The organism is Streptomyces tirandamycinicus (assembly GCF_003097515.1).
GTDB classification, from domain to species: domain Bacteria; phylum Actinomycetota; class Actinomycetes; order Streptomycetales; family Streptomycetaceae; genus Streptomyces; species Streptomyces tirandamycinicus.
The window spans coordinates 1,569,929-1,627,599 of sequence record NZ_CP029188.1 but is presented as its reverse complement, the minus strand read 5'-3'; the positions used below and the strand labels follow the sequence as shown (position 1 = coordinate 1,627,599).

48 protein-coding genes and 1 pseudogene (1 of these 49 cut by a window edge) are annotated in these 57,671 nt (G+C 73.3%); 32 read left to right on the top strand and 17 right to left on the bottom strand.

Annotated features, from left to right (window positions below; all coding sequences use genetic code 11):
- Nucleotides 1-943: the 3' portion of a pseudouridine synthase gene (locus DDW44_RS07235; protein ID WP_018892750.1), read on the top strand. It extends 140 nt beyond the left edge of the window; only the last 943 of its 1,083 coding nucleotides appear in the window; the start codon falls outside the window, past its left edge; its stop codon occupies nt 941-943.
- A gap of 207 nt (nt 944-1,150) precedes the next feature.
- Here the strand turns inward: DDW44_RS07235 and DDW44_RS07230 are convergent, their stop codons facing one another.
- Nucleotides 1,151-2,161, bottom strand: a complete 1,011-nt coding sequence (locus DDW44_RS07230) for a 1-aminocyclopropane-1-carboxylate deaminase/D-cysteine desulfhydrase (protein ID WP_108905911.1) — start codon at nt 2,159-2,161, stop codon at nt 1,151-1,153.
- 142 nt (nt 2,162-2,303) lie between these two features.
- Here DDW44_RS07230 and pnuC point away from each other — a divergent pair, with 142 nt between their 5' ends.
- The 4 genes from pnuC to DDW44_RS07210 are packed head-to-tail and all read left to right on the top strand — an operon-like array spanning nt 2,304 to nt 5,867.
- Nucleotides 2,304-3,002 carry a nicotinamide riboside transporter PnuC gene (gene pnuC / locus DDW44_RS07225; protein ID WP_108905910.1) on the top strand — a complete coding sequence of 233 codons (699 nt, stop codon included), beginning with the start codon at nt 2,304-2,306 and terminating at the stop codon, nt 3,000-3,002.
- Nucleotides 2,999-4,105, top strand: coding sequence for an AAA family ATPase (locus DDW44_RS07220; protein WP_108905909.1), 1,107 nt, complete (start codon nt 2,999-3,001; stop codon nt 4,103-4,105). Before pnuC ends, DDW44_RS07220 begins: the two co-directional genes overlap by 4 nt.
- The gene (locus DDW44_RS07215) at nt 4,102-4,830 is read left to right on the top strand and encodes an NUDIX hydrolase (RefSeq protein ID WP_108905908.1); all 729 of its coding nucleotides are present in this window, start codon (nt 4,102-4,104) and stop codon (nt 4,828-4,830) included. Before DDW44_RS07220 ends, DDW44_RS07215 begins: the two co-directional genes overlap by 4 nt.
- Nucleotides 4,827-5,867, top strand: a complete 1,041-nt coding sequence (locus DDW44_RS07210; RefSeq protein ID WP_108905907.1) for an ADP-ribosylglycohydrolase family protein — start codon at nt 4,827-4,829, stop codon at nt 5,865-5,867. Before DDW44_RS07215 ends, DDW44_RS07210 begins: the two co-directional genes overlap by 4 nt.
- 150 nt (nt 5,868-6,017) lie before the next feature.
- On the opposite strand, the gene DDW44_RS07205 is transcribed toward DDW44_RS07210, so the two are convergent.
- Complete coding sequence (locus DDW44_RS07205) at nt 6,018-6,719, bottom strand: nucleotidyltransferase domain-containing protein (RefSeq protein ID WP_108905906.1); 702 nt, start codon at nt 6,717-6,719, stop codon at nt 6,018-6,020.
- Between the two features lie 278 nt (nt 6,720-6,997).
- Between DDW44_RS07205 and DDW44_RS07195 the strand changes: the two genes are divergently transcribed.
- The 4 genes from DDW44_RS07195 (at nt 6,998) to DDW44_RS07180 (ending at nt 10,261) form a co-directional block, all read left to right on the top strand.
- Nucleotides 6,998-8,230 carry a helix-turn-helix domain-containing protein gene (locus DDW44_RS07195; RefSeq protein WP_108905905.1) on the top strand — a complete coding sequence of 411 codons (1,233 nt, stop codon included), beginning with the start codon at nt 6,998-7,000 and terminating at the stop codon, nt 8,228-8,230.
- 101 nt (nt 8,231-8,331) lie between these two features.
- The gene (locus DDW44_RS07190) at nt 8,332-8,559 is read left to right on the top strand and encodes a hypothetical protein (RefSeq protein WP_146206999.1); all 228 of its coding nucleotides are present in this window, start codon (nt 8,332-8,334) and stop codon (nt 8,557-8,559) included.
- Nucleotides 8,559-8,774 carry a hypothetical protein gene (locus tag DDW44_RS07185; protein WP_146206998.1) on the top strand — a complete coding sequence of 72 codons (216 nt, stop codon included), beginning with the start codon at nt 8,559-8,561 and terminating at the stop codon, nt 8,772-8,774. The genes DDW44_RS07190 and DDW44_RS07185 overlap by 1 nt, the downstream gene beginning before the upstream one ends.
- A gap of 347 nt (nt 8,775-9,121) precedes the next feature.
- Complete coding sequence (locus tag DDW44_RS07180) at nt 9,122-10,261, top strand: methyltransferase domain-containing protein (RefSeq protein ID WP_244223980.1); 1,140 nt, start codon at nt 9,122-9,124, stop codon at nt 10,259-10,261.
- On the opposite strand, the gene DDW44_RS07175 is transcribed toward DDW44_RS07180, so the two are convergent.
- Nucleotides 10,238-11,146 (bottom strand): LysR family transcriptional regulator, encoded by a 909-nt coding sequence (locus DDW44_RS07175; RefSeq protein WP_108908755.1) that lies wholly within the window; start codon nt 11,144-11,146, stop codon nt 10,238-10,240. The genes DDW44_RS07180 and DDW44_RS07175 overlap by 24 nt on opposite strands.
- A 94-nt stretch (nt 11,147-11,240) precedes the next feature.
- Between DDW44_RS07175 and DDW44_RS07170 the strand changes: the two genes are divergently transcribed.
- On the top strand, nt 11,241-12,134 hold the full coding sequence (locus DDW44_RS07170; RefSeq protein WP_166802836.1) for a PhzF family phenazine biosynthesis isomerase: 894 nt from the start codon (nt 11,241-11,243) through the stop codon (nt 12,132-12,134).
- A gap of 89 nt (nt 12,135-12,223) precedes the next feature.
- Here DDW44_RS07170 and DDW44_RS07165 read toward each other — a convergent pair whose 3' ends face one another.
- From DDW44_RS07165 to DDW44_RS07145, 5 genes are all read right to left on the bottom strand, one after another.
- Nucleotides 12,224-12,616 carry a VOC family protein gene (locus DDW44_RS07165; RefSeq protein WP_108905900.1) on the bottom strand — a complete coding sequence of 131 codons (393 nt, stop codon included), beginning with the start codon at nt 12,614-12,616 and terminating at the stop codon, nt 12,224-12,226.
- On the bottom strand, nt 12,613-12,915 hold the full coding sequence (locus DDW44_RS07160; protein WP_108905899.1) for an ArsR/SmtB family transcription factor: 303 nt from the start codon (nt 12,913-12,915) through the stop codon (nt 12,613-12,615). The genes DDW44_RS07165 and DDW44_RS07160 overlap by 4 nt, the downstream gene beginning before the upstream one ends.
- Before the next feature lie 255 nt (nt 12,916-13,170).
- On the bottom strand, nt 13,171-13,638 hold the full coding sequence (locus tag DDW44_RS07155; RefSeq protein WP_108905898.1) for a Rieske (2Fe-2S) protein: 468 nt from the start codon (nt 13,636-13,638) through the stop codon (nt 13,171-13,173).
- Entirely contained in the window at nt 13,635-14,231 is a 597-nt protein-coding gene (locus DDW44_RS07150; RefSeq protein ID WP_108905897.1) for a DUF6529 family protein, read from the bottom strand. The genes DDW44_RS07155 and DDW44_RS07150 overlap by 4 nt, the downstream gene beginning before the upstream one ends.
- 20 nt (nt 14,232-14,251) lie before the next feature.
- Nucleotides 14,252-14,932 carry a hypothetical protein gene (locus DDW44_RS07145; RefSeq protein ID WP_108905896.1) on the bottom strand — a complete coding sequence of 227 codons (681 nt, stop codon included), beginning with the start codon at nt 14,930-14,932 and terminating at the stop codon, nt 14,252-14,254.
- Nucleotides 14,933-15,230: 298 nt separating this feature from the next.
- Between DDW44_RS07145 and aroH the strand changes: the two genes are divergently transcribed.
- The 5 genes from aroH to der all read left to right on the top strand — a co-directional run bounded on the left by aroH (nt 15,231) and on the right by der (nt 19,770).
- Nucleotides 15,231-15,593 carry a chorismate mutase gene (aroH, locus tag DDW44_RS07140; protein ID WP_017945300.1) on the top strand — a complete coding sequence of 121 codons (363 nt, stop codon included), beginning with the start codon at nt 15,231-15,233 and terminating at the stop codon, nt 15,591-15,593.
- Complete coding sequence (locus DDW44_RS07135) at nt 15,590-16,675, top strand: prephenate dehydrogenase (protein ID WP_108905895.1); 1,086 nt, start codon at nt 15,590-15,592, stop codon at nt 16,673-16,675. The genes aroH and DDW44_RS07135 overlap by 4 nt, the downstream gene beginning before the upstream one ends.
- Nucleotides 16,676-16,926: 251 nt before the next feature.
- Entirely contained in the window at nt 16,927-17,607 is a 681-nt protein-coding gene (gene cmk, locus DDW44_RS07130) for a (d)CMP kinase (protein WP_018892767.1), read from the top strand.
- A 53-nt stretch (nt 17,608-17,660) separates the two neighbouring features.
- Nucleotides 17,661-18,248: a lysophospholipid acyltransferase family protein gene (locus tag DDW44_RS07125; protein WP_212766151.1), complete on the top strand. Its 588-nt coding sequence runs from the start codon at nt 17,661-17,663 to the stop codon at nt 18,246-18,248.
- Nucleotides 18,249-18,321: 73 nt separating this feature from the next.
- Complete coding sequence (gene der, locus DDW44_RS07120; RefSeq protein ID WP_108905894.1) at nt 18,322-19,770, top strand: ribosome biogenesis GTPase Der; 1,449 nt, start codon at nt 18,322-18,324, stop codon at nt 19,768-19,770.
- 230 nt (nt 19,771-20,000) lie between these two features.
- On the opposite strand, the gene DDW44_RS07115 is transcribed toward der, so the two are convergent.
- Nucleotides 20,001-20,294 carry a hypothetical protein gene (locus DDW44_RS07115; protein ID WP_017945305.1) on the bottom strand — a complete coding sequence of 98 codons (294 nt, stop codon included), beginning with the start codon at nt 20,292-20,294 and terminating at the stop codon, nt 20,001-20,003.
- 127 nt (nt 20,295-20,421) lie between these two features.
- The gene (locus DDW44_RS07110; protein WP_017945306.1) at nt 20,422-21,240 is read right to left on the bottom strand and encodes a hypothetical protein; all 819 of its coding nucleotides are present in this window, start codon (nt 21,238-21,240) and stop codon (nt 20,422-20,424) included.
- A 511-nt stretch (nt 21,241-21,751) separates the two neighbouring features.
- Here DDW44_RS07110 and DDW44_RS07105 point away from each other — a divergent pair.
- On the top strand, nt 21,752-23,035 hold the full coding sequence (locus tag DDW44_RS07105) for a glycosyltransferase (RefSeq protein ID WP_108905893.1): 1,284 nt from the start codon (nt 21,752-21,754) through the stop codon (nt 23,033-23,035).
- 188 nt (nt 23,036-23,223) lie between these two features.
- Nucleotides 23,224-24,294 (top strand): helix-turn-helix transcriptional regulator, encoded by a 1,071-nt coding sequence (locus DDW44_RS07100; protein ID WP_108905892.1) that lies wholly within the window; start codon nt 23,224-23,226, stop codon nt 24,292-24,294.
- Here DDW44_RS07100 and ctaD read toward each other — a convergent pair.
- Nucleotides 24,293-25,864 (bottom strand): annotated as a pseudogene (ctaD, locus tag DDW44_RS07095) (aa3-type cytochrome oxidase subunit I); the annotation flags it as partial. The gene DDW44_RS07100 and the pseudogene ctaD sit on opposite strands and share 2 nt — an antisense overlap.
- Before the next feature lie 602 nt (nt 25,865-26,466).
- Between ctaD and DDW44_RS07090 the strand changes: the two are divergent.
- On the top strand, nt 26,467-26,682 hold the full coding sequence (locus tag DDW44_RS07090; RefSeq protein WP_017945311.1) for an I78 family peptidase inhibitor: 216 nt from the start codon (nt 26,467-26,469) through the stop codon (nt 26,680-26,682).
- Nucleotides 26,683-26,878: 196 nt separating this feature from the next.
- Here DDW44_RS07090 and DDW44_RS07085 read toward each other — a convergent pair whose 3' ends face one another.
- Nucleotides 26,879-27,940 (bottom strand): phosphatase PAP2 family protein, encoded by a 1,062-nt coding sequence (locus DDW44_RS07085; protein ID WP_108905891.1) that lies wholly within the window; start codon nt 27,938-27,940, stop codon nt 26,879-26,881.
- 425 nt (nt 27,941-28,365) lie between these two features.
- Here DDW44_RS07085 and DDW44_RS07080 point away from each other — a divergent pair, with 425 nt between their 5' ends.
- Both DDW44_RS07080 and DDW44_RS07075 read left to right on the top strand, forming a co-directional pair.
- A complete protein-coding gene (locus DDW44_RS07080) occupies nt 28,366-30,129 on the top strand; it encodes an MFS transporter (protein WP_108905890.1) in 1,764 nt (587 codons plus the stop codon).
- Nucleotides 30,130-30,231: 102 nt separating this feature from the next.
- Nucleotides 30,232-31,422, top strand: a complete 1,191-nt coding sequence (locus DDW44_RS07075) for an acyl-CoA dehydrogenase family protein (RefSeq protein WP_108905889.1) — start codon at nt 30,232-30,234, stop codon at nt 31,420-31,422.
- A 39-nt stretch (nt 31,423-31,461) separates the two neighbouring features.
- On the opposite strand, the gene DDW44_RS07070 is transcribed toward DDW44_RS07075, so the two are convergent.
- Nucleotides 31,462-31,896 (bottom strand): cell division protein SepF, encoded by a 435-nt coding sequence (locus DDW44_RS07070; protein ID WP_017945315.1) that lies wholly within the window; start codon nt 31,894-31,896, stop codon nt 31,462-31,464.
- A 229-nt stretch (nt 31,897-32,125) separates the two neighbouring features.
- Between DDW44_RS07070 and DDW44_RS07065 the strand changes: the two genes are divergently transcribed.
- The 3 genes from DDW44_RS07065 (at nt 32,126) to DDW44_RS07055 (ending at nt 35,662) form a co-directional block, all read left to right on the top strand.
- Nucleotides 32,126-33,472, top strand: coding sequence for a DUF5685 family protein (locus tag DDW44_RS07065; RefSeq protein WP_108905888.1), 1,347 nt, complete (start codon nt 32,126-32,128; stop codon nt 33,470-33,472).
- Nucleotides 33,473-34,149: 677 nt separating this feature from the next.
- Nucleotides 34,150-35,055, top strand: coding sequence for a S1 family peptidase (locus DDW44_RS07060; protein ID WP_108905887.1), 906 nt, complete (start codon nt 34,150-34,152; stop codon nt 35,053-35,055).
- Between the two features lie 127 nt (nt 35,056-35,182).
- The gene (locus tag DDW44_RS07055; protein WP_017945318.1) at nt 35,183-35,662 is read left to right on the top strand and encodes a hypothetical protein; all 480 of its coding nucleotides are present in this window, start codon (nt 35,183-35,185) and stop codon (nt 35,660-35,662) included.
- A gap of 124 nt (nt 35,663-35,786) precedes the next feature.
- Here the strand turns inward: DDW44_RS07055 and DDW44_RS07050 are convergent, their stop codons facing one another.
- Complete coding sequence (locus tag DDW44_RS07050) at nt 35,787-36,689, bottom strand: DUF4231 domain-containing protein (RefSeq protein WP_108908754.1); 903 nt, start codon at nt 36,687-36,689, stop codon at nt 35,787-35,789.
- Nucleotides 36,690-36,926: 237 nt separating this feature from the next.
- On the opposite strand from DDW44_RS07050, the gene fxsA reads away from it, so the two are divergent.
- From fxsA to fxsT, 5 genes are all read left to right on the top strand, one after another.
- Nucleotides 36,927-37,091 carry an FxSxx-COOH cyclophane-containing RiPP peptide gene (gene fxsA / locus DDW44_RS07045; RefSeq protein ID WP_240800407.1) on the top strand — a complete coding sequence of 55 codons (165 nt, stop codon included), beginning with the start codon at nt 36,927-36,929 and terminating at the stop codon, nt 37,089-37,091.
- Nucleotides 37,092-37,141: 50 nt separating this feature from the next.
- Nucleotides 37,142-39,364, top strand: coding sequence for a radical SAM/SPASM protein FxsBH, inactivated beta-hydroxylase extension form (gene fxsBH, locus DDW44_RS07040; protein ID WP_244223979.1), 2,223 nt, complete (start codon nt 37,142-37,144; stop codon nt 39,362-39,364).
- Nucleotides 39,345-40,121: an AAC(3) family N-acetyltransferase gene (locus DDW44_RS07035; RefSeq protein WP_108905885.1), complete on the top strand. Its 777-nt coding sequence runs from the start codon at nt 39,345-39,347 to the stop codon at nt 40,119-40,121. The genes fxsBH and DDW44_RS07035 overlap by 20 nt, the downstream gene beginning before the upstream one ends.
- Before the next feature lie 81 nt (nt 40,122-40,202).
- On the top strand, nt 40,203-41,579 hold the full coding sequence (gene fsxC / locus DDW44_RS07030; protein ID WP_158687731.1) for an FxsC protein: 1,377 nt from the start codon (nt 40,203-40,205) through the stop codon (nt 41,577-41,579).
- Complete coding sequence (fxsT, locus tag DDW44_RS07025; protein WP_166802717.1) at nt 41,563-45,495, top strand: FxSxx-COOH system tetratricopeptide repeat protein; 3,933 nt, start codon at nt 41,563-41,565, stop codon at nt 45,493-45,495. The genes fsxC and fxsT overlap by 17 nt, the downstream gene beginning before the upstream one ends.
- A gap of 241 nt (nt 45,496-45,736) precedes the next feature.
- Here fxsT and DDW44_RS07020 read toward each other — a convergent pair whose 3' ends face one another.
- On the bottom strand, nt 45,737-46,612 hold the full coding sequence (locus DDW44_RS07020; RefSeq protein WP_166802718.1) for an alpha/beta fold hydrolase: 876 nt from the start codon (nt 46,610-46,612) through the stop codon (nt 45,737-45,739).
- Nucleotides 46,613-47,049: 437 nt separating this feature from the next.
- Here DDW44_RS07020 and DDW44_RS07015 point away from each other — a divergent pair, with 437 nt between their 5' ends.
- Nucleotides 47,050-48,135, top strand: a complete 1,086-nt coding sequence (locus DDW44_RS07015) for a S1 family peptidase (RefSeq protein ID WP_108905882.1) — start codon at nt 47,050-47,052, stop codon at nt 48,133-48,135.
- A 114-nt stretch (nt 48,136-48,249) separates the two neighbouring features.
- Here DDW44_RS07015 and DDW44_RS07010 read toward each other — a convergent pair whose 3' ends face one another.
- A complete protein-coding gene (locus DDW44_RS07010; protein ID WP_244223978.1) occupies nt 48,250-49,410 on the bottom strand; it encodes an AI-2E family transporter in 1,161 nt (386 codons plus the stop codon).
- A 709-nt stretch (nt 49,411-50,119) separates the two neighbouring features.
- Between DDW44_RS07010 and DDW44_RS07005 the strand changes: the two genes are divergently transcribed.
- From DDW44_RS07005 to DDW44_RS06995, 3 genes are all read left to right on the top strand, one after another.
- Nucleotides 50,120-53,893 (top strand): DNA polymerase III subunit alpha, encoded by a 3,774-nt coding sequence (locus tag DDW44_RS07005; protein ID WP_244223977.1) that lies wholly within the window; start codon nt 50,120-50,122, stop codon nt 53,891-53,893.
- 317 nt (nt 53,894-54,210) lie between these two features.
- The gene (locus DDW44_RS07000; protein WP_108905879.1) at nt 54,211-55,167 is read left to right on the top strand and encodes a DNA polymerase Y family protein; all 957 of its coding nucleotides are present in this window, start codon (nt 54,211-54,213) and stop codon (nt 55,165-55,167) included.
- Between the two features lie 207 nt (nt 55,168-55,374).
- Nucleotides 55,375-56,232, top strand: coding sequence for an esterase/lipase family protein (locus DDW44_RS06995; RefSeq protein ID WP_018893018.1), 858 nt, complete (start codon nt 55,375-55,377; stop codon nt 56,230-56,232).
- Nucleotides 56,233-56,450: 218 nt separating this feature from the next.
- Here the strand turns inward: DDW44_RS06995 and DDW44_RS06990 are convergent, their stop codons facing one another.
- Complete coding sequence (locus tag DDW44_RS06990) at nt 56,451-57,491, bottom strand: lytic polysaccharide monooxygenase (RefSeq protein ID WP_167455476.1); 1,041 nt, start codon at nt 57,489-57,491, stop codon at nt 56,451-56,453.
- Between the last annotated feature and the right edge of the window lie 180 nt (nt 57,492-57,671).

Here is a 57,671-nt window from a genome sequence, read left to right as displayed (position 1 = left end):
CGACGTGGGGGGCCCGGCCTCCGAGGGCCAGAAGAAGGGCCGCGGCGCGGCCGCCCGGGGCGGTGCCAAGGGCGGGCCCAAGCAGTCCCCGCAGCGCGGCGGCGGCCGTACGGCCCCCGCGCGCTCCCGCGAGTACGAGGCCCGTGCCGAGGAGCGCAACCGCGAGCGCCACGCGGACAAGCCCCGGACGAGCACGCCCAGGACGTTCCCGGGTGCCGAGCAGGAGGGCGAGCGGCTGCAGAAGGTGCTCGCCCGCGCCGGCTACGGCTCCCGGCGCGCCTGCGAGGAGCTGATCGACCAGGCGCGGGTCGAGGTCAACGGCGAGATCGTGACCGAGCAGGGGCTGCGGGTCGACCCGGCCAAGGACGTGATCAAGGTCGACGGGCTGACCGTCGCCACGCAGTCGTACCAGTTCTTCGCGCTGAACAAGCCGGCCGGCGTCGTCTCCACGATGGAGGACCCGGACGGCCGCCAGTGCCTCGGGGACTACGTCACCAACCGCGAGACCCGCCTGTTCCACGTCGGCCGGCTCGACACCGAGACCGAGGGCATCATCCTGCTCACCAACCACGGCGAGCTGGCGCACCGGCTGACCCACCCCAAGTACGGCGTGAAGAAGACCTACCTCGCCGCGGTCCAGGGCCCCCTTCCGCGCGAGGTCGGCAAGCGCCTCCGGGAAGGCATCCAGCTGGAGGACGGGTACGCCCGCGCCGACCACTTCCGGGTCGTGGAGCAGATCGGCAAGAACTACCTCGTCGAGGTCGTGCTGCACGAGGGCCGCAAGCACATCGTCCGGCGCATGCTGGCCGAGGCGGGTTTCCCGGTCGACAAGCTCGTGCGGACGGCGTTCGGCCCCATCGCGCTCGGCGACCAGAAGTCCGGCTGGCTGCGCAGGCTGAGCAACACCGAGGTCGGCATGCTGATGAAGGAAGTCGGCCTCTGACGGCTGCCGTTCTCCGGCGGGGGGCTCGGCGGGAGCGCTTGTCGTTCTCCGGCGGGGTGCGGTGGGAGCGCCTGCCGTTCTCCGGCGGGGCCCGGCGGAAGCGACTGCCCGCCGCGCCTCCGCCGCCGGTGACGCCGAACGCCCGGGAACCGGGCGCCCGCCCTCCGTGACGGGCGGTCGGCGCCTGGGTGCCCACCGCGCCGCCCGTCAGGCGCCGTCCCGGGGCCCGTGGGTCTGCAGGAAGAGCACCGGACCGGCGCCGAAGCGGCCGTCGGCCGCCATGTCCAGCAGGGCGCCCAGCGCCTTGGCCGTGTAGACGGGTTCGAGTGCCAGCCCCGCTTGGTCCGCCGCCAGGCGCCGGGCCCGCAGTGCGCCCGGGGTGGGGTGCCCGTAGCCGCGCCCCAGCCAGTCCCGCACGAGCGTGACGTCGTCCGGTGCGACCACGTCGCCGGGCAGCTTCGCGCCCCGTGCGCGCAGCAGCCGTCCGGTCCGGGCGGCGAGCGCGGAGACGGTGCGCGCGTCGAGCCGGAGCGTGTCGTTGACGACCACGCCGACGACCCGGGTGCGCTCCAGGCCGGCGAGCCGCAGGCCGAGGGCGAGGCCGGCCGCCGTCCCCCCGGAGCCGACGGCGGTCACCACGTGGGAAGGCTCGGGGACGGCCCCCGCGGCGATCTGGTCGGCGAGTTCGAGGGCCGCCTCCACATAGCCGAGGGCGCCGACCGGGGACGAGCCGCCGGCGGGCAGGAAGTACGGCGGGCGCCCGTGCGCCGAGTGGCGCAGGAAGAGCCAGGGCGCCGCGGCGATCGTCCGGGCCCTGGTGCGGGTGAAGTGGAGGGTCGCGCCGGACCGGCGCAGCCGCTCCAGTTGCCCGCGGACGTGGTCGTCGAAGGGCTGGTCGACCAGGGCGACGGCCGTCCGCAGCCCCCGTTCCCTCGCGTAGAGGGCCGTCGCCAGGCCCCAGTTGGTGCCCGTGCCTCCCACCGTGAGGATCGTGCGGGCGCCGCGGCGGAGCACATCGGGGAGGATCCACTCCAGTTTGCGCACCTTGTTGCCGCCCCAGCCCCCGGAGCCGTACCCGCTCTCGTCCTTGCACCACAGCGGTACCCGGCCGGTGAGACCGCTCAGCACCCGCACGGGCGTCGGCCCGTCGCCGAGCGGCATCCGCGGCAGTGCCCCGGCCGCCTCGGGGAAACTCCTGTGCAGCAACGGCATGTTCATCCCGTTCCGTTCCCTTCACCCGGTCTGTGACGGCGCCGGGGTGCCCGCGCCGGATGCCGTGCCCCAGCCTTCCGCCGTCCTGCTTGCCGGGCCACCCCTTCCACCTTTATAGTCATAGTGACTCTAAAGAAGGGGGGCGATCGTGAGCCTCGCGGAGGTACTCGCGCCGTTGCAGCAGCCGCTGTTCACGCCGCTCGGCACGCCGGTCAGCTGGACCGAGGTGCTCGGCTTCGGCACCGGGGCCCTGTGCGTCTGGCTCGTGGCCCGGCAGCACATCGCCAACTGGCCCGTCGGCATCGCCAACAACGTGCTCTTCGTCCTGCTCTTCACCCAGGCCGGCCTGTACGCCGACGCGGGGCTGCAGGTCGTCTTCATCACCCTCGCCGTGTACGGCTGGTGGACCTGGACCCACGGGGGTGGACCAGGCTCCGACACCCTCCCGGTGCGCCGCACCACGCGCGCCGAGTGGACGTGGCTGCTCGCGGCGGGGGTGGTGGGGACAGCCGGGCTGACACTGCTCCTGGACCGGGCCACCGACTCGGACGTCCCGTTCTGGGACGCGCTCACCACCGCGCTGTCCCTCATGGCGACGTACGGGCAGTGCCGCAAGCGGCTGGAGTCCTGGTGGCTGTGGATCGCGGCGGACGTGGTCTATGTGCCGCTGTACGCGTACAAGGAGCTGTACCTCACCGCGCTGCTGTACATCGGCTTCATGACGCTGTGCGTCCTCGGGCTGCGGAACTGGTCGCGCGACCTGGCGGCCCGGCAGCCCCTGCCGGTGCCCACCGGCGCGGCGCGGCAGGACGCGCCGGTGGACGCGACCGCGGAGGCGACGACGTGAGGCGCTACCGGCACGGGCTCGTCCTCGGCAAGTTCTATCCGCCGCACGCGGGCCACCACCACCTGGTACGGACCGCGCGCGACCGCTGCGACCGGCTGACCGTCCTCGTCTGCGCCGCGTCCGTGGAGTCGATCCCGCTCGACGCCCGCACGGCGTGGATGAGCGAGGTGCACCCCGACGTCCGGGTGGTCGGCGCCGTCGACGACATCCCCGTCGACATCACCGACCCGGCGGTGTGGGACGCGCACATGGCGGTCTTCCGATCGGCCGTCCCCGAGCGCGTGGACGCCGTGTTCACCTCCGAGGCGTACGGCGAGGAACTGGCCCGCAGGTTCCGCGCCGACTCGGTCTGCGTCGACCCGGGGCGCACGGTCTTCCCGGTCTCCGGCACCGCCGTGCGCGACGACCCCGCCGGCTGCTGGGACTTCCTGGAGCCGCCGGTACGCGCCGCCCTCGCCCGGCGGGTCGTCGTCCTCGGCGCGGAGTCCACCGGCACCACCACCCTGGCCGACGCGCTCGCCGCCCACTACCGGGCGCGCGGCGGCATCTGGGCGCGCACCGCGGTGGTACCCGAGTACGGCAGGGAGTACAGCGAGCGGAAGCTCGCGGCCCTGCGCGCCGAACAGCCGGGCGCGGTCTGGTCCGACGTCCGCTTCGACACCGACGACTTCCCGCTGATCGCCCGGCGCCAGACCGAACGGGAGAACGCCGCGGCCCGGACCGGCTCCCCGGTCCTGATCTGCGACACCGACGCCTTCGCCACCACCGTCTGGCACGAGCGCTATATGGGCGGCCCGCACGAGGAGGTCGCCCGGATCGCCGCGGCCGGCCGCGGCGACCTCTGGGTGCTCACCGACCACGAGGGAGTTCCCTTCGAGGACGACGGCCTGCGCGACGGCGAACATCTGCGCCCCTGGATGACCGCCCGGTTCACCGAGGAACTCACCCGCACCGGACGGCGGTTCGTCACCGTCACCGGACCGCGTGAACAGCGGCTGGCCGCCGCCGTCGCCGCCGTCGACGAACTGCTCGCCGAGGGCTGGTACTTCGCCGACCCCCTGCCCACCCGCGGCGGGGACGCACCCGTGCCGGAGCTCCGGTGACCGTCGAGGGATACGACCCGAGGGCGTTCCCGCCCTTCGCCGTCACCGTGGACCTCGCCGTCTTCACGGTCCGTGACGGCCTGCTGCACGTCCTGCTGATCGAACGCGGCACCGAGCCGTACAAGGGCGCCTGGGCGCTGCCCGGCGGCTTCATCCTCCCGCGGGAGTCCGCCGAGCAGGCCGCCCGCCGTGAACTCGCCGAGGAGACCGGCCTGTCGGAGACCACCGTCGCCGGCCTCCACCTGGAGCAACTGCGCACCTACAGCGACCCCGGCCGGGACCCGAGGATGCGGGTCGTGTCGGTCGCCTACACCGCCCTCGTGCCCGACCTGCCCGAACCGATCGGCGGCGGCGACGCCGCACACGCCCGCTGGGTGGCCCACGGCAGCCGGGCACGCCTCGCCTTCGACCATGAGCGCATCCTCGCCGACGCCCATGAACGCGTCGGCGCCAAACTCGAGTACACCGGCCTCGCCACCGCCTTCTGCCCCGCCGAGTTCACCCTCGGCGAGCTGCGGCAGGTGTACGAGACCGTCTGGGGCGTCGAACTCGACCGCCCCAACTTCCGGCGCAAGGTCCTCACCACGCCAGGCTTCGTGGAAGCCGTCGAAGGACGCGCGCGCCTGACCGGCGGCCGGGGGAAACCGGCCGCGCTCTACCGCGCGGGGCCGGCGAACGCCCTGCACCCTCCGCTTCTGCGACCGGAAGGACGGCAATCGACATGAAGGACCCGACCGGCCTGGCGGCGGCGAGGACCGCCACCAAGCAGGCCGCCACCGGCGCCCTCGTCGGGCTGGCGCTCGGCGACGCGCTCGGCTTCCCCACCGAGTTCAAGGACGTGCCGTCGATCCTCGCCTCGTTCGGTCCCTGGCGGGAGGCGGCCCTGCCGAGGCCCGCGGTCGTCACCGACGACACCCAGATGACGCTCGCGCTGGCCCGCGCCATCCGCACGGCCACGGACCGGGGACTGCTCGCCCCGCTGCGGCTGACCCGGCCGCTGCGCGAGGAGTTCGTGGACTGGTACCACTCGCCCGACAACAACCGCGCCCCCGGCCGCACCTGCCTGGTCGCCTGCCGCAAGCTCGACAGCGACATGCCGTGGCAGGAGGCCAGCCAGATCGCGTCCAAGGGCTGCGGAGCGAACATGCGCGTGGCGCCCGTCGGGCTGGTGCCCGGCCTCAGCGACGGCCAGCGCGCCGGAGCCGCCCAGCTCCAGGCCGCGCTCACGCACGGCCACCCGACCGCCCTGGCCGCCTCCGACCTCACCGCACGGGCCGTGTACCTGCTGGCGCGCGGCACGGAACCCCTCGGCCTCGTCGGACGGCTGCGGTCGTACGCGTACGAGAACCGCTCCCGCTACCACCACGGCTGGCTCGGCGACCTCTGGACATACGCCCACGACGCCACGCCGGAGGACTTCATCGAGCGCGGCTGGGACGAGTGCCTCGCGGCGCTGGAGCGCCTGGCCGCCGCCCTGCGCGACCCCGACCCGGAGACCGACCCCTGCCTCGCCACCGGCGACGGCTGGATCGCCGAGGAGGCCCTCGCCACCGCGCTGCACTGTTTCCTGCTCTTCCCCGAGGAGCCGCTGACGGTGCTGCGCCGCGCCGCGTGCACCCGGGGGGACTCCGACTCGATCGCCTGCCTCGCGGGCGCCTTCGCCGGGGCGCACCTCGGTGCCCGGGCCTGGCCCAAGGAGTGGGAGGAGCGCATCGAGTACCGCAGCGAACTGCTGACCCTGGGTGCCCTTTGGGACGCCTGAGCCGGCGCACCGGCCCTTCACCCCGCCGAGTTCGCGGTCGGACTCCGTGCGCGCGGAGGTGAGAGGACCGCACTCCGCCCAGGGCCGGGCCCGGGCGCGCTCGTCACCGCCCGACGAGGCCACCGCCCGCCACGACCTGCACGACTTGCCTTACGGACCCTGCTGGGCCTCCCGCAGCGCCGACGCCCGCCGTACCCGGACCAGGAAGTCCTCCACCCGCGCCCGGTCCGGCTCGGCGGGGAGCGGGCTCCCGGCCACCGCGGTGTCCGCCTCCGCGGCGAGCCGGGCGGTCCAGGACTCCACCTCGGGCCAGGGCACCTCGCCCCGCCTGACCGCGAGCAGCCGCTCACGGCCGTCGCCCACGTCGGTCACCAGCCGGCCCGTGCGGAGGAGGTCGCGGCACGTCGCCAGCAGCCGCAGCAGATGCATCGCGTGCTTCCAGCGCGGAGCGCCGTACTGCCGGACGTCCGCGTCCAGCTTGCGCCGCTGGCCGACTGCGTAGCGGACGAACGTCTCGTGGACCCGCCGGGACAGGAACGCGTCGCGCAGCGCGAGCAGTTCACGGCCGGTGTCGTCGACGCGCTCCACGAGGGGGGAGTGCAGGCACTCCAGGATGTTCGGGTTGGCCCGCAGCGCCAGCTCGCAGAAGCGCTCCAGCTCCCACGAGAACTGCTCCTCCGCGGGACCGTCCACATGGGTCGGGGGCTTGTCGAACCGCCAGTACAGGGCGGTCGGTGCGAGGAACACACCGCGGAGGTCGGTGTCGCTGCCGTCCGTGGCCAGGCCGAAGGCCCGTGACCCCATCACACAGGAGTAGATCGTGTGGTCGCGCACCAGGTCCTCGGGAGTCATGGACGAAGGCTACGTGAACCCGGCCGAGGGCCGGGGCGAAGGCGGGCAGGGCTCCCAAGTGCGGTGACGGGCCCGTACGGCGCGCAGGGCGAGCCGGGCCCGCCCGGTCCGGAGGGGCCTGGGGGCCCGCAGGTCTACGGGCGGCCGCAGGGTCCGCCCGGCGGGTCCGCACCGGGGGAGCCTTGGCATACCCGGACGGCTTGCACACGAACGACGTTCCCTCGCCGGGGACTACGCCCGTACCCTGACCGAAACGGAACAGAGAAGGGGCACCGATCGTGGACATCCCCGACGAACTCACGACCGGCGAACGCATCCGGCTGCTGCGCGAGTCCCGAGGCATGACCCGCGAGATCCTCGCGGGCATGTGCGGCCGCGGCGTCGACTGGTTGAAGAAGATCGAGACAGGGGAGCGTGAGCTGCGCTCCAACACCCTGATTCTGCGTCTCGCCGCCGCGCTGCAGATCTCGGACGCCTCGATCATCACCGGCGCTGCGGGCCCGGCTCAGACGGTGCCGAGTGGTCGCCTGCACCATCCGGGAATGCCCGCGATCTGGGACGCGGTGATGAACCGCCGGCTCATCCCGTCAAGGCCCGAGTGCCCGGTCGATGTCGCCGCGCTGCAGGGGCGCGTCGACCAGACGTGGGAGCTGTGGCACAGCAGCGGCCACAACCGCACGGAAGTCGCCCGGCTGCTGCCGAAGCTGATCCGCGATGCCGAGGCAGCCGGCCGCGGCCTCGACGGCGCCGAGCGTCGGGCGGGGCTCGTCGCGCTCTCGGACGTGTACCGACTCACCGGGCAGGCGACCGCGTATGTCGCGCCCGCCGAGCTCGCGTGGGTCGTCGCCGACCGGGCGCTCGCCGCGGCGCAGGATGCCGACGATCCGGCCGCGATCGCGGCCGCCGCGTGGAACATGGGCAACATCTTGCGCGAGACGTCCTATCCCGAGGAAGCGATGCGGGTCGTGACCGAGGCGGCCGACCTGATCCGTCCGCACCTCGACGGTGCCCCGGACGACTGGCGAGGCGTGTACGGCGCGCTGCAGTTGCACGCCGCGGTGACCGCCGCCCGCGAGGGCCGGTCCGGAGACGCGTGGCGCTTTTGGGGAGTCGGCGACCAGGTCGCGAAGAGTCTCCCCGCCGCGTATGTGCACCCGTCGACCGTGTTCGGTCGGGCGAACGTCGACTTTCACGCCGTGTCCGTGGCGACGGATCTGCGTACCGCGGGCAAGGCGCTGAACCTCGCCGACGATCTCGACCCGGATGCAATGCCCTCGGTCGAGCGCCGGGCCCGGCTGTGGGTCGAGGTCGCCCGCGGACACCTGCAGCGCGGCGACCGCACGGCAGCGCTGCACGTGATGCAGCTCTCCTACACGGTCGGTGCCGAGACGGTCGAGTTCACCCCGTCGGCCCGGTCGGCGGTCGCCGAGCTGTGGCGCGACGCCCCACGCGCGCTGCGCCCCGAGGCTGCCCGGCTCGCCGAGCGAATCGGCCTGCGCGAAGCCGGCTAGGGGGACGGCTCGGGACAGGGGGACAGACCGTCCCCGTTACTGGCCGGTTGCCCCTTTACGGTGACGTTCGGTCAACGACGGCTCACACAAAGGGAGTCCGGATGCCTATGCCGTCGCACGCGTCACCACGCCCCGGCGTCGCACCCAGCGGCGACCCGAGCACGGGCGAGATCCGCGTACCGCTGCAGCTCTTCGTCCTCGATCACCCTGTCGGCGTCGTCGACCTGGTGCTGTCCCATGTCGAGGCCGAGCACCATCACGCCGCGCTCACCTGGCAGCTGAACCGCGCCGAACGCACCCTCGGCTATGTCACCCCGCAGGCTGTGTGATGAGGCAGCGCACCTCCGACCGCCCACTGCCCCCGCCGATCGGCACGCTGACGCGGCAGCAGCAGCGCGGCGTCGAGTGCGCGTTCTGCGCGGTCACGCTCCTGCCCTCGACGGTGGTCGACTTCGAGGGCGAGCACTACTTTCGCCGTGCGGGGATGCGCGTCCGCTGGTATCCGCGGCACTGCCGGACCTGCCCGAAGGGCGGTCGGCCGTGAACTACGCCCGGTGCGGCCAAGCCATCCCCGCCCGGCCAGCCGCTCGAGAGGCGTGGCATTCACTCCCCGTTGGCCGCCGACACGACCGTCTCCCTCCGGATCGTGTGCCCCGGCAGGCCGCGGGGCCCTCAGAGGCCCCGCCCGCCGGACTGAGGCGGACCGTACGGGCGGGGCACACTGCACCACGTCCGCCGACCCGTGCACACCCCCACCACACAGGAGGTCAGGACCATGAGCGACAGCGGCAAGCACGCCGGGCAGCCGAGCGACAGGCCGTGGAACCCGCCGCCGCAGCCGCCCTCACCGGACGGCAGCGGGCCCGGCAAGGCCACGGAGGACTCGACGTCGTGACGACCGCCCGACCGGGCGGGCACGCCGCGCTCGTCCAGGACCTGCACGAGCGCGGTCTGCTCGACGGCACATGGCGCCGCGTGTGGGGCGCCGTACCGCGCGAACCGTTCATCCCCGCCCGTGCGTGGCGGCAGGACGACGACGGATGCACACTGCTCGGCTCGCCGGCCGAGCGGCACGCGCTCGTCCACGCCGACGAGCCGGTCGTGATCCAGCTCGACGACGGCGCCGAGGACGGGCCCGGCATCGCGACGTCGTCGAACTCGCGGCCGAGCATGGTCGCCCGCATGCTCGGGCTGCTGCGGGTCGAGGACGGCTCACGCGTACTGGAGATCGGCACCGCGTCCGGGTACGTCGCGGCGCTGCTGTCCGAGCGGCTCGGCGGCGAGCGGGTGTTCAGTATCGAGCTCGACCCGGCGCTCGCCGCGCACGCCGAGACGGCGCTGCACACCGCCGGCTACCGGCCGAACCTCCGTTGCGGCGACGGCGAGCGGGGCTGGCCCGAGGCCGCGCCGTTCGACCGGCTGCTCGCGACGTGCGCCCTGCGCCACGTACCGCGGGCGTACGTCGACCAGGTGCGGCCGGGTGGGCTGATCGTCGCCCCGCTCGCCCGCGAGTTCTGGTCGGGCGCCCTGGTGCGGCTCGCCGTGCGGGGCGACGGCACGGCGACGGGCCGGTTCCACGGCGGCGCGTCGTACATGCCGATGCGGTCGCACCGCGTCGCCGGCGGCGAGCCGGTCGACAGCCGAACGGCCCGCGGCCGGCGGACCGGCCTCGGCCCGGCCGCGGTGCTGCACCTGGGGTTCGCCCTCTGGGGCGGTACCCGGCTGCCGGGCGTGCGGCTGTGGCACAGCGAGGGCCCGGCGGGCGTGCAGGTGTGGGCGCAGCACCCGGACGGCTCGGCGGCGACCGCGGTCGCGGGGGACGTGTGGGAGTACGGGCCGCGCGCGTTGTGGGCGGAGATCGAGCGGACGCACCGCGACTACGCCGGCCTCGGCTCGCCGGCGGCCGAGGCGTTCGGGCTCACCGTGCGGCCGGAGGGCGGGGACCTGTGGCTGCACGAGCCCGGGAACGTTCTCGCTGCCGTTCCGGAGGCCGCCGGGCGACCGCGTTCAGCCGGGGAAGTGGTGCGGTAGTTCCGTGGCGAGCGCGGCCGCCGCGGGGGAGAGCCAGCGCCGCTGGTGGCGGGCCAGCTGGACGGTGACGTCGGGGAACCGCGGGCCGGGCACCTGCGTGAGGCGGCCCGCCGCGAGCGCGTCCGCGACGTTGACGCGGGCCAGCAGGCTGAGGCCGAGGCCCGCGGCGACGCAGGACCTGGCGGCCTCCAGACTGCCGAAGCGGGTGATCCGGGGCTGCGACCCTTCGGCGGCGGCGAGCAGCCGGTCGATGAAGTGGTCGCTGTAGGAGCAGCCCTGCTCGTGCAGGAAGTAGTCCTGGCGGGCCAGCTCCGCCCAGCCGGCGGGTGAGTCGGTGGCGCTGCGGGCGACGGGGTGGTCGGGGGAGCAGACGAGGACGAGCGGTTCGCGGGCCAGCGGCGTGCACTCGATGTCGCGGAAGTTCGCCTCGTCCTCCAGGAGCAGGGCCAGGTCCAGCTCGCCGGTGCGGAGCGCGGCGACGGCGGTTGCGGTTCCCATCGTGTGCAGGTCCACCTCGATCCCGGGGTGGCTGCGCCGGAGCGCGGCGATGACTCCCGGCAGCCGCGCGGACACCAGCGTCTCGCCGGCCGAGAGCACCACCCGTCCGGTCACCCGGCCGCCCGCGCCACCGGCCGAGGCGGCGGCCGCCCGCAACCGGGACTCGGCCTCCAGCACCGCCTCGGCCTGTGCCAGCACCTCGCGTCCGGCGCCGGTGAGCACCACCCCGCGCGGCAGCCGGTCGAACAGGCGCAGGTCGAGCTCCTTCTCCAGTGCCTGCACCTGGGCGGTGACGGTGGACTGGACGAGGTGCAGGCGCTCCGCGGCGGCTGTCAGGTTCCCGGTCCGTGCGACGGTGGCGAAGGTGCGCAGCAGTCGTGTCTCCATGCCGCCGACGATAACCGCCACCATCGGGAACAGCGATGACCGCTATCGATATCCATCGTTTGTGGAAATGGTTGCGTGCTGTGACGGTAAGGGCATGAGCCCGATGACACACCCCGAGACCCTTCGCTACACCGCTTTCACCACCGACCCCGCCGGTGGCAACCCGGCCGGCGTCGTGCTCGACGCGGCCGCACTGGACGATGCCGCCATGCTGGCCACCGCCGCCGAAGTCGGTTACTCGGAGACCGCGTTCGTCACGGCCGCCGACCTCCCGGCGCGCCGATTCCGGCTGCGCTACTTCAGCCCCCTCGCCGAGGTCGCCTTCTGCGGCCACGCGACCGTCGCCACCGCGGTGGCCCTGGCCGAGCGGATCGGCCCCGGCCCGCTCGCCTTCGGCACGCCGGTGGGTGAGATCGCCCTGGACACCTCGGCAGAGCCGGACGGCTCGGTGACGGCGACGCTCACCAGCGTCCCCACCCGCTCCCGGCCGGCGAGTCACGAGGAAGTGCATGCCTCCCTCGCGGCCCTGCACTGGTCCCCGGAAGACCTCGACCCCGCGCTTCCCCCGCACGTCGCCTTCGGCGGAAACGAGCACCTGGTCCTGGCCGCGGCCACCCGTGAGCGTCTCGCCGCACTCGACTACGACTTCGACGCTCTGGCGGAGGTGATGCACCGTCACGGCTGGACCACGCTCCAGCTGGTCTGGCGTGAGGCCGAAGGGCTCTTCCACGCCCGCGACCCCTTTCCGGTCGGCGGTGTCGTCGAGGATCCGGCCACCGGTGCCGCGGCCGCCGCCCTCGGCGGCTACCTGCGCGCCCTCGGCGCTCTCCCGCCCTCCGGTGCCTTCACCATCCGTCAGGGGGAGGATCTCGGTCGGCCCAGCCTGCTCCGGGTGGAAGCCTCCGCCGCGGACCCGCGCGTGCGGGTGAGCGGGCAGGCGGTGGCGATCGTGGGTGCGCACGCGGGCGCCGGTGGGCGGGAAGCCTGAGCGAACCGGTGCGGTGGAGCGGACCGTCCGGGAGAGCGCCGTTCGCGGCCGGCCGCCCACCGGGGCCGACCGTTGCCGGGGCCGCCCGCCTACTGCGGCAGGCCGGCGATCTGGATGAGGTTGCCGCAGGTGTCGTCGAGGACGGCGGTGGTGACCGGGCCCGTTTCCAGGGGCTTCTGGGTGAAGCGGACGCCGAGGGCGCTCAGGCGCTCGTACTCCACCGCCACGTCGTCGACGGCGAACTGGGCGAGCGGGATGCCGTCCTCGACGAGCGCGTCGCGGTAGGTCCTGGCGGCCGGATGGCGGGCGGGCTCCAGGAGCAGTTCGGTGCCGCCGGGCTCTTCGGGTGAGACGACCGTCAGCCACCGGTCCTGCTCGCCGAGAGGGACGTCGTGCTTCTTCACGAAGCCGAGGATCTCGGTGTAGAAGCGCAGGGCCTCGGCCTGGTCGTCGACGAAGACGCTGGTCAGATGGATCTTCATGAGGTGCTGTCCTCCGGGTTCGGCGCGTGGGGCACGGGCCATCGCTCGGTGATCCGCCGCAGCGGAGCCGTGTTCAGGTCGTGGAACTTGCAGCGGCCCTCCCGCCTGGTCTCGACCAGACCGGCGGCCTCCAGCACGGCGAGGTGCTGGGAGACCGCCTGGCGCGAGATGCCGAGCCCGTGCCTCGTGCTCAGGCGCGCACAGATCTCGAACAGTGTCTGTCCCGACCTCTCCGCGAGCTCGTCGAGGATGGTGCGGCGGGTGGCGTCGGCCAGGGCCCTGAAGAGGTTGTCGGCCACGAGTGCAGAATAGGCAAGCAGTCGCTTGCCTGTCGAGTCGGGGTACGCCGCGGCGCGCCCCGTGTCCAGACCGTCCGCCGGGCCGCCGTGCGTCGGCCGCGGGTGGAGAGGCCGGGGCGGCGGTGACGAGGTCGGCCGGACCGGGCGGCTTCGGCCCGGTCGGTGGTGGAGCTCCGGGCGGGGGTGAAGTGCCGATCGAGGTGAGGTCCGGTCGGCCGTGGAGTTCGGTCGGCCGTGGAGTTCGGCACGCCGGCCTCAGACGAGCCGGATCTCGTCCCCGGACACGATGATCCGCTTCTCCGCCAGCGGCCGTGTCGCCGGGCCCTTCACCACCGCTCCGTCGGCGGCATCGAACTCGCTCCCGTGGCAGGGGCAGTCGATGGTGCCGTCCGCCACCTTGTCGACGAGGCAGCCCTGGTGGGTGCAGACGGCCGAGAACGCCCTGAAGTCCCCCGCCACCGGCTGGGTCACCACGACCTTCTCGGCCGTGAAGACCTTTCCGCCGCCCTCCGGCACCTCGGATGTGGTGCCGAGCCGCGTGCCACCGTCCGCGGGCGGCGGAGCCGTGCCGCCGGTCCGCTCGGCCGCGGGAGGCGGGGACGTCCCGCCGCCGCTCTCCTCGCCGTAGCGGCTGCAGCCTGCCGCCGTCGCCGCCAGTGCGCCCGCCGCCCCGGCCCGTACCACCGTCCGGCGGGCCACGGCGTCCCTCCTGCCGTCCGTCATGTCGTCACTCCGAAGGTGCGGAAGAACCACAGGGCCGAGGTGAGCCACAGGACCGTGAGCGCGGCGAAGACGAGTCCGCCGGCGACCGGCAGCAGCCATCCGGGCAGCCGCTCCACGCGCAGCAACAGCATCTTCGTGCTGAACGCGCCGAAGAAGAAGCACCCCAGCAGCGAGTGCCACGCCGCGCGGGCGCTCTGCGTCTGGTACCCCAGGGCGTACAGGCAGTGGACCGCCACCGGCACCGCGAGGAGGAAGGCCACCCGCCCCGACCAGCGGTGCAGAGCCGGCGTCCAGGAGGCCGGACGCACGCCCGGCAGCCTGCCGTACATCGCGAGCGCCGAGACGAGCTGCCCCAGTCCGCACGCGAACGCCGCCGTGGCCAGCCACGACTTCACCGCGCCCGTGCTGCTGAACCCGGCGAGGTTGAACGCGGTCCCCGCCGGCTCGTGGAGCGCGCCGTACACCCCGAGGACCACCGCCACCGCTGCTCCGACCAGCACCGGTACCAGGTATACGGCCGCGCCGCCCGGGGGCTGGCCGTTCGGTCCGCCGGGTGGGAGGTCCCGGGCCCGTGCGTTGGGGTCCACACTCATGGATTGCACCTCGGGGACGTTCAGGGGGTGACGGGACGGGCGGTGACCTGTTCGCCGTCGATCGTGACGGCGCCGGTCCGTGGATCGATCGGCGGAGCGGCGCCCGGCTCGCCGTCGCGGCTGACGATGCCGATCTGGCGGCCGTTCTGGAGCACGATCCAGCCGCCGTCGACCTTGGTTCCGCGCACCTCGGTGGTGGCGCGGTAGACGCCGGCGGGCCCGGACGCGCGGGCGGCGGTGAACGGATGGCCGGCGTTCCGCACCGTGACCGTCCCGTCGACCCGGTCGTCGTGCACGGTGCCGTCGAGCGTCGCCCCTGCCTTGCTCCTCAGCCGCATGCTGCCGTCCGCCGCCACGTCGCCGCGCAGCCACGCCTCCTGGGTGCGGCCGTCGCAGTAGTAGGCGACCGCCTTGCCTTCGCGCAGCGTGATGGCGACGGAGGCCCGGTCGTCCCGGGTGCGCCCCGCGTACCTGGCGTCCGCCGGGGGCGTCGGGGACGGTGACCGGACCGCGGGCACCCTCGGCTGCGCCGGGGGGCTGGTGGCCGGGCCCGTCGGAGGCGCCGGACTCGCGGGCGGGCTCGCGGCCGTCCGGTCGGGCGACGTGGAAGCGGGCTCGCCGGTCGTGGCGTTGAGCGACAGCATGAACATGCCGAGCAGCAGTCCGGCGAACAGCGTGATCAGCGGCCCTGCGCGCTTCATCGGCGACTCCCGCGGGGACGGTCGGGCAGTGGGATGTCCAGCCAAGCCGAGGTCACACCCCGTGTCCACCGCAACGACGCCCGGTGATCGCCCGGGTGGCGGCAGGCGCCCCCGTGGGCGACATTTGACCACCGGGCAGCGGCGCATCCGCCCCGCAACGCCCTCGGCCGGACCGCGCCGGCCGCGCCCGCGTCTCGCGGACCGGCCGCCGCGGCGTCGCCTCGGGGCGGCACTACTAGGCTGATCGGAGCATCCGCGGGAGCGGAGCCGCGGAGTCGACGCCGAGGAGGAGCGCAAGGTGGCGGTACGAGCCGTCCGGGGAGCCGTCCAGCTGGAACGGGACGAGGCCGGGCACATGGACGAGCAGGTCGGTGAGCTGCTCACCACCATCCTGGAGCGCAACGGGCTCACGGCGGACGACCTCATCAGCATCTGGTTCACGGCCACACCGGATCTGCACAGCGACTTCCCGGCCGCCGCCGCGCGGGCCCTCGGCATCGTCGACGTCCCGCTCATCTGCGCCCAGGAACTCGACATCGCCGGGGCGATGCCCCGGGTCGTACGGGTACTCGCCCACATCGAGTCCGACCTGCCCAGGTCCCGGATCGCGCACGTCTACCTCGGTGCCGCGGCCGCCCTCCGCAAGGACATCGCCCAGTGAGAACCGCGCTCGTCATCGGAACCGGCCTGATCGGCACCTCGGCGGCCCTCGCGCTCGCCGGGCGGGGGGTGGCCGTGCACCTCACGGACCACGACCTCGCCCGGGCCAGGACCGCGGCCGCGCTCGGCGCGGGCACCGAGGACGCCCCCGAGGGCCCCGTCGACCTCGCGGTCGTCGCCGTGCCGCCCGCCCATGTGCCCGCGGCGCTCGCCGAGGCGATGCGCGCCGGGGTCGCCCGCGGCTACCTCGACGTGGCCAGCGTCAAGGGCGGGCCGCGGCGCGAGCTGGAGGCGCTGGGTGTCGACATGTCGGCGTACATCGGTACGCACCCCATGGCCGGCAAGGAGCGGTCGGGACCGCTGGCGGCCACCGCCGACCTCTTCGAGGGACGGCCCTGGGTGCTCACACCGACCCGGGAGACCGACACCGAGGTGCTCAACCTGGCGCTGGAACTGGTCGCGCTCTGCCGCGCGGTCCCCGTCGTGATGGACGCCGACGCCCACGACCGCGCGGTCGCGCTGGTCTCGCACACGCCCCAGCTGATCTCGTCCATGGTCGCCGCGCGGCTGGCGGACGCGGACGAGACGGCGGTGCGGCTGTGCGGGCAGGGCATCCGCGACGTGACGCGGATCGCGGCCTCCGACCCCCGGATGTGGATCGACATCCTGACGGCGAACCCGGGCCCCGTCGCCGACGTACTCGCGGGCGTCTCCGCGGACCTGGAGGAGACGGTCCGTGCCCTGCGTGCCCTGCAGTCCCCCGACGAGGACAAGCGGCGCGACGGCGCGAGCGGGGTCGAGAACGTCCTGCGCCGCGGCAACGCGGGCCGCGAGCGGGTCCCCGGCAAGCACGGCGCCGCGCCCGCGGTGTACGAGACCGTCGCCGTCCTGATCAGCGACCGGCCGGGCGAGCTGGCCCGGATCTTCGCCGACGCGGGCAGCGCGGGCGTCAACATCGAGGACGTGCGCATCGAGCACGCGACCGGGCAGCAGGCGGGTCTGGTCCAGCTCATGGTGGAGCCCTCGGCCGCCCCCGTGCTGTCGGCGGCGCTCCGGGAGCGGGGCTGGGCGCTGCGCCAGTGACCCACGGGCGTGCTGCCTCCCGGCCGCGTGGTCGCGGAAGCCTCCCGGGCACGGCCGCGGAAGCCTCCCGGGCACGGCCGCGCCTGCGGATCCCTCCCGGGCACGGCCCCGCGGTCGCGGATCCCTCCCGGACCCTGCCGCCCGGTCCGGGAAGCGGTGCATGGGGCCCGTCCCGCACTCGGTAACCTTGTGCAGGGCACCTCGGCACTCCGCCCTGCCCGCACACCAGCTTCAGGAAGGTCTCCGACACCGTGGAATCCGTGATCGTCGCCATCGACGGGCCCTCCGGCACGGGCAAGTCGAGCACCTCCAGGGCGGTCGCCGCAGAGCTGGGCCTCAGCTACCTGGACACCGGCGCGCAGTACCGGGCGATCACCTGGTGGATGCTGACCAACGGCATCGACGTGGACGACCCGGGGGCCGTCGCCGCCGTCTGCGGCAAGCCGGTGATCGAGTCCGGTACGGACCCGCTCGCCCCGGCGATCAGCGTCGACGGGGCGGACGCCGCCGGTCCGATCCGCACCCGGGAGGTGACCTCCAAGGTGAGCGCCGTCAGCGCGGTCCCGGAGGTGCGGACCCGGATCACCGAGTTGCAGCGGGCCATCGCCGCGGCCGCCGAGAAGGGCATCGTCGTCGAGGGCCGGGACATCGGCACCACCGTCCTCCCCGGCGCCGATGTCAAGATCTTCCTCACCGCCTCCCCGGAGGCGCGTGCGGCCCGTCGCAGCGGCGAGCTGAAGGGCAAGGAGGCGGCCGATCTCGCGTCCACCCGCGAGGCGCTGATCAGGCGGGACGCCGCCGACTCCAGCAGGAAGGCCTCCCCGCTCGCCAAGGCGGACGACGCCGTCGAGGTCGACACCACCGATCTCACGCTCCAGCAGGTCATCGAGTGTGTCGTCGCTCTCGTCGAGGAGAAGCGGGCCGCGCGGTGACCTCACCGTCCGAGCGGGGCGCTGCCGTCGGCCGGGCCATCGGCATCGGCCTGATGCACACGCTGTGGCGTCCGCGGGTGCTCGGCGCCTGGCGGGTGCCGGCCACCGGGCCGGTGATCCTCGCCGTCAACCACGCCCACAACATCGACGGCCCGATGCTCATGGGCACGGCGCCCAGGCCGGTGCACTTCCTCATCAAGAAGGAGGCGTTCGCCGGCCCCCTGGACCCGTTCCTGACCGGGATCGGGCAGCTGAAGGTGGACCGCTCCGGCCCGGACCGCACCGCCGTGACCGGCGCCCTCGGCGTCCTGGACGGCGGCGGGGTCCTCGGGATCTTCCCCGAGGGCACCCGGGGCGGTGGCGACTTCGGCTCCATCCGCGCCGGGCTGGCGTACTTCGCCGTGCGCTCCGGGGCCCCGATCGTCCCGGTCGCCGTGCTGGGAAGCAGCGGACGCGGCGGACGGTTGATACCGGCGCTGCCCCCACTGCGCAGCCGCTTCGACATCGTCTTCGGCGAGCCCTTCACGCCCGGCGACGGCAGCGGGCGGCGTACCCGCAAGGCGCTCGACGAGGCGACCGTCCACATCCAGGAGCGGCTCACCGCGCACCTGGAAAACGCCAGGCGCCTCAGCGGGCGCTGAGCGAGACTCCAGTAGTGGGCCCCGGCCGCACGGGCCCGGCCCACCGACCACGAATGAACGAGGAACGGACTTCATGAACGACCAGCACGACCACGGGGCACTCGGCGACACCGAGTACGCGGAGTTCATGGAGCTCGCCGCGGAGGAGGGCTTCGACCTCGAGGACGTCGAAGGCGCCATCGAGGAGGCGGGCCACGGCCCGCTGCCCGTCCTCGCCGTCGTCGGCCGCCCGAACGTCGGCAAGTCGACCCTGGTGAACCGGATGATCGGCCGCCGTGAGGCCGTCGTCGAGGACAAGCCCGGCGTCACCCGCGACCGCGTCACCTACGAGGCCGAGTGGGCGGGCCGCCGCTTCAAGGTCGTCGACACCGGCGGCTGGGAGCAGGACGTCCTCGGTATCGACGCCTCCGTGGCGGCCCAGGCCGAGTTCGCCATCGAGGCCGCCGACGCCGTCGTCTTCGTCGTGGACGCCACCGTCGGCGCCACCGACACGGACGAGGCCGTCGTGAAGCTGCTGCGCCGGGCGGGGAAGCCGGTCGTCCTCGCGGCCAACAAGGTCGACGGCCCCTCGGGCGAGGCGGACGCGGCCATGCTCTGGTCGCTCGGTCTCGGCGAGCCGTTCCCGGTGTCCGCCCTGCACGGCCGGGGCACCGGCGACCTGCTCGACGAGGTCCTCAAGGCCCTCCCCGACGCACCCGCGCAGACCTTCGGTGCCACGGTCGGCGGGCCGCGCCGCATCGCTCTCATCGGCCGCCCCAACGTCGGCAAGTCCTCCCTGCTGAACAAGGTCGCCGGCGAGGAGCGGGTCGTCGTCGACGCGACGGCCGGCACCACCCGAGACCCGGTCGACGAGCTCATCGAACTCGGCGGCACCACCTGGAAGTTCGTGGACACCGCCGGTATCCGCAAGCGCGTCCACCTCCAGGAGGGCGCGGACTACTACGCCTCGCTGCGCACCGCGGCCGCCGTCGAGAAGGCCGAGGTCGCCGTCGTACTGATCGACACCAGCGAGTCCATCTCCGTCCAGGACCAGCGGATCATCACCATGGCCGTCGAGGCGGGCCGCGCCCTCGTCATCGCGTACAACAAGTGGGACTCCCTCGACGAGGAGCGCCGCTACTACCTGGAGCGCGAGATCGAGACCGAGATGCAGCAGGTCTCCTGGGCGCCCCGGGTGAACGTCTCGGCCCGCACCGGCCGCCACATGGAGAAGCTGGTCCCGGCGATCGAGACGGCGCTGGCGGGCTGGGAGACCCGGGTGCCGACCGGCCGGCTCAACGCCTTCCTCGGCGAGCTGGTCTCGGCCCACCCCCACCCGATCCGGGGCGGCAAGCAGCCCCGCATCCTGTTCGGTACGCAGGCGGGCACGAAGCCGCCGCGTTTCGTGCTCTTCGCCTCCGGCTTCCTGGAGCACGGCTACCGCCGCTTCGTGGAGCGCAGGCTGCGTGAGGAGTTCGGCTTCGAGGGCACCCCGATCCACATCTCCGTGCGGGTGCGCGAGAAGCGGTCCAGGAAGAAGTAGGGCCAAGAAGCGGGGCCACGACGCAGGGCGAGGAAGTAGGGCGCGAGGGGCGCGTCTCGCGTACGGCCCCGGCGGGACGGCGCCACGGCGTTACGGGACGGGCGCGGCGCCCGGAACGGGGCGGCGTACGGGACGGGCCGTACGGGAAGACGGCGGTACGAGAAGACGGCGGTACGGGAACGGCCGGGACGCAGTCAGTTGCGTCCCGGCCGTTCCCGTACCGCCGTCCCTCACAGCCCCCTGCGGGGTGCGGGCGGCAGCGCGCGGGCGTGAAGCCCTCCGGCGTGCTGCCGGATACCGGCCGGCCAGGGGCTGAACCGGCCCACGGCCACGGCGCCCGGACCGGCGCCATCGCCGTTCAGCCCGGTTCCGAATCCCTTGAAGGTGAGGTCCTCCTCGCCCGTACGGTCACCGGGCAGTGCCCGGAAGGCCCTCCGGTACTCGGAGTACAGCGTGTCGTAGATCGGGGTGGCCGAGGCGTTCCGGCTCTCGTACGGCCGGCGGATGGGGTCGTCTGTGTGCACATAGAGGCCAACGACCCCGATGTCCGTCGGATGCGGTCCTGTCCCGGAAAACGCAGTTCGGCGGGGGTACGGGGGGCGCACACCGGGGAGCGCTTCCGGCCACCCGGCGGCCGCGGACCCGTGGCCGTCAGGTGCCCGCGAGCGGCATCGCGGCGGCGACCAGCCTGCCGTTCGCGGCGGCCTTGTCGAGCGCGTCACGGAGCAGGTCCTCGCGCGGCTGCTGGCCGATCGAGCCGACCGGGGCGGCGAAGACCAGGACCTTGTGAGACCGGTTGGCCGCGGTGCGCCAGCCGTCGGTGACCTGCAGCGGCTGGTGGGCCTGCCACCACGCGACCTGGCCGCTCCCGCCGGTGCCCGGCTGCAGCACGGCGTGCAGCTGCCCCATGGCGAGTAGCACCGACCAGCCGTGCAGCGAGGGGGGCAGCTGGTCGACCGTGGAGACCGGCAGGAAGCCCTGCTCGATCAGCAGCGGCAGGAAGTCGTCGCCGCCCTCCCCGAGGCTGCCGGGGCGGGCGATCGGGGCGGTCGGCTCCACGACGAGCGCGGGGTGCAGCTCGTCGCCGATCAGGACCAGGCCGCTGGTCACCCCGAGCACCGCCTGCTGCTGCGGAGCGGCGGGCACACCGTGGCCCGGGTGGACGGACTGCTGCTGGGCCACCGGGGCGGCGGCCTCGCCGGTGATGGAGCGGACGGCCCCCTTGAGCTGCTCCTCGGCGACCTGGACGACCTGGGAGGGGATGCAGCTGGCATGGGCGAAGGCGAGGACGGCGGTCTCCTCCCCGACGAACAGCACGGTGCTGGTCCGCTCCTGGTCGGAGTCGCCCGGGGTGCGGCAGGAGGTGCAGTCGTAGCTGCCCGGGGCGTTCTCGCCCGCGAGCAGCCGGTCGGCTTCTTCGTCGCCGATCTCGGCGCGTACGTCCTCGCTGACGTCGAGCATGCGCGGCACGGGTTGCTCCTCGGACTCGGTGCGTGGTGGTGCGCCGGGCGGTTCCCGGCTCGCGAAGAGCACAACGGGAGAGGCGGGGCAAGAGTCACGCCACGGCGGTGCCGGGCCGACAGAACGGCACAGAGACACATCGATACAACGACACCTCGACATCTCGATATCTCGACACCGCGGTGTCCGGGTGCCGCGGCACATCGGCACCGCGAGGACGGGCCCCGGTCACCCGGCGACACGCCGGGCCCGGCGACGGCATGCCGACAGGACGGGAGCGGCCGGATCGCCCACAGTGGGGACATGACGGGGGCGATCACCCTCCGCCCACGGCCGCCCCGAGCCCCGAGCCCCGATCCCCGCACCCGGCGACATCCCGCCCCGCGCACCCGGCGACATCCCGTCCCGACCGCCGTGAACCGCCGTGAACCGCCGTGAACCGCCGTAAAACACTGTGAACAGCTGTGAACGGCTGTGAACCCACCGTGAACCGCAACGGAACCACCAGGAGCGGCATCGCATGCACATCTCGTTCCTGCTCCACAACGCCTACGGAATCGGCGGGACCATCCGCACCACGTTCACCCTCGCCGGCACCCTCGCCGAGCGGCACGACGTGGAGATCGTGTCGGTCTTCCGCCACCGCCCGGAACCGGCCCTGGGCGCACCGCCGGGCGTGACCCTGCGTCACCTCCTCGACCTGCGCCAGGGCAGCCCCACGTACGACGGGACCGACCCCGGCTACACCCGGCCGGCCCGGGTGTTCCCGCGCGGCGACGGACGCTGGAAGCAGTACAGCCGCCTCACCGACGCGCGCATCGGCGCCCATCTGAAGTCCCTGGAGGCGGACGTCGTGATCGGTACCCGCCCCGGCCTCAACGTCCACATCGCCCGCCAGGCCCCCCGCGGCCCGGTCCGGGTCGGCCAGGAGCATCTGACCCTGGACAGCCACGGCTACCGCCTGCGCCGCGAGATCGCCCACCGGTACGCCCTGCTCGACGCGGTCACCACCGTCACCGAGGCCGACGCCCGGGCCTACCGGACGCGCCTGAGGCTGCCGGACGTCCGGATCGAGGCCGTACCCAACGCCGTGCCCGCGCCGGCCGTCGCCCCAGCGGACGCGGACAGCCGGTGGGTCGTCGCGGCCGGCCGGCTGCTCCGGGTCAAGCGCTACGACCTGCTGGTCGGCGCGTTCGCCAGGGTCGTCGCGGCGCGCCCCGACTGGCGGCTGCGGATCTACGGAGGGGGCGACGCGACCGGCGACGAGCGCGGCGCGCTGCAGGCCCTGATCGCCCGGCTCGGTCTGCACGACCACGTCTTCCTCATGGGGCCGGTCCATCCGCTGGAGCCGGAGTGGGTCAGGGGCTCCATCGCCGCGGTCACCTCGGACCGGGAGTCGTTCGGCATGACGATCGTGGAGGCGATGCGCTGCGGACTGCCCGTCGTCTCCACCGACTGCCCGCACGGGCCGCGCGAGATCATCGAGGACGGCGTCGACGGGCTGCTGGTGCCCGTCGGCGACGAGGGCGCGGTCGCCGGCGCCCTGCTCGCCCTGATCAACGACGACCGGCTGCGGCGCAGCGCCGGGGCGGCGGCGCTGAAGGCGTCCCGGCGGTTCGACCCGGCGCGGATCGCCGAGCGCCACGAGGCCCTGTTCGCCGAGCTGGCCGCCCGGGGCGGGCGGCGCCGCTCCCGCTCGGTGCTCCGGGACGCGGTGCACCGTTCCCGCGGCTCCGTCCTCGACGCGGCGTACGCGCTGCGGTACCGGGCGGCAGGCGTCATCCGCGGGCGAGGGGCGGTGTGAACGCCCCCGGCGGGGCACGCCGCCCCGGAACCTCCCGACCCTCCCGACCCTCCCGACCAGGACGGCGGCTGTAGGCGTTCGACGGTGTTCCCGGGCGTTGCCGAGCGCTCGACGGCGTTCCTGGTCGTTCGACGGCGTTCCTGGTCGTTCGGCGGCGTTGCTCGGCGTTCGAAGGCACAATCGTCCGCATGCTGGAGACCTCGGCGCGCCTGCTGCGCCTGCTGTCCCTGTTGCAGGCCCACCGCGAATGGTCGGGGCCCGAGCTCGCCGACCGCCTGGGCGTCACCCCCCGCACCGTGCGGCGGGACGTCGACCGGCTGCGCGAGCTCGGCTACCCGGTCGACGCGAGCCCCGGCACCGGCGGCGGCTACCGGCTCGGCGCCGGCGCCGAGTTGCCGCCCCTGCTGCTCGACGACGAGGAGGCCGTCGCCGTCGCGGTCGGGCTGCGCACCGCAGCGGGGCACGGCGTCGAGGGCATCGGGGAGACCTCGCTGCGCGCCCTGGCGAAGCTCGAGCAGGTGCTGCCCCACCGGCTGCGCCGCCGGATCGGCGCGCTCACCGCCTTCACGGTGCCGATGCTGCGCGCCCCGCGCGACCAGGTGGATCCCGCCGTGCTGACCGAGCTGGCGAACGCCTGCCGCGACGGCGAGCGGCTGCGTTTCGAGTACCGCGACCACCACGGCTCGGCGGGCCGCCGGACGGCCGACCCCCATCGGCTCGTCTGCTCCGAGCGCCGCTGGTACCTCGTCGCCTGGGACGTGGACCGCGACGACTGGCGTACCTTCCGCGTCGACCGGGTCACGCCCACGCCGCCGCACGGACCGCGTGTCCCGCCGCGCACCCCGCCCGCCGAGGACCTCGCCGCCTATGTGTCCCGGGGCGTGTCGACGGCGACGTACGCGGAGCGGGCGGTGGTGAGGCTGCTGGTACCCGTCGAGCGCGCGGCCGCGGTGGTGTCACCGTCCGCCGGGGTGCTGGAGCCGGAGGGGCCCGGCAGCTGTCTGCTGCGCACCGGCGCCGGGAGCCTGGAGGTGATGGTCCTTCACATCGCGCTGCTCGGCTTCGACTTCGAGGTGGTCGAGCCGGCGGAGCTGACCGAGCACGTCAGGACGGTCCGGGACCGGCTGGGCCGGGCCGTGGACGCCTCCGGGCGACGTCGTCGTGAGGGGACTCCGGCACCGCCGGACGCAGCGGCGCGAACTCCGGATGGTGCAGATCGAACGCGGGCGACTCCGAGCGCACCCGCGGAAGGGTGGTGAAGTTGTGCCGCGGCGGCGGACAGGACGTCGCCCACTCCAGCGACCGGCCGAACCCCCACGGGTCGTCGACGGTGACCTTGCCGGCGTACTTCTGGGTCTTCCACACGTTGTAGAGGAACGGCAGCGTGGACGCGCCCAGCAGGAAGGCGCCGATGGTGGACACGGTGTTCAGCGTGGTGAAGCCGTCGGCGGCGAGGTAGTCGGCGTACCGCCGGGGCATCCCCTCGGCCCCCAGCCAGTGCTGGACCAGGAAGGTGGCCTGGAAGCCGAGGAAGAGCGTCCAGAAGTGGATCTTCCCGATGCGCTCGTCGAGGAGCTTGCCGGTGAACTTCGGCCACCAGAAGTAGAAGCCGGCGAACATCGCGAAGACGACCGTGCCGAACACCGTGTAGTGGAAGTGGGCCACGATGAAGTACGAGTCGGTCACATGGAAGTCCATCGGCGGCGAGGCGATGATGACGCCGGTCAGCCCGCCGAGGAGGAACGACACCAGGAAGCCGACCGCCCACAGCATCGGCGTCTCGAACGACAGCGAGCCCCTGAGCATCGTGCCGGTCCAGTTGAAGAACTTCACCCCGGTCGGCACGGCGATGAGGAACGACAGCAGGGAGAAGAAGGGCAGCAGCACGGCACCGGTGGCGAACATGTGGTGGGCCCACACCACCAACGAGAGGCCGGTGATCGCCATGGTGGCGCCGACGAGGGTCAGATAGCCGAAGACCGGTTTCCGGGAGAAGACCGGGATGATCTCCGTGACGATGCCGAAGAACGGCAGCGCGATGATGTAGACCTCGGGGTGGCCGAAGAACCAGAACAGGTGCTGCCACAGCAGCGCGCCGCCGTTGCCCGACGCGAAGACCACCGAGCCGAACCGCCGGTCGGACTCCAGCACCAGCAGCGCGGCGGCGAGCACCGGGAACGCCGCCAGCACCAGGATCGTGGTGAAGAGGATGTTCCAGGTGAAGATCGGCATACGGAACATCGTCATGCCCGGCGCCCGCATCCCGATGATCGTCGCGAGGAAGTTCACCGACGTGAGGATCGTGCCGAAGCCGGACAGGGCGAGGCCCATGATCCACAGGTCGATGCCGACACCGGGGGAGCGGTCCAGGCTGTTGAGCGGCGCGTACGCGGTCCAGCCGAAGGCGGCGGGGCCGGACGGCACCAGCAGCGACCCCAGCACCATCAGCCCGCCGAAGAGGAACAGCCAGTACGAGAGCATGTTGAGCCGGGGGAAGGCGACGTCCGGGGCGCCGATCTGGAGCGGCACGATCTCGTTGGCGAAGCCGGCGAAGGTGGGGGTGGCGAAGAGCAGCAGCATGATCGTGCCGTGCAGGGTGAACGCCTGGTTGAACGACTGGTTGGTCATGATCTGGAGCCCGGGGCGGGCCAGCTCCGCCCGCATCACCATCGCCATCAGTCCGGCGATCAGGAAGAAGACGAACGACGTGACGAGATAGAGGTGCCCGATCTTCTTGTGGTCGGTGGTCGTCAGCCAGTCCACGACCACCCGGCCAGGCCGGCGCACCGGCGCCGGTGAGGCGGAGGCCTCGGCGGTGTCCGTGCCCATGGGCCGATGCTAGCCACGGGGGTCCGCACCGGCCGGTCGGACACGGGGCGGGGCGCGCGCGATACGCGCATGGACGATACGCGCATGGGTGAGCCGCCGGTGGGTTCGGAGCCCTCACGGCTCTGCCCGGAAGCCGTCCCGAACTCGTCCCGAAGCCGACCGGATGCCGACCGGAAGCCCTCCCGGCCTCGTCCTGAGGCCCTGCTGAACTCGTCCCGAACCCGTCCGTAAGCCGCCGGGAAGCCACTCGAACCGGGCCGGACGTATTTCCGGTTCGTCCAGAAGTAGGACGTTTATAAGGCGTGATGAATTGATGCGGTACGGGCGGCGGGGGAAACACGCGCCGGAAATCGTTCGCGGCCCCGGGCGGGGAGGTGCGGCGGCGTTCCCGGAATTCGGGGTGAATTCCTGTGCGAACGCCCCGGATTACCTGCGCCGATGCCCGGCGGCCTGCTAAACGCCTGTCGTGAACCTGTGACAGAAGTGTGACCGGTGGGGTATGTGGGACGGAAGAGCACTTGCGATCCCGCTCATCCGGACTGTTTTGCGCCGGTCGCGGGCCGGCCTTCCGTCACCGTCCGCTGCCGCCTACGGTGATTCCCATGGCACCGACACCGATCCCCGAAGGACAGCCGGACGACGCCCCGGAGACCTATGTCGGCCTCGACGCCGACCAGGCCGAGAGCCGCGCCCGCGGCCGCGGCTGGACCACCGTCAGATCGCTTCCGCCCGGCTCCGTCATCACCATGGAGTACCTGGAGGGCCGGCTGAACTTCGAGGTCGACCACGGCACGGTCGTGCGCTGCTGGACGGGCTGACCGTACCGACCACGGGCGGTGCGGCCCGGAAGAAGCCCTGCAGTGGCCCTGCAGCGGTCCGGCAGTCCACCCGGCCGGCCCGAGGCGGCCCGGAAGCAGCCCTGCAGCGGCCCGGAATCCCCCCGGACATGGCGAGGGCCCCGACCTCGGTCGGGGCCCTCGCCATGTGTGTCCGCCGCCGCGGCCTCGCGGCCCGTCAGCCGCCCGACGGCCGCGACCGGGGCGGGCGTCTGCTCCCGGCCGGAGCGGGGGTCCAGGGCGCGTGCGGCGACCGCGCCACCGCGTAGGTACGGGGCGCCCCGTGCCGGGCGGGCGCGGCCACGCCCTGCGCGCCCGGCGTACCGGCCGGCTTCTGCCCGGCCGGTGCCACCGCGCTGCCGACGGTGCTCCGCGCCGCCCCACGGGCGGCGCTCGTCGCGCCCACCGGGTGGCGCACCGGCTCCCCGCCGTTCTCGGCGGGCAGCCGCTGCGGGTATATGGCGGGCCGGGGGCCGCCGGAGGCCACGGGCAGCGACGGCACCGGCAGACGGCGGGCGCGCAGCCGGTCGCGCAGCGAGAGGATGGCGTCCTCGACGCGCCCGATGAGCGGCTCGCACCACGGCAGGGCGAGCAGGATCAGCAGCCCGGCGGCCCAGCCCAGCAGCACGTCGCTGAGCCAGTGCGTACCGAGGTAGACGGTCGTCAGTCCCACGCCCAGGGCGACCACGGCGGACAGGGCCGACAGATACCGCCTGGCCCGCGGGGTGGTGGCCAGATAGGCGAGGATTCCCCAGGTCACGACGGCATTGGCGGTGTGGCCGGAAGGGAATATATCGCCGCCGGCGAAGAGTTCGGCGGAGCCGATCTGCGTCGCGTAGTGGGGGCCCAGCCGGCCCAGGCCCAGCTTGACCGCGCCCACCGTGGTGTTCAGCAGCAGCAGCGCGGCGCCCAGCACCAGCAGCGGACGCAGCGTGTGCTGCCGCCACGAGCGCCAGCCGAGCCAGGCGGCGACCATCACGGCCGTCGGGCCGCGCTGGCCGAGCACCACGAAGTAGTCCAGGAACGCGTGCAGTTCGGGCCACTGCTGATACGGCCGGAAGAGCATGACCTTCCAGTCGACGATCACCAGCCAGGACGAGATGAGCACGGCGACGACGATCGCGAGATAGAACGCCGAAGTCCCGCCGAAGAGGGCGAGACGGGTGCGGCTCATCCGCGGGATCTCTATCTTCGGCGGCTCCGGCTCCCGGTCCAGACGGGCAAAGATGTCGGTACGCACCCAATCGACGTTACAGCGAGTGAGTGTCCGGCCAGGCCGATCCAGGCTCTTCGTGATGACGATGTGATGTGGAGTGCGTCTCGCCGGTGCATTGAAAGAGTGCGGCGGACTAAATCCGGGGAGACGAGATGCCTATTGCACGCACCGGATGCCCGTAAGTGTGTTTGCAGGCGTGGGTGACGCTTCACGGGATTGCCGCACCGAATTCCGCGGCCGTTCGGCGCAGCCGGGCAGCCCTCTCCTGGGGGCGGCCGGCGTGGCGTACGCCACACCCGTGCGCCCGCCGAGGTGAGAGGTGCACCACGCGCCGCCGCCCGGGACTCGCGTAGTCTGGCTGATCACTCGCCCGTCGATGCCGGGCCGCCCACCGGGCCATGCCCCCGGCCGGGCCCACCGACGCGAGAGACCCAGCAGGAGGTACGTACATGTTCGGCAGGACCACGGCCGGAGCACGCCCGCGTGCCGCCGGCGGCGGTGCCAACCGCTGGGTCGTCCTGCTCGTCCTCTGCGTGAGCCTGCTCCTGGTCGCGGTCGACGCCACCGTGCTGCACGTCGCCGTGCCCGCGGTCACGGAGGACCTCCGTCCCTCCGGGGTCGAGCTCCTGTGGATCGTCGACGCCTACCCCCTGGTCTGCGCCTCGCTGCTGATCCTCTTCGGCACCCTCGGCGACCGGGTCGGGCGCCGGCGTGTCCTGCTGCTCGGCTACGCGCTCTTCGGCGTGGCCTCCGCCGTCGCCGCACTGGCCACCACGCCCGAGGTGCTCATCGGCGCCCGCGCCCTGCTCGGCGTCGGCGGGGCGATGATCATGCCCGCGACGCTCTCCATACTCCGGGCCGTCTTCCCGGACCGGCGCGAGCGCGCCACCGCCATCGGCATCTGGACCGCGGTCGCCGCGGTCGGCGCCGCCACCGGTCCGGTTCTGGGCGGCTTCCTCGTCCAGCACTTCTGGTGGGGCTCGGTCTTCCTGATCAACATTCCGCTGATGCTGCTGATCCTGCCGGTGGGCCGCTGGCTGCTCCCCGAGTCCCGGGGGGACCGCGAAGGGCCGTGGGACGTCATCGGGGCCCTGATGGCCGCGGCCGGTGTCCTCGGCATCGTCCTCGGCGTGAAGCGGCTCGGCGCGGGCGACGCCCTGACGGACCTCCGCACGGCCGGTCCGCTGCTCGCCGGGGCGGGGCTGCTCGCCCTCTTCGTCCACCGCCAGAAGCGCCGCAGCCACCCGCTCATCGACATGCGGATGTTCGCCCGGGCGACCTTCTCCACCGCGGTGGGCTGCATCGTGCTCGCCATGCTGGCGCTGGTCGGCCTGGAGCTGATCGCCGTCCAGTACCTCCAGCTCGTGCTCGGACTGAGCCCGCTGGAGACCGGCCTGCGGCTGCTGCCGCTCACCTTCGCCGCCATGGCGGCCGGGGCCACCGGCTCCTTCACCCTCCGCCGCGTCGGCCCCCGCCGGATGGTCGGCTGGGGCTTCGTGCTCACGGCCGCCGCCGTGGTGCTGCTGACCCTGATGGGGCAGCACGACCGGCCGCTGCTGCTCACCACCGGGTTCGTCCTCCTCGGCTTCGGGCTGCAGACCACGCTCTTCGGTGCCTACGAGTCGATGCTCAGCGAGGCCCCGCCCGAGGACGCGGGCGGCGCCGCCGCGATCGGGGAGACCTCGTACCAGCTCGGCGCCGGCATGGGCATCGCGCTGCTCGGCAGCGTCATGAACGCCGCCTACGCCCCCGGGCTCGACGACGCCGTGAGCGCTCCGCCCGAGGCGCGCAGCGCGGCGGCCCACTCGCTCGGCGAGGCGTACCAGGTGGCACTCCAGCTCGGCGGCCCCGTCGGGGACGCGCTGCGGACCGCCGCCCGGGAGGCGTTCGTGCACGGACTGCATGTGACGCTCCTGGTCAGCGCGGGGCTGCTGCTGCTCGGCGCGGTGGCGGCGCTCCGGCTGCCGAGGGCCATGGAGTGCGCGGAGCCCGAGGGCCCCGGCGGCCAGGGCGGACTCCGCGACCGCGACGGACGCGGCGGGCTCACGGACGCGGAGGGGGTGCCGGAGGCCCGGTCGGGGTGCCCGGTGCCCGGACCCGCGCTCGCGGGCGACCCGCTCCTGGACCGCGTCCGGTCCGAGTCGGTGGTCCCGGGGCGCCGTACGCCGGCGGAGGCGGCCGGCCCGGCTCGCACTGGACGCACGGCCCGCTGAGCCGTAACGTCGGCGCCGAGCATTAACTACCACTGCTAGGTTTCCAGGTCCCCGGCAGCCGTCGGACCTGGACAGCGCCTGTGCGAGCCGCCGGAGGCACTCATGTCCGCACCCTCGAAGCTGCCGCCCTTCGACCCCGCCGACCCCCTCGGCATCGACGACCTGCTGGAGCCGGAGGACCTCGCGGTACGCGACACCGTCCGCTCCTGGGTCGCCGGCCGCGTGCTGCCGCACATCGCCGAGTGGTACGAGAGCGGTGAACTGCCCGCCGTCCGCGAACTGGCCAGGGAACTCGGCTCGATCGGCGCCCTCGGCATGTCGCTCACCGGCTACGGCTGCGCCGGCGCCACCGCGGTCCAGTACGGACTCGCCTGCCTGGAGCTGGAGGCCGCGGACTCCGGCATCCGCTCGCTCGTGTCCGTGCAGGGCTCGCTCGCCATGTACGCGATCTGGAAGTACGGCTCGGAGGAGCAGAAGCAGCGGTGGCTGCCGGCCATGGCGTCCGGCGAGACCATCGGCTGCTTCGGGCTCACCGAGCCCGACCACGGCTCCGACCCCGGCGGGATGCGCACCTACGCCAAGCGCGACGGCTCCGACTGGGTGCTCAACGGCCGCAAGATGTGGATCACCAACGGTTCCGTCGCCGGTGTCGCCGTCGTCTGGGCCCGGACCGACGACGGCATCCGCGGCTTCGCCGTGCCCACCGACGCACCCGGCTTCTCGGCCCCCGAGATCCGGCACAAGTGGTCGCTGCGGGCCTCCGTCACCAGCGAACTCGTCCTGGACGACGTGCGGCTGCCGCAGGACGCCGTCCTCCCGGGTGTGACGGGGCTGAAGGGCCCGCTCGGCTGCCTTTCGCACGCCCGCTACGGCATCGTCTGGGGCGCCATGGGCGCGGCGCGCTCCAGCTTCGAGACGGCGCTCGACTACGCGAGGACGCGGGAGCAGTTCGGAAAGCCCATCGGGGGCTTCCAGCTCACCCAGGCCAAGCTCGCCGACATGGCGCTCGAACTGCACAAGGGAATCCTGCTCGCCCATCACCTCGGGCGGCGGATGGACGCCGGGACGCTCCGTCCCGAGCAGGTCAGTTTCGGGAAGCTGAACAACGTACGTGAGGCGATCGGGATCTGCCGCACCGCGCGCACGATCCTCGGCGCCAACGGGATCTCGCTGGAGTACCCCGTGATGCGCCACGCCACCAACCTCGAGTCGGTGCTCACCTACGAGGGCACCGTCGAGATGCACCAGCTCGTCCTGGGCAAGGCGCTCACCGGTCTTGACGCGTTCCGGTAGGCCGGCCGTCCCGCTCCGGCCGGCCGGCGAGCACCTCGCTCAGCTCTGGTTGAAGAAGCCGTCGCCGGGGCGGCCCGCGGACTCCCCGCTGACGATCTCGGTGTCGGCGGGGGTCAGCAGGAAGACCCGGGTCGCCACGCGCTCGATGGAGCCGCGCAGACCGAAGGTCAGCCCGGCGGCGAAGTCCACCACGCGCTTGGCGTCCGCGGGCTCCATGGAGGTCAGGTTGACGATGACCGGGACGCCGTCGCGGAAGTGCTCCCCGATGCCGCGGGCGTCCCGGAAGCTGTCGGGGGAGACGGTGGCGATCCGGCGCCCCTGCTCCTCGGCGGTCTCGGAGGCCACCCGGACGCGCGGGTCGGTCACCCACTGGTCCCCGGATCCCGTACCCTCGGCGTACTCGTCGTCGTAGTAGCGCTCGTCGTTGTCCTCGACGAGGCCGAGCCATGCACTCGCCTTGCGCACCGATCCCATGGACGCCTCCTTTCGACCGCGGTCACTTGTGGTTCCGCATATCCCTATGGTCGTCCATAATGCGGATCGCGCGCCAAGTGGATAGTCGCCGCGCAGGGGATTCGTGACGGTACTGGTGCAGAACATGTGGCGGTTCGTCAAGGTTCTTCCTGCGTAGGGGCCCTGAAGGGGCTCATATCGAAGCAAAATATGAATGTCTCGGCAGACGGGTGAGTGTCGGAGCGTCCGGGTGAACGGGCGGCCGGACGCGATGTCGGCCGCACAGGTGAACGGCACCCGGGGGAACGTCGTGTTCGGAATCGTCAGGCCCTGCACCCATCGCCTCACGGACGGGCTCAAGGCGGAGTGGATGGCCCATCTCTGCGGGCTGTGCCTGGCACTTCGCGCGGACCACGGGCAGTTCGCCAGGATCGTCACGAACTACGACGGGCTCGTCGTCTCGGTCCTGACGGAAGCTCAGACCGAGCGCACCCCCGCGCAGCGCCGCACCGCCGGACCCTGCCCCCTGCGTGCGATGCGCACCGCGACCGTGGCCCGCGGGGCGGGCGCCCGGCTGGCCGCCGCGGTGTCGCTCGTCCTCGCCTCCGCCAAGGTCCGCGACCACGTGGCCGACCGGGACGGGGCGCTGGCCCGCAGGCCGGTGGCCGCGGTCGCGCGCCGGATCGCGACGGGCTGGGAGCGCGCCGGTGCCCGGACCGGCTCGGCACTGGGCTTCGACACCGGGGTGCTGGCCGACGCCGTGGAACGGCAGGCCGGGATCGAGTCGCTGGCCGCCCCCGGCACCCCGCTGACGGCCGTGACCGAGCCGACGGAGACGGCGACCGCGGCGGCCTTCGCGCACACCGCGGTCCTGGCCGGGCGTCCCCGCAACGCCGCACCGCTCGCCGAGGCCGGCCGGCTCTTCGGCCGGCTGGCCCATCTCCTGGACGCCGTGGAGGACCGGGAGGCGGACGCCGCGTCGGGCGCCTGGAACCCGCTCACGGCCACCGGCACGAGCCTCGCCGAGGCCCGCCGCCTCGCCGACGGCGCCCTCCACGGAACACGGCTCGCCCTGCGGGAGGCGGAGTTCACCGACGACCGGCTGCTGCACGTGCTCCTCACGCACGAACTCCGGCGGTCCGTCGACCGGGCCTTCGGCACCGCGTCCTGTCCGCACCAGGGCCGCGGCGGGCACCCGCCGCGGGGAGAGGCTCCGCACGGCGGCCCGCACGGCGGCGCGTACGGCGGCGCGTACGGCGGGGCGGCGGGACCGTACGGGCGGGCCGACGCCCACGGTGACGGCAATCCGTACGGCGGGGTCCCCGGCGGCGGCAGTCCGTACGGCGGCGGGACCGGGGGGGACGGAGGCGAGCCGCCCCGGTCGCACGTCGGCGGCAAGCCCCCGAAGCCCGGGCCCCGGGGCTTCTGGGCGGGCTGCGCGGCCTTCGCCGGGCTGTGCTGCACCTGCCGGCTCTGCTGCGCCGAGGAGTACGAGGGTCCCTGGTCGCGCAAGAAGCGCGAGGGCTGCTGCCACAAGGGCGGCCGCGACTGCGGCTGTGAGTGCTGCGAATGCTGTTGCCCCTGCGACGGCGGCTAGCCGTACGGCCGACTGAGGCCGTCCCGCGGTCCCCCGGTGCCACCGTGTCCGCAAGGGGCCTCGCCGTGTGAGCGGTCGGGCCGGACCCGTGGTGTGCGAAGGAGGAACGGGCCGGGGAGACGGCCGGGCCGGACGTCTGGGAGACCTGCCGGGACTCGATTCCGGTGGGGAGCGGTCGGCCGTACCCGACGGGGATCGGAGCCGCCGACGGGGTGCCGGGCACCGGGGCGTCCCCCGGCGCCGCCGCAGCTCGACGGAAGAGTGAATTCCGGTCATCCCGGGGCCGGTACGGGAACGGCGGCCCGGGCCGCGGACGGTCGCCGCCCGAGGGCGCGGCCCCGGCGGCGTGCCGTCGGCCGTGCCGTCCGGCCCGGGCCCACCGGGCGCACGAACCACCCGCTGGGGAGGGAGATCCCGCCACCGGCCGATCCGTCCGGCCCGGCGCGGACGGTACCCGCCACGGGAATAGCACATCCACGGGACCGGCCGGTGCGCCGGGTCGCCGTACGGCCGAAAGGTGCCCTTGCGCGGCCAGTTGACCCGCCGAATACTCCCGAACAGCGCTTGTCAGGGGCACAACGTGACCGGAATCCGGACACATCCCCGGCCCCTGACTGCGCCTCACGGGTCCGTCACCCCACAGGCGGGCCCCCGATTCCCCTCGGGAGGAACGAGAAGTGAGGATCAAGCGCACCACTCCCACCCACGGTGTGGCGAGACGCACCCGTCTGCTCGCCGTGGCGACCGGTCTCGTCGCCGCCGCCGCACTGGCCGTCCCCACCGCCGGTGCCGCCGAGACCCCCGCCGCCTTCAGCGCGTCCCAGCTCTCCGCCGCGAGCGACGCCGTGCTGACCGCCGATGTGGCAGGCACCGCCTGGCATGTCGACAAGGCGACCAACACCCTTGTCGTGACCGCCGACTCCACCGTCTCCCAGGCCGAGATCGCGCAGATCAAGCGGGAGGCCGGTGCCAACGCCGACGCCCTCCGCATCGAGCGCACCCCCGGCAGGTTCAGCAAGCTCATCTCGGGCGGCGACGCCGTCTACGCCACCAGCTGGCGCTGCTCGCTCGGCTTCAACGTCCGCAACAGCGCGGGCACCTCGTACTTCCTGACGGCGGGCCACTGCACCGACGGTGCGGGCACCTGGTACGCGAACTCGTCCCGTACCACCGTCCTCGGTCCGACCGCGGGCTCCAGCTTCCCGGGCAACGACTACGGCATCGTGCGCTACAGCAACACCTCCATCTCCAAGCCGGGCACCGTCGGCAGCGTCGACATCACCAGCGCGGCCAACGCCACGGTCGGCATGGCCGTGACCCGCCGCGGCTCCACCACGGGCACCCACAGCGGCACCGTCACCGGCCTCAACGCCACGGTCAACTACGGCGGCGGCGACGTCGTCTACGGCATGATCCGCACCAATGTGTGCGCGGAGCCCGGCGACAGCGGCGGCCCGCTGTACTCCGGCAGCCGGGCGATCGGTCTCACCTCCGGCGGCAGCGGCAACTGCTCCAGCGGCGGTACGACCTTCTACCAGCCCGTCACCGAGGCACTGAGCGCCTACGGCGTCAGCGTCTACTGACCCGTTCCCGGGAGACCGGGGCGACAGCGGGCACCAAGAGCCCCCGCCGGCACCGGCGGGGGCTCGACGTATTGCACACTTTTGAGAGGATGCAGGAGCGGTAGGCCACAACGGATCGGGGGGCGCGATGAAGCGCATCGGAGTGACCGGACACCGGGACATCCCCTCAGCGGCCATGCCGCACGTGCTGGCCGGGATGAAGGCGGTGCTCTGCGGCCACCAGGGTCCGCTGCAGGCGCTCTCCAGCCTGGCCGAGGGGGCCGACCAGATCTTCGCCGACCTGGCCCTCGCCCGCGGTGCCGAGCTCACCGTGGTCATCCCGAGCGGGGACTACGAGGAGGGCTTCGGCGACCCCGGCGCGCTGGCCTGCTACCGGCGCCTCCGGCGCCGGGCCAGCCAGGAGGTCCGGCTGGCGTTCCCCCACTCCACGGACGAGGCGTACTACGCGGCCGGCACCTACATCGCCGACAACTGCGACCGGCTCCTGGCGGTCTGGGACGGCCGGCCCGCCCGCGGGCTCGGTGGCACCGGCGACATCGTCCGGTACGCGCGGGAGCGCGGCAGGCCCGTGACGGTGGTGTGGTGCGACGGGGTGGAGCGCGACTGACCGGCGCGCCGTACGGCCGGGGCTCGCCCGCGGGGCTCGTCACCCGCGGGGCTCGTCACCCGCGGGGCCCGTCACCCGTGGGAGCCGGCGCCGCACACATTCGCACCGCTCATCCGTCGCGACGTCAACTGCGGTGCTGCACCAGCCAGTCGGTGTGCTGGGGCGAGACGATCCGCTCCGTCTCGTACACGGCCGAGGGCCACTGCTCCTCCGTCACCGAGGTCTCCATCGCGATGTGGATCGCCGCCAGGTCCTCCTCCACCAGGGAGTGGGCCGCGATCAGCGGCTGGTGGCGCCGGATCTCGCTCCAGGCCAGACACGCGGCCGCCGCCGCGGACAGCAGCGGCACCGGTTCGGCCGAGTCGGTGACGGAGAACGTGCGCAGCACCCCGAACAGCAGCGCGAGCGAGGTGAGCAGACTGATTATCACCGTCCACAGCGCGGTGGCACGCCGTGAGATCTCCGCACGCCGGTGGTACCAGTTGCGCTGCTCGATCAGACGGTCCCTGACATACGTCTCCTTGCGTACGCTGAAGACCTTCTCCCGCAGCAGCCGCATCGGCGTGGTGATCAGCTCGCCGTCGACCGCGCTGCCGCCGTCCTCGCGGGGGTCCGCCCAGCCGACCTTGCGCAGTTCCCGGAGCCCCTCCTCCAGCCGGGTCGTGAACAGCCGGTCGGGATCGGGCGAGCCGGAGTCGAAGGGCGCCCCGTGCACGGCGTAGCGCCAGCACATCGACCGTATGAACTCGGCCGCGGAGCGGTTCAGTTGCCAGTGCGACTTCGCCCGGCGGCGGGTCCCGCGTAAGCCGGCCACCAGCACCCAGGCGTACGCCGCCGCGCTGAGCAGACCCATGAGCTGGAAGGAGCCGCCGATCGTCCCGCGCCACGGCAGCACCGCGAACACCGAGCCCAGCACCAGCAGGAGAAGCTGCAGCCGGGTTCCCTTGACCGCCTCGCGCTGCCGGTCGACGGCCGTCTCGTCCGCCCGGTGGAACAGTGCCGGCAGATCGGCATTGCGAAAGACCATGCTTTGCAGATGGCCGGGAATGCCGGTCATCCGTACCCCCCTCTGCGGATGGTGGCTTCACTCGTTCGATGGAATGGCTTGTTCCGTTCGGAGTGGGGCATACTCGCGCCACGCTTTTGTTCCAGCGCTCCGTGCCGAGTTGCTGCGGGTGGTCATGAGAGTAAAGTCGTGCCGCCGACACTGCAACGGTGCCCGGTGCTCCCCCCCGTCAGCACGATTTGACCTAGGACGGCCGCCGTGACCCTCCAGACCTCAGTCACCTTTGCTTCCGTGAAAAAGGGCCGGGTGCCCCTCGCCGAGATCGATGTGCGAGACGCCGAGGCGGCCAGGAAACTGGATCGCGTGCGCCCCGCCGGTGCCGACCGTTCCGCACGGATGTCCACGTTCAACTCCGCGCTCTAGTCCGGTTCCGGACCGTCCGTACGGCGGGCAGGCTGCCCTAGACTGGCGGAATGACCCGACCCGTGGTCCCGTTCCGCGAGATCGTACTGAAGGTCCACAGCAGATGCGATCTCGCCTGCGACCACTGCTACATCTACGAACACGCTGATCAGAGCTGGCGCACCCGCCCGAAAGCACTCTCTGACGAGGCGATCTCCTGGACAGCTCTGCGACTGGCCGAGCATGCCGAGAAACATGCCCTGCCCTCCGTGTCAGTGATCCTGCACGGAGGGGAGCCGCTGCTCGCCGGCCCCGCCCGGTTACGCCGGGTCTGTGAGGAACTCACCCGGGCCCTCGACGGTGTCGCCGCCCTCGACCTGCGCATCCACACCAACGGCCTCCAGCTGAGCCCCCGCTATCTGGAACTCTTCGACGAGTTCGGCGTGAGGGTCGGCATCTCCCTCGACGGCGACAAAGCCGCCAACGACCGCCACCGGCGCTTCGCGGACGGGCGCAGCAGCCACCCGCAGGTGCTGAAGGCCGTCGCACTGCTGGGCACGGACCGCTGGCGCCATCTGAACCTCGGCCTGCTGTGCACCGTCGACGTCGCCAACGACCCCGTCGCCGTCCACGACGCGCTGATGGAACTCGACCCCCCGCGCGTCGACTTCCTGCTGCCGCACGCCACATGGGACGAGCCGCCGCCCAGGCCGGACGGCTCCCCGACCGCGTACGCCGACTGGCTGCTGACCGTCTTCGACCGCTGGGACCGGCAGGGCCGCCGGGTGCCGGTGCGGCTCTTCGCCTCGGTGCTGTCCACGCTCTCCGGGGGACCCGGACTCACCGAATCGCTCGGCCTCACCCCCACCGACCTCGTCGTCGTCGAGACCGACGGCACCCTGGAGCAGGTCGACTCGCTCAAGACCGCCTACGAGGGCGCGGCGGCCACCGGCTTCGACGTCTTCACCCACACCCTCGACGAGGTCGCCGCCCACCCGGGCGTCCGGGCCCGCCAGCTCGGCCTCGCCGGCGTCGGCGGCACCTGCCGGGACTGCCCCGTCGTCCGCTCCTGCGGCGGCGGCCTCTACACCCACCGCTACCGCTCCGGCACCGGCTTCGACAACCCGTCCGTCTACTGCACCGACCTCGAGGCCCTCGTCCGCGGAATCGAGCACCGCACCGCCGCCCGGTCGGTGCCCGCCGCGGTCGCCGACGACGGGGAACTGCGGACCGAGCAGCACGAGCTGACGCGGCTGCTCCTCGCCGGCCTCCACCGGGAGCTGGACGGCCGCGGCGGCGACGCATGGGCCCGCGCCTGGGAGCTGGCCGGCGACGTCGACCGGCATCCCGGCGCGCTCGACGGCGTACTGACCCACCCCTACACCCGCGGCTGGCTGCTCGGCGCCCTGGACGCCCTGGACGAGGGCGGGCCGGACGCGGCACTGCGCCCGGCCGCCAGGCTCGCCGCCTCGGTCGCCGCCGCCGTCGTCCGCCGCGGCCTCGACCTCGCGGTCCCCGTCCCGTACGAGGGCGGGACGCTGCTGCTGCCCACGCTCGGCGAACTCCGGCTCACCGGGGCGGAACCGGGCGGCACCGCCGAGGTGCGGCCCGTCGAGAAGGGACTCCTGGTACGGGCCGGCGACGGCGAGACGCACATCCCGCGACCCGACGAACCGGGTGCCGGCTGGCGGCCCGTCCGCAGGCTCGGCCGGGACGGGGCGCCCGACCTCGCCATCGACGACCTCGACCCGTACCGGGACTGCTTCGACGTCCCGGTGCCGCCCCGGCTCGGTCACGGCGAAGCGGCGGAATGGACCGACCGGCTGGCCCGGGCCTGGGGACTGCTGCGCGCCCGCGCACCGGAACAGGCCGCGGCGGCCGCCGCGTCGCTCACCACGCTGACCCCCGTCCACGGCCCGGGACCCGCGGTCGGGCGGCACGGGCTCGGTGCCCTGGGCGTCCCGCTGCGGGCCGGCTCCGGGGAGTTGGCGCTGCTGCTGCTGCGCGGTTGGCGCCGGGCGCGGCTGCGGGCCCTGCTGGAGGTCACCGACCTCTACGCCGACGACGGCCTGTGGACACATCCGGCGCCGTGGCGGGAGACGCCGGTCCCGGTGTCCGAGCTGCTGGCGGGGGCGTACGAACGCACCGGGCTCGGCGCCTTCGACCCGGACGGGGCGGAAGCCGCCCTGAGGGCCCTGGACACCCTGGGCCGCGCCGCGGAACTCACCGCCGGCGGGAAGGCGCTGCTGGCGCTGCTCTGGGAAGAGGCGGACCGTGACCGGCACGCTCGCTGAGCGCGACGGGCTCACGCGGCAGCTGACGGAACTGGGTCTGCGGACCGGGGAGACGGTCCTCGTCCACGCGGGCCTCGGCGGCACCGGCATCCGCGCCGCCGGGCTCCGCGACGCGCTGCTGAGGGCGGTCGGCGAGGAGGGCACGCTCGTGGTCCCCGCCTTCACCGCCGGGAACTCCGACACGTCCTCCGCCCATCTGCGGCGCGTGGCGGGGATGACACCCACTCAGGCGGCGGCCTTTCGGGCCACCATGCCCGCCTTCGACCCGGCCACCACACCGAGCACCGGGATGGGCCGGTTGGCCGAGTGCGTGCGGACCGCCCCGGGCGCGGTGCGCAGCGCCCATCCCCAGACGTCGTTCGCCGCGCTCGGCCGGCGGGCGGCGGAACTCCTCTCCCGGCATCCGCTCACCTGCCACCTCGGCGAGGAATCCCCCCTCGGGGCGCTCTACCGGGCCGGGGCGCGGGTATTGATGATCAATGTGGGTTTCTCCGTCTGCACCGCCTTCCACCTGGCGGAGTACCGAATCGGCGCGCCGCTGCGCCGGTACGCCTGTGTGGTGCGCGGGGCGCACGGACCCACATGGACGGAATACCTGGACGTGGAACTCGACGACCGCGATTTCGAGGCCATCGGAGCCGCCTTCTCCTGGAATGCCGAACGGCGGACACAACTGGGCGGGACGACGGCGACCTTGTTCTCGATCACCGATGCGGTGGACCATGCAGTGACGTGGATGTCCGAAAAGCGGCGTTGATTTGACCGAAGGACCAGGGGATGGAGCAACGTCTGCTCCGGAATGATTGGACCGCTCGCACCTCGTCGTCACCGAGTGCGGGTGTTCATACGGGACGGGGGGCGTGTGCAGGCGTCATCGCAGCAGCGGGCGGCGGACCATAGGCCGTACTTCTTCTTGAGCTATGCGCACACACCGAGGTACGGAGCGGGTGTGCCGGATCCCGACATGTGGGTGGAGCGGCTCTTCCGGGACCTGTGCGGCCATGTGATGGCCATGACCGATCTCCCCGCCGGGGCGCAGGCGGGATTCATGGACCGGGAGATACGCTCCGGCGAGGGGTGGTCCGAGCGGCTCGCCGAAGTCCTCGCCACCTGCCGGGTCTTCGTCCCGCTCTTCTCCCCCCGCTATTTCGCCAGCGAGATGTGCGGCAAGGAGTGGTACGCCTTCGCCCAGCGGGAGATCTTCCACCAGGCCAAGAGCAACCGGCCCGCCGAGGCCATCGTGCCCGCGCTGTGGGTGCCGGTGCCGGCCGAGCAACTACCCGGTCCCGCCGAGCGGTTGCAGTTCAACCACCGGGCCTTCGGCGACCGCTACGTCACCGACGGGCTCTACGGGCTGATCAAACTGCGGATATTCGCCGAGGAGTACGAGCGGGCGGTCTACGAACTCGCCAAGCGCATCGTCAGCGTCGCGGACACCACCGCCGTCGGGCCCGGCAGACCGCTCGACTACCGGCAGGCCCCGAGCGCCTTCGGGCCCCCGGACGCCGCCGGCCCGCGCCGCACCGGCCCCCGCCCCATCCAGCTGACCGTGGCCGCCCCGACCCTGCACGACCTGCCCCCGGGACGGGACCCGCAGTACTACGGCGACATGCCGCAGGACTGGAACCCCTACTACCCCGAGGTGCACCGGCCGCTCGCCTACGTCGCCCGCGATCTGGTGCGGACCCTCAACTACCAGGCCACCATCGCCTCGTTCGACCACGACAGCACGCCGCTCGACAGCAAACAGGCCCCCACCAGACCGGAGCTGCTGATCGTCGACCGCTGGGCCCTGGAGGACGACGACCGACGCGAGCAGCTCGCCGCCTTCGACGCCGAGAACCGGCCCTGGGTCAGCGTCGTCGTCCCCTTCAGCCGCGACGACCCCCAGAGCCGCGGCGCCGAGGGCACCCTCAGCGCCAAACTCGCACAGACCCTGCCGACCAAGCTCGGCCAGGGCCGCGCCGCCTGCCGCGCCGCCGCCCGCGGCGTACCGAGCATGGAGGCGTTCGGCCAGATCCTGCCCCAGGTCGTGGAGGCGGCCGCCCAGCAGTACCTGCGCCACGCCCAGGTCTATCCGCCCGCCGGCGGCAGCCACACCGAACGTCCGAGGCTGCGCGGCCCCATGGCGGCCGAGTACGCCACCACGCACTACATCCCCGACACGCTCGACCATGCGCCGGATGCGGAGGACTCGGATGACAGCCAGTCGTGACGGACGCATCGTCACGTTCTACTCGTACAAAGGAGGAACCGGGCGGACGATGGCCATGGCCAACACCGCCTGGATACTCGCCGCCAACGGCAAGCGGGTCCTCGCCGTCGACTGGGACCTGGAAGCACCCGGCCTGCACCGCTTCTTCCACCCCTTCCTCGACCCGTCCACGCTCGGCGCCACCACCGGTGTCATCGACCTGATCACCGAGTACGCGTGGGCCGCGACGAGCCCCGCGCAGCGTCCCGACGACTGGCACCGGGACTACGCGCGCATCCAGCCGCACGCCGTCTCCCTCACCCCCGAGAACCTCGGCTGGGAGTTCCCCGAGGGCGGCACCCTCGACTTCGTCTCCGCGGGCCGGCAGAACCGCGAGTACTCGGCGACCGTCTCCACCTTCGACTGGGACAACTTCTACGACCGGCTCGGCGGCGGGCACTTCTTCGACGCACTGCGCGACGACATGAAGGCCAACTACGACTACGTCCTCATCGACAGCCGCACCGGGCTCAGCGACATCGCGGACATCTGCACCGTCCACCTCCCGGACGTCCTCGTCGACTGCTTCACCCTCAGCGACCAGTCCATCGACGGCGCCGCCGCCGTCGCCCGCCAGATCGACGAGCGCTACGGCGGCCGCGGCATCCGCGTCCTGCCCGTCCCCATGCGCATCGACGAGGGCGAGAAGGAGAAGGCCGACGCCGGCCGCGCCCTCGCCCGGCTGAAGTTCGACCGGTTCCCCAACGGCCTCTCCGGTGAGGAACTCACCGCCTACTGGGGCGCGGTGGAGATCCCGTACCGCCCCTACTACGCCTACGAGGAGACCCTGGCGACCTTCGGCGACGAGGCCGGACTCACCAACTCCCTGCTCTCCGCCTTCGAACGGCTCACCGCCGTCATCACCGAGGGCGAGATCACCGCCATGCCCACCGTCGCCGAGGAGACCAGACTGCGGATCAGGGACGCCTTCACCCGCCGCCGGCCCGCGCTGCCCGCCGACCTGTTCCTCAGCTACGTCGCCGAGAACCGCATGTGGGCCGACTGGATCGAGTCCGTCCTCACCCGCGCCGGCTTCCGGGTCGTGCCGCGCGACGTCTCGGCGGAACCGACCGGGGACGGCACCGCCCTCCCCGCACCCGAGAACACCGCCCGGACGGTCGTCCTGCTCTCCAGCGCCTACCTCAAGTCCGCCCGCGCCGTGCAGGTGTGGGAACGGGCCGCGGCCGAGGACCCGGGCGGCGGCCGCGGCCGCCATCTGCTGCCGCTGCGGGTCGGCGACGTACGCCTCACCACCCCCTACATCGACCGCAACCCCGTCGACCTCTTCCGCCTCGACGAGGTGCACGCCACCAGCGCGCTGCTGCGCGCCCTCGACCGTCCGGTCCAGCTCACCGACGGGGTCGCGCCCGGCCCGCGGTTCCCCGGCACCGTCCCCAAGATCTGGAACGCTCCCGCCCGCAACCCCGGCTTCACCGGCCGGTCCGTCGTCCTGGAGCGGATGCGGGACCAGCTCGGCGGCGGCATGGCCGTCGTGCTGCCGCAGCCCCAGACGCTGTACGGCCTCGGCGGCGTGGGCAAGACCCAGGTCGCGCTGGAGTACGTGCACCGCTTCATGGCCGACTACGACCTGGTGTGGTGGATCTCCTCCGAGCAGACCGACGACGTCGTCGCCGGACTCGCCGAACTCGCCACCCGGCTCGGCGCCCAGGGCGGCGAGGACATGGCCGCCGCCTCGCAGGAGGCGGTCGACCTGCTCAGGCGGGGCGTGCCGACCTCCCGCTGGCTGCTGGTCTTCGACAACGCCGACGACCCCGAGCAGCTCAAGCGGTTCTTCCCCAGCGGTGGCCACATCCTCGTCACCTCCAGGAACCAGACCTGGTCCCAGTACGGCGACGCCCTGCCCGTCGACGTCTTCCTCCGCGAGGAGTCCGTCGAGCACCTCCAGCGCCGCGCGCCCGGACTCACCCTGGAGGACGCCGACCAGGTCGCCGCCGCCGTCGGCGACCTGCCGCTCGCCGTCGAGCAGGCCGCGGCGTGGATCGCCGAGACCGCCACGCCCGTCGCCGCCTATCTGGAGCAGCTCGCCCAGCAGGCGCCCCGCGTCCTCGCGCTCAACCAGCCCGCCGGCTACCCGGAGCCGGTGGCCGCGACCTGGAACGTCTCCATCGAGCGCCTCAAGGAGCGCTCACCGGCCGCGGTGCGGCTGCTGCAGCTCTGCGCCTTCTTCGCCCCCGAGCCGATCTCGGCGAACCTCCTCTACAGCAAGGAGATGATCGACGCGCTCAAGCCGTACGACCCCTCCCTCCAGGAGAAGCTCGTACTCGGCCGCGTCATCCGCGAGATCGGCCGGTTCGCCCTCGCCAAGGTCGACCAGGTCTCCAACTCCATCCAGGTGCACCGGCTGGTGCAGGCCGTCATCCGGGCCCAGCTCAGCGACGAGGAGCAGCGGGACGCCCGGCACGCCGTCCACCGCATCCTCGCCGGCGCCCGGCCCGACGACGACGAACCGATCGACAACCCCGAGACCTGGCCGCGGTTCGCCACCATCTGGCCGCATCTCGGCCCCTCCGAGGCCCGGTACTGCAAGGAGCCCGAGACCCGCCGGCTGCTCATCGACCGGGTCCGCTACCTCTGGAAGCGCGGTGACTGGCAGGCCGCCGGGGCCCTCGGCGACGATCTGCGCGAAGCCTGGCGGGAGATGCTCGGCAACGACGACCTGCAGTACCTCTACCTGCGTTTCCACCTCTCCAACATCTTCCGCTCGCAGGGCCGCTACGTGGAGGCCAGGGAACTGGACGAGGTCACCCTGGAGCGCCAGCGCGCCGTGCTCGGCCCGTCGCACCCGCACACGTACATGACCACCAGCGGGCTGGCGATGGACCTGGGCACCCTCGGCCAGTACGGCAAGGCCATGGAACTGGCCACCGAGGCGCACGAGGGGTTCAGCCAGATCTTCCACGAGTCCCACCCGCGCACCCTGGCCGCCGCCAACAACCTGGCGCTGAACCTGCGCATGGTCGGCCAGTACGCGCGGGCCCGCGAGATCGACCAGGACGTCTTCGACCGCCGTACCGAGGTCCTCGGCCCCGAGCATCCGTACACGCTCTCCTCCGCCACCTCGCTCGCCCGCGACCTGCGCGAGGTCGGCCGGTACGAGGACTCCGTCAGTCTGCTCAGCCGCACCTACGAGAGCTACAAGCGGACCCTCGGCCGCGCCTTCCCCGGCACCCTGGCGGCGGGCAAGAGCCTCGCGGTGTCGCTGCGGCGGGCCGGCCGGCTGGAGGACGCCCGCCGGCTGACGACGGCCACCCGCAACCGCTACCGCGCCAAGTACACCTCGGCCAACCCGGACTCCCTCGCCTGCGATCTGAACCTGGCGGCCGACCTGTTCGCGGCGGGGGAACCGGTGGCGGCCCGGGACCTGGCCCAGGAGGTCGTCGACCAGTACACGAAGGTGCCGGGCGCGAAGCACCCCTACACCCTCGCCGCGATCAACAACCTCGGGATCTACCAGTGGGGCTGCGGCGATCCCGAAGCCTCGGAGCAGCTCCTGGTGGCCGCCGTCCGCCGGATGACCGACGTCCTCGGCACGGCCCACCCGCACACCCTGTTCTGCACCGTCAACCTCGCCAACGCCCGGGCCGACCTGGGCGAGCTGGAGTCGGCGCTGGAGACCGAGCGGCGGGCGGTGACGAGGCTGCGCGAGGTGCTGGGCGTCCACCACCCCGAGGTCCTCGCCGTCTCCTCCAACACCGCCGTCACCCTCGGCGCGCTGGGCCGCAAGGACGAGGCCGCGGCGCTGCGGGCGGAGACGGCGGAGGAACTGGCGCGGCTGCTGGGGGAGGAGCACGCGCTGACCCGGATCGCCAGGGACGAGCGCAGAACCCACCGCGACCTGGAACCGCTGGCCGTCTGACCGCTCAGGGCCCGCTCCTCCGGGCCTTGGTGAGGACGGGGCCGGTGGCGGGGGTATTGGTGCGGACGGGGCTGGTGGCAGTGGTCTCGGTGAGTACGGGGCCGGTGGCGGGGGCGTGCGGCGCAGACGGGCCTGGTGGCGGGGGCCTTCGCGAGGACGGGTCCGGTGGCGGGGGTCTCGGTGAAGGACGGGCCTGACCGCAGCGGGCGCGCGCCGCTGCGGCCGTGGACGCCTCAGCCGCTCACCCGGCGGGGTCCCCCGGGTGGTCCTCCAGCAGCCAGGTGAGGATCCGGGGGAGCGCGTGCAGCGCGTCGAAGTGGGCCGCGGCCGGTTCCAGGACGGCCGTCACCCCCGGGATGCGCTGCGCCAGCCAGCGGGAGTGGCCGACGGGCGAGAAGACGTCCTTCTCGCCGTGCCACAGCAGCACGGGCGCGGAGATTCCGGCGGGGTCGAAGCCCCAGGGGCTGCAGAACGCGAGGGCGTCGTCGATCCAGCCGTACGCCGAGGTGCGCAGCGCCTCCTGGTAGTTGCGCAGCAGCATCGACCGCACGCCGGCGTCCGCGACGACCATCCGGTCCGAATCGGTGAGTTCCCTGCGCAGGTCGTCCAGGAGCCGGACCGGGTCGCGCCGGATCTCCGCCGAGCGCATGATGAACCGCGCCGTGAGCCCGTCCGGGTCGACGCTGGCCCTCGTGTACTCGAGCACGTTCGACGCGGCCATGCCCTCGAACCAGTCCAGACCGTCCGCGTCCCGCGGCGCGAGCGTCACCAGCGCCGCGGCCCTGGTGACCCGGTCGGGCAGCAGCGCCGCACACGCCAGGGCGTGCGGTGCGCCGCCGGAGCGCCCCACCACCGCGAACCGGTCCAGCCCCAGCGCGTCGGCGATCGCCCGTACGTCCTCGACCACATCCGCCACGCTGCGGCCGGCCAGCCGGTCCGAACCGCCGTATCCCGGCCGGTCGTAGGCGATCAGCTGCATTCCCCGCTGGTACAGCACCATCCCGCGCGGCGCCGGTCCGAGACGGCTGCCCGGGGTGCCGTGCAGCAGGAAGACCGGTCTGCCCCGCGGATCCCCCAGCCGCTCCACCATCAGATGCCGCCCGTCCGACGCGTGCACCCGCCGCCGCACCCGCCGCCTCCTTCGCCGTGGACCTCCGTGGATTCCGGAGATACCGCACATTCCGTGAGTGCCGTGCACATGTGCCATGTGCGGCAGTACCGTCCTGGCATTCCCCGCCCCCCTGATGATTACCCGTCGGAGCGCGGCCGGCGTAAGTCCCCAATGAGCCCGTCCGGCACGGGGATTCGGACAGGACTAGTCCTTACCTGCTGCCCAGGGGCCGGTAGCGCGGGGTGTTCGCAAACGGAACCGACCCGTACGGGCCCGGGGGTGACGGGGGGTCGTGAAGAAGCAGAGGGCGCATTGTCGGTTTCATGTGCGCGTCCTGAAGTCGTCCTTGTGTGCTACCGGCGCGCGTCGGAATAGTGGGCGCCCGATCCTCCGCGTCCGGGCACCCCACTTGCCCGTTCGCGGCCCCCCACAGGAGGTCCTACGTGAAGCACCGACGCATACCCAAGAGGCGCGCGGCGGCGGCAGGTGGAGCCGTCGCCGCACTGGTGGCGGCCGGCGTCACCTTCCAGACTGCGAACGCCGGCGAGGACAAGTCCGCGGTCACGGTGAAGACGCTCTCCGCCTCGGCGGCCGGAAACCTCGCCTCGACGCTCCACGAGAGCCTGGGCGGAAGCGCGGCCGGCGCCTACTACGACGCCGAGGCCAAGGCCCTGGTGATGAACGTGGTCGACGAGGCGGCGGCGGATGCCGTACGCGAGGCCGGAGGCAGGGCCAGAATCGTCGAGAACTCTCCGGCGGAGCTGAGGACCGCCCGGCAGACCCTCACCGACCGGGCCACCATCCCGGGCACCTCGTGGGCGACCGACCCGGTGACCAACAAGGTGGTCGTCACCGCCGACCGCACGGTCGAGGGCGCGGACCTGGCGAAGCTCCGGGAGGTCGTCGAGGGCCTCGGGGAGAAGGCGGAGCTGAAGAGGACGGCCGGGGAGTTCAAGCCCTTCGCCGCCGGCGGTGACGCCATCCACAGTGGCGGCGGCCGCTGTTCGCTCGGCTTCAACGTCGTCAAGGACGGCGCCCCGCACTTCGTCACGGCCGGGCACTGCGGTGAGACCGGCAGCGAGTGGTCGGACTCCGCGGGCGGCGCCGCGATCGGCAGCATGCTCGACTCGCGGTTCCCCGAGGACGACTTCGCACTCGTCAAGTACAGCGACGGCACCGCCCAGCCGAGCGAGGTCAACCTCTACGACGGCACCACCCGGCAGATCACCAGGGCGGGCGACGCGACCGTCGGCATGCAGGTCACCCGCAGCGGCTCGACCACCCAGGTCCACGACGGCGAGGTCACCGGCCTCGACGCCACCGTGAACTACGGCGACGGCCAGATCGTCAACGGCCTCATCCAGACGAACGTCTGCGCCGAGCCCGGCGACAGCGGCGGCTCGCTCTTCGCCGAGGACGCCGCGATCGGCCTGACCTCCGGCGGCAGCGGCGACTGCTCCTCGGGCGGCGAGACGTTCTTCCAGCCCGTGACGGAGGCGCTGCAGGCCCTCGGCGCCGAGATCGGCTGACCCGACCGGCACGGCGCGCCACCGGTACGGCGCGCCACCGGCAGGCGCCGCCCGGTCGTTGGCCCGGACGACGCCCGTTCCCGGGCAGGCCCGGCCGCGGCCCGGTCCGTTCCCTCAGGAGGGACGGGCCGGGCCCCGGCCGTTCCGGGTGCGCAGCGCCTGGCGCACCGACCAGACGACCGACACGAGCGGTACGGCCACCACCGCGCCGATCACCCCGGCGGCGATCGCCCCCGCGACGACCGAGATCGCCACGACGAGCGGATGCAGCCGTACCGCCCAGCTCAGCACGAGCGGGTGCAGCACATGCCCCTCGATCTGGCCGATGACCACGATCAGCGCCATGACGACCGCGGCGACGACCGGGCCCTTGGTCGCCAGCGCCACGACGGCGGCGACGGCGAGCGCGATGGGCGAGCCGACGAGCGGGACGAAGGCGGCGAAGAACTCCAGCAGGGCCAGCGGCACCGCGAGGGGCACGCCGAGGGCGTACAGCGCCAGACCCACCAGGACCGAGTTGGTCGCGGCGACCAGCACGATGCCGTGCGTGTAACCGGTGAAGGTGCGCCAGGCGGCGTGGCCCGCCACCGACACCCGGTCCCGGGCGGAGAGCGGCAGCTGGGCGCAGACCCAGCGCCAGTGCCTGTCGCCGGAGTGCAGGAAGAACACCGCGCAGAACAGCCCGAGTGCCAGTGTCGTCAGCACCTCCACCAGCCGGGCCGCGCCGCTGATGGCCGTACTGATCAGCGTGGAGCGATGGCTGGAGAGGAACCGGCCGATCCGTGACTGGAGATCGCTGAGCGCTTCCGGGTCGAGCCGGAACGGCGGCTGCTCCAGCCAGCGTTCGATCCGCTCGATCCCGGCGCCGAACTCGTGCTGCAGCACGGTCCGCTCACCGGCGACGGTCTCCCCGACCAGGGCCAGCACGCCGAGGGCGAGGGCGATGCTGCCGATCAGTGCGATGGTCACGGCGAGCGGCCGCGGCAGCCGGCGCGCCAGCAGATCGACCAGCGGCCGCAGCAGCGCCGCGCCGACGAGACCGAGGAAGAGGGCCACACCGATCTCGTGGAACCGCCCGAGGACCGAGAAGACGGCGTACACGAGGGCACCGACGACCAGCAGCCGCCAGGCGTAGGCGGCGGCCGTCCGCAGGGCCGGTGCCACCGGGGGACCGGCGGCGGGCCGGGCAGCGGGCGCCGGGCGGGCATCACCGCGCGCGACGCCGCCGCGCGCCGCGCGGATCCGGTGCCGCGGGTGGGCGGATCGTGTGGGCATCGCCCGGACTGGTACCACCGGCGGGCACGGGACCAACGCGCGCGGGGCCTCATTCGCCCGAAGGTACGGAATCTTCCGGGGATGCCCGGGATGCACTGGATGTTCGGGATTCTCCCGTGATCCGGAGCGCGGCGAATCCCCCGCGGCCGGGAGTGCGGCGAATCTCCCGCGGCCGGGCGGGTTCCAGGGTCGGGTGGGTTTCGCGGTCGGGCGGATTCCGGGGCCGGTGCACCGGGAGCCGGGAGCCGGGAGCCGGGAGCGGTCGGTGCGGGCCGTGGCGCTGCCCGGCCGACCGGGCGTGAGCCGTCCGCCGGGCCGGTACCCGGCGGCGGCCCGGCGCCCGGGTGCCGCAGCGGTCGCCCCTCTTCGCGGCCCCCGGCGACCTCGGTGAGCGATGCGCCCCGCCTCGTCCGCCGGTGGGAATCGGGGCCGATCGTCGGCCGGGGCAGCGGCCGGGGCGGCGGCCGGTCATCGACGGTTCGACGGCTGGTCGGCGGCGCTTCTGCGGCGGATCGACGGTGGAACGGCGGCGGATCGGCGGCGGATCGGACGGGCCGGGAGTGCGGCCGGGCCTGCCCGGGGACGGGCGTCGTCCGGGCCCGGGAGCGCGGCCGGGTGCGCCCGGAAACCCGTATCGCACGAACGTTCGAAACTTGGTCTATGGTGGTGGTGAGGGGGAGGTGAGAGCGGATTGATCCAGGAGGTGCGGGTGCCCGGTTTCACGCATCTGCACACCGTGTCCGGTTTCTCCGTACGGTACGGGGCCTCGCACCCGGAACGGCTGGCCGAGCGTGCCGCCGAGCGGGGGATGGGTGCCCTCGCCCTGACCGACCGCGACACCGTCGCGGGCGCGGTCCGCTTCGCCAAGGCCTGTGCCCGGACGGGCATCCGCCCGATCTTCGGAGCCGAGCTCGCCGTACGCGAACAGACCGTACGGGAACAGGCCGTACGGGCCGCCGGTCCGGCCGTCCGCGCCGAACGGCGGCGCACCCCGGTGCGGGGCGGCGCCTTCATCGACGAGTCCGCGCCCCGCGTCACCTTCCTCGCCCGCGACGGCGCAGCAGGCTGGGCCGAGCTGTGCCGGCTGATCACCGCGGCCCATGCCGCCGGCGACCGGCCGGTCCTCGGCCGGGACCTTCTTGACGGAGCCGCCGGAGCCGCCGGAGCCGCCGGCTCCTCCGGAGCCGCCGGCTCCTCCGGAGCCGACGGGCTCACCGTGCTGCTCGGCCCGGACTCCGAGGTGGGCAGGGCCCTCGCCGATGGCCGCCCCGACCGGGCCGCCCGGCTGCTCGCGCCCTGGCGGGAGCGGTACGGCGACGCGCTCCGTCTCGAAGCCGTGCACCACGGGACCGGGGGCACGGGCCCCGGCTCGCTCCGCCTCGCCGCCCGCACCGCGGGCTTCGCCGCCGAGCAGGGAGTCCGGGCCGTCCTCAGCAACGCCGTGCGCTACGCCGATCCCGGCCAGGGCCCCGTCGCCGACGTCCTCGACGCGGCCCGCAGGCTCGTCCCCGTCGACCCCGCCCGGGGGCTCGACAGCGGCGAGCGCTGGCTCAAGGGCGCGGACGACATGGCCCGCGCGGCCGAGCGGATCGCCGAGGCCGCCGGATGGCGCCGCGACGCGGCGCACCGGCTGCTCGCCGTCACCGAGGAGACCGCCGCCGAGTGCCGCGTCGACCCCGAGCGCGACCTGGGGATGGGGTACGCCTACTACCCGGAGCCGCATCTCGTGGGCGCCGACGGACGCCGCGCCCAGCGCGTCCTCGCCTCCCGGGCCGCCGCCGGGATGGTGCTGCGCGGCTATGACCGGCTGCCGCCGGCGCAGGCCCGCGCGTACTGGGAACGGATGCACGCGGAGCTGGACGTCATCGCCTTCCACGGCAACGCCACCTACTTCCTGACGGTCGCCCAGGTCGTGGACGACGTAAGGAGAATGGGGATCCGGGTGGCCGCCCGGGGCTCCGGCGCCGGTTCCCTCGTGAACCACCTCCTCGGCATCGCGCAGGCCGACCCGGTCGAGCAGCACCTGCTGATGGAGCGCTTCCTGTCCCGGCGCCGGTTCGCGCTGCCCGACATCGACATCGACGTGGAGTCCGCCCGCCGGCTGGAGGTCTACCGCGCGATCCTCGACCGCTTCGGCGAGGAGCGGGTCGCGGCCGTCGCCATGCCCGAGACCTACCGGGTGCGGCACGCGATCCGGGACGTGGGCGCCGCGCTGAGCATGGACCCGGCCGAGATCGACCGGCTGGCCAAGGCGTTCCCGCACATCCGCGCCCGCGACGCCCGCACGGCCATGGAGGAACTGCCCGAACTGCGGGAGGTGGCGAAGGAGAAGGGCGGCCACCGCAGACTGTGGGAGCTCGTCGAGAGCCTGGACGCGCTGCCGCGCGGTGTCGCCATGCACCCGTGCGGGGTGCTCATCTCCGACGCCTCGCTGCTGCGGCGCACCCCCGTGGTGCCGACCAGCGGTGAGATCCCCCACGGCCCTGCGGGCACGGGAGGCTCCCCCTTCCCGATGTCGCAGTTCGACAAGGAGGACGTCGAGGACCTCGGGCTGCTCAAACTCGATGTGCTCGGCGTGCGGATGCAGTCCGCCATGGCGCACGCCGTCGCCGAGATCGAGCGGACCACGGGCCGGCGGATCGATCTGGACGACCCCGCCCAGGTGCCGCCCGGCGACCCGGCGACGTACGAACTCATCCGCTCGGCCGAGACGCTGGGCTGCTTCCAGATCGAGTCGCCGGGCCAGCGTGATCTCGTCGGCCGGCTGCAGCCCGCGAACTTCCACGACCTGGTGGTGGACATCTCGCTGTTCCGGCCCGGGCCGGTCGCGGCGGACATGGTGCGGCCGTTCATCCAGGCGCGGCACGGACGGGTGCCGGTCCGCTTCCCGCACCCCGATCTGGCCGGTCCGCTGGCGGAGACGTACGGCGTCGTCGTCTTCCACGAGCAGATCATCGAGATGGTGGACATCATGACCGGCTGCGGCCGGGACGAGGCCGACCGGGTGCGGCGCGGGCTCTCCGACCCCGAGTCGCAGGAGCGGATCAGGCCGTGGTTCGCCGAGCGGGCGGAGCGGAGGGGGTACACGGCCGAGGTGATCGCGCGGACCTGGGAGATCGTCGAGGCGTTCGGCTCGTACGGCTTCTGCAAGGCGCACGCCGTCGCCTTCGCCGTACCGACGTACCAGTCGGCGTGGCTCAAGGCGCACCATCCGGCGGCCTTCTACGCGGGGCTGCTCACGCACGACCCCGGGATGTACCCGAAGCGGCTGCTGCTGGCGGACGCCCGGCGACGGGGGGTGCCGGTGCTCCCGCTCGATGTGAACCGGTCCGCGGTCGCCCATCGCATCGAACTGGTGTCCGATGGTGAGGGTTCGGGTGAGGAAGGTCCCGTTGGCGGGGGAGCCGTTGGTGGGGGTTCCGTTGGCGAGGCGTCCGTTGACAGGGGGTCCGTTGACAGGGGGGCCGCCGGCAGGGGAGCCGGGGCATGGGGTCTGCGGCTGGCGTTCTCCGACGTCCACGGCATCGGCGAGGCGGAGGCGGAGCGGATCGAGGGCGCGCAGCCGTACTCCTCGCTGCTGGACTTCTGGGAGCGGGCCCGCCCCGGGCGGCCGGTCGCGGAACGGCTGGCACAGGTCGGCGCGCTGGACGAGTTCGGCGCCAACCGGCGCGATCTGCTGCTGCACATCGCCGAACTGCACCGCGCCCAGCGGAGTTCGGTCTCCCGTGGCGGCCACGGCGGACAGCTCCCGCTCGACGGCGGCCGGAGGACCGCTTCCGTCGGACTGCCCGACCTCAGCGAGGCCGAGCGGCTCAGCGCCGAGCTGGGCGTCCTCGGCATGGACGCGTCCCGCCATCTGATGGCGGACCACCACGCCTTCCTCGGCGAACTCGGCGCGATCCCCGCGAAGCGGCTGCGCGAGACGGAGCACGGTGCGACGGTGCTGGTCGCCGGAGCCAAGGCGGCCACCCAGACACCGCCGATCCGCTCCGGGCGACGGGTCATCTTCACCACCCTGGACGACGGTACGGGCCTGGTCGACCTGGCCTTCTTCGACGACAGCCACGAGGCGTGCGCCCACACCGTCTTCCACTCCTGGCTGCTGCTGGTGCGCGGCGTCGTCCAGCGCCGTGGGCCGCGCAGCCTCAGCGTGGTCGGTTCCGCCGCGTGGAACCTCGCGGACCTGATCGAACTGCGGCGCACGGGCGGCCTGGACGCGGTGGCCGAGCGGCTCGCCTCGGCGGGCGCGGAAAGCGGCGAGGGAGGCGAGGGCGGCGCAGGCGGCGAGGGGAGTGGGGGGAGTGGGGGGAGTGGGGACGGCGGCGGGGACGCGGGTGCGTCCGGTGCCCAGGCCGGGGGCGGCCGCCGCATCCGGATGTCCACCGGGTACGAGATGAACGCCTGGGCCGATCTCCGCCCCGCGGGCGAAGGGGCCGCCCCGGCACGGAAGTTGTGGCACCAGAGCCCGGGGAGTGCGGGATGACGAGCGAGCAGGGGAACGCGTTTCCTCCGCGCGGCGACAGCGCGCCGGACGATACGGGCGCGTCCGCGGCCTCTGCGCGGTCCGTGCCCGTGCCCCCTACCTCTGCGCCGTCCGTGCCCGTGCCGTCCGGGGGGCCCGGATCGCCCGTGCCGTCCGTGCCGGGTGCACCTCCCGCACCGGGCGCACCTCCCGCACCGCGCGTACCGCCCACGCCGTATACATCGGACGCTCCGGGCGAGTCGGCAGGGGGAGCGGGCGCGCCGACAGAGGGGGCGGGCGCGCCGTCAGGGGGAGCGGGCGCGCCGACCGTCCTCTTTGTGCGTTTCCGCGGCACCGGCGGAGAGCCGCCGGACGGTGCCGCCTACGCGGGGCTCCTCGGAATGCTCGGTGCTTTCACCCCGGTGGTGGAGGCGGTCGGCCAGGACGGCGCGCTCGCCGATGTCCGCGGTGCACTGCGGTACTTCGGCCGGGACGCCGCCGGGCTCGCCGCGGTGATACGGGTGCGGGCCCTCGCCCTGTACGGCGTCGACTGCGTGATCGGCGCCGGTCCCAACCCGCTGCTCGCCAGGATGGCCGCGCGGGAGGCCGGCCCCGGTACGACCCTGGTCGTGGGGGACGCGGCGGAGTTCCTCGCCGGCCGCCCGGTCGCCGCGCTGCACGGTGTCGGCCCCGCGACGGCCCGCACCCTCTGCGGCTACGGACTCGACACCGTCGACCGGCTCGCCGCCGCTCCCCTCGCGGTGCTCCAGCGGATCCTCGGTGCGCGCATCGGCCGGGAGGTGTACGAGAAGGCCCATGGCATCGACCGGGCCCGGGTCGTCCCCAACGCGGCGGCCCGCTCCGTCGCGGCCGAACGTGTCTTCCCCCGGGACGAGTTGGACCGAGACCGCCATCGCCGTGCGCTGCTCTCGCTCGCCGGGGAACTGGGGGCGAGGATGCGCGGGGAGGGCCAGGTGTGCCGTTCCCTGACGCTCACCGTGCGCTACGCGGACCGCACCACGACCACCAGGACCCGCGTCCTGGCCGAGCCGACCGCGCACTCCGTGTCGCTCGCCGGTGCCGCGTACCGGCTCCTGGACTCGCTCGGCCTGCAGCGCGCCCGGGTGCGTGCGCTCTCCCTGCGGGCCGAAGGGCTGGTCCCGGCCGAGCGGGCCGCGCATCAGCTCACCTTCGACCCCGCCGACGACAAGGCTCGCAGGCTGGAGGCCGTTGCCGACCGGGCGCGGGCGAAGTTCGGCCCCCGGGCGGTCATTCCGGGCTCCCTCGCCGCATGAGCCCGCCTCCGTGTTTCTGTGAGTAACCACACCATCACGGAGCTTGACGGTATTTCAGTTTTTACTGACGCGTAACTTCCCAGTCCCGGTTACCCGTGCGTACGTTGGCATGAGCACACCCCCCTTCTTGTGGTCCGGGCCGCAGGGCGAATCCCCACATCCCCACATCAGCCTCGCATTTCCCTTGAGCCGCAAGGAGATTGCACCATGCTGTCCTGGAAGCGTGCCCTCAGACCGCTGACCGCCGCCCTGATGGCGGTGGCGATCGGCCTCGCGCCGGCCGCCACCGCCCACGCGGCCGCCCCGTCGAGCGGCTGGAACAACTGGTCCTGCAAGCCCTCCACCGCCCACCCCCGCCCGGTGGTCCTCGTTCACGGAACCTTCGGGAACTCCGTCGACAACTGGCTCGCCCTCGCGCCGTACCTCGTCAAGCGCGGCTACTGCGTCTACTCGCTCGACTACGGCCAGCTCCCGGGCGTCCCCTTCTTCCACGGTCTCGGCCCCGTCGCCAAGTCGGCCGAACAGCTCGACGCGTACGTCGACCGGGTCCTCGCCGCCACCGGAGCCGATGAGGTGGACCTCGTCGGCCACTCCCAGGGCGGCATGATGCCGCGTCACTACATCAAGTTCCTCGGCGGCGCCGACGAGGTGAACGCCCTCGTCGGGATCGCCCCGTCCAACCACGGCTCGACCCTCCACGGGTTCACCGGCCTGCTCAAGTACTTCCCCGGCGCCGCGGACCTGCTCAATGCCAAGACACCGGCCCTGGCCGACCAGATCGCCGGCTCGCCGTTCCTCACCAAGCTGAACGAGGGCGGCGACACGGTTCCCGGCGTCCAGTACACCGTCATCGCCACCAAGTACGACGAGGTCGTCACCCCCTGGCGGTCGTCGTTCCTCGACGGGCCGAACGTGAAGAACGTGACGGTGCAGGACCTGTGCGCCCTCGACTTCTCGGAGCACGTGGCCATCGGCCTGCTCGACCGGATCGCGTTCCACGAGGTGGCCAACGCCCTCGATCCCGCGAAGGCCACCAGGACGACCTGCTCGTCGGTCTTCAAGTGAGCTGAGGGCGCCCAACCGCCGTCCTCACACCCCACACGCCCGGGGGCCGTCCGGTGCGGGGCCGCGGTGGCGATCCCACCGCGGCCGTCCGCCCCGCCTGCCCGGAAACGGCGAGGGTGCCGCCGCGTTCGCACCGCGGCGGCACCCTCGGCCGCGCTGCCGCACCCTCCGCGTGCTCCGTGCTCCTGCGCCTCAGGGTGCTCTGCTGCGCCCTCGGCTCAGCGACCTGCCTTGCGGCGGGTGGCCGCGATCACCACGGCCGTGCCGAGCACGAGCACCGCGGCGCCACCGGCGGCGAGATACGGGGTGCCGCCGTCCCCGCCGGTCTCGGCGAGGTTCTCGCCGGCGCCGTCGGTCTCGGGGGTGTTGCCCCCGTCACCGGTCCCGCCGTCCTTCTCCGCACCCGCCAAGGCCGCCGCCTTCGGAGTGGCGGTGGCGTTCGTGACCGGGGCCTCGGAGTGGCCGTCCCCGCCACCCCCGCCGTGTGCTCCGTCCGCTCCGTCCCCGCCGTGCCCTCCGTGGTCGACGCCGGACTTGTCCGCACCCTGCTCGATCTGCTCGTCCGAGGGGGCGGAGGCGGTCGGCGCCGGGGCGCCGCCGCCCGCCGAGCCGCCGGTGTCCCCGCCGAAGACCACGTCCGAGCAGGTGTAGAAGGCCTCGGGCGAGTCCGACCGCTGCCAGATCGAGTAGACCAGGTGCCGTCCGGACCGCGCGGGCACCGCTGCGTCGAAGACGTACTCCCCGTTCACCAGCTTCGGGTCCGCGACCCTGGCGAACGGCCGCGCCTCCAGGTCCGACCACCTGAGCGGCTGCGACGGGTCGTAGCCGTCCTTCGTGAGGTACAGCTCGAACGTCCCCCGGTGCGGTGCGGTCGCCTTGTAGCGGAAGGTGTGGCCGCCGGCCGCCAGCTTCGACGCGGGCCAGTCCGCTCTCGGCAGATCGAGGCCCTTGTACTTGTCCCGGTTGGCGCTGCACAGCCTGCCGTCCGGGATCAGCGACCTGTGGTCGCCCGCGGCGTCGCCGATGTTGACCTCGTTCCAGTCGTAGAACGCCTGCGTCCCGCTGGCCGCGACCGCCGCCTTGCACGCCGCGGACTTCGGGCTCTCCGGCCCTTCGGCGTAGCACGCCGACACCCGGCTCACCGGATCCGTCATCGACCCGTGCGCGACGGCAGGTGAAGCGGCGAGCGCCGTCAGCGCGAGCGGCGCGACCCCGAGCGCGGCGACGGCGACGGTGGCGGTCCTGCGGCGAGTGGTCATGGTGGGGGTCTCCTTCGGCAGCGGCATGGGGGAACGGGTCCCGGGCATGGGTCCGCACCGCGGTGCAGCCCCCCGATCCATCAGCGGCACCGACGCCCGAACCCCGCCCGGCGATCAGCAAGCTAGCCCGCCGAAACCCCGAAACGGGCTGCTGGGGCGGGGTGACGGCGATCCTTATGG

Coding starts and splice junctions, on each gene's coding strand:
- DDW44_RS07230 (WP_108905911.1), bottom strand. CDS start 2,161: ATGAACATGCCGTTGCTGCACAGGAGTTTCCCCGAGGCGGCCGGGGCA.
- DDW44_RS07125 (WP_212766151.1), top strand. CDS start 17,661: ATGCACACGCTGTGGCGTCCGCGGGTGCTCGGCGCCTGGCGGGTGCCG.
- DDW44_RS07010 (WP_244223978.1), bottom strand. CDS start 49,410: ATGCCCACACGATCCGCCCACCCGCGGCACCGGATCCGCGCGGCGCGC.
- DDW44_RS07145 (WP_108905896.1), bottom strand. CDS start 14,932: ATGAAGCGCGCAGGGCCGCTGATCACGCTGTTCGCCGGACTGCTGCTC.
- DDW44_RS07055 (WP_017945318.1), top strand. CDS start 35,183: ATGAAGCGCATCGGAGTGACCGGACACCGGGACATCCCCTCAGCGGCC.
- DDW44_RS07050 (WP_108908754.1), bottom strand. CDS start 36,689: ATGGTCTTTCGCAATGCCGATCTGCCGGCACTGTTCCACCGGGCGGAC.
- DDW44_RS07175 (WP_108908755.1), bottom strand. CDS start 11,146: ATGGAGACACGACTGCTGCGCACCTTCGCCACCGTCGCACGGACCGGG.
- DDW44_RS07165 (WP_108905900.1), bottom strand. CDS start 12,616: ATGAAGATCCATCTGACCAGCGTCTTCGTCGACGACCAGGCCGAGGCC.
- fxsT (WP_166802717.1), top strand. CDS start 41,563: ATGACAGCCAGTCGTGACGGACGCATCGTCACGTTCTACTCGTACAAA.
- DDW44_RS07185 (WP_146206998.1), top strand. CDS start 8,559: ATGAGGCAGCGCACCTCCGACCGCCCACTGCCCCCGCCGATCGGCACG.
- DDW44_RS07155 (WP_108905898.1), bottom strand. CDS start 13,638: ATGACGGACGGCAGGAGGGACGCCGTGGCCCGCCGGACGGTGGTACGG.
- DDW44_RS06990 (WP_167455476.1), bottom strand. CDS start 57,491: ATGACCACTCGCCGCAGGACCGCCACCGTCGCCGTCGCCGCGCTCGGG.
- DDW44_RS07105 (WP_108905893.1), top strand. CDS start 21,752: ATGCACATCTCGTTCCTGCTCCACAACGCCTACGGAATCGGCGGGACC.
- fxsBH (WP_244223979.1), top strand. CDS start 37,142: ATGACCCGACCCGTGGTCCCGTTCCGCGAGATCGTACTGAAGGTCCAC.
- DDW44_RS07080 (WP_108905890.1), top strand. CDS start 28,366: ATGTTCGGCAGGACCACGGCCGGAGCACGCCCGCGTGCCGCCGGCGGC.
- DDW44_RS07205 (WP_108905906.1), bottom strand. CDS start 6,719: ATGACTCCCGAGGACCTGGTGCGCGACCACACGATCTACTCCTGTGTG.
- DDW44_RS07210 (WP_108905907.1), top strand. CDS start 4,827: ATGAAGGACCCGACCGGCCTGGCGGCGGCGAGGACCGCCACCAAGCAG.
- DDW44_RS07070 (WP_017945315.1), bottom strand. CDS start 31,896: ATGGGATCGGTGCGCAAGGCGAGTGCATGGCTCGGCCTCGTCGAGGAC.
- DDW44_RS07090 (WP_017945311.1), top strand. CDS start 26,467: ATGGCACCGACACCGATCCCCGAAGGACAGCCGGACGACGCCCCGGAG.
- der (WP_108905894.1), top strand. CDS start 18,322: ATGAACGACCAGCACGACCACGGGGCACTCGGCGACACCGAGTACGCG.
- DDW44_RS07190 (WP_146206999.1), top strand. CDS start 8,332: ATGCCTATGCCGTCGCACGCGTCACCACGCCCCGGCGTCGCACCCAGC.
- DDW44_RS06995 (WP_018893018.1), top strand. CDS start 55,375: ATGCTGTCCTGGAAGCGTGCCCTCAGACCGCTGACCGCCGCCCTGATG.
- DDW44_RS07100 (WP_108905892.1), top strand. CDS start 23,224: ATGCTGGAGACCTCGGCGCGCCTGCTGCGCCTGCTGTCCCTGTTGCAG.
- DDW44_RS07170 (WP_166802836.1), top strand. CDS start 11,241: ATGAGCCCGATGACACACCCCGAGACCCTTCGCTACACCGCTTTCACC.
- DDW44_RS07150 (WP_108905897.1), bottom strand. CDS start 14,231: ATGAGTGTGGACCCCAACGCACGGGCCCGGGACCTCCCACCCGGCGGA.
- DDW44_RS07075 (WP_108905889.1), top strand. CDS start 30,232: ATGTCCGCACCCTCGAAGCTGCCGCCCTTCGACCCCGCCGACCCCCTC.